Origin of the sequence: Corynebacterium kroppenstedtii, from assembly GCF_016894245.1 — a bacterium.
Lineage (GTDB): Bacteria > Actinomycetota > Actinomycetes > Mycobacteriales > Mycobacteriaceae > Corynebacterium.
The window spans coordinates 2,306,863-2,364,533 of record NZ_CP069792.1 but is presented as its reverse complement, the minus strand read 5'-3'; the positions used below and the strand labels follow the sequence as shown (position 1 = coordinate 2,364,533).

Genomic DNA, 57,671 nt, shown 5'->3' with positions numbered 1-57,671 from the left:
AGTACTCAACGCCGGCCACACACTGAGCTGTGGCCGGCGTTTTCTTTCATGTAAGGGCCCCATTTATGTACATGACGCCCTTAAGTCCAGGGGCGGATTTACATCTCAACCGGGTACGTCGGCTCTGGGATGTCCGGAGTGATTGATTTATCCACGAAAATTCCGTACCAGATTAAGAATGCCAACACCGTCCATAGTCGGCGGGAATGGTCAGGCCCCGATCCGCTCGTCATAGAAGAACGGTGCTCCTCGAGCATGGAGCGGGTGGCTCCCAAGTCGATAATCTCCCCGGCCTGCGAGGACGTGATGATGTCCTCAGCCCAGCCGTATAGCTCGTCGCCGGCCAACCAGTGTCGGATTGGGACAGGGAATCCAAGTTTCCGCCGGTTAAGGACGTGTGGAGGAACGATGCGCTCCATCGCTTGACGCAATGCCCACTTAGATGTGCCATGAGTCAGCTTCATGCTCGTCGGCAATGATTGCGCGACGTTGAAGACCTCTTTGTCAAGGAAAGGTACACGGAGCTCCAGGGAATTCGCCATAGTCATTTTGTCAGCCTTGACCAGAATGTCGCCGCGCAACCAGGTAAACAAGTCAAGATGCTGCATCCGGGCTACCGGATCCCACCCCTGCGACTTTTCGTAGATTGGAGACGTGACATCCGTATGGTTCCACTCTTTCTTTGCCCACGGAATGACACGCCGGAGCTGATCGAAGGAGAAGGACCGGGCGTTACCGTAATAACGCTCTTCAAGCGGAGTGGTACCTCGCTCCAATAACGACTTGCCTCGCACGCCATCGGGTAGGCGTTGTGCGAGACCTCTCAGCCCCTTCTTGGCGAATGACGGGACCTTCTCGAATGGAGCAAGAGAAAGTGGCTCATGGTAAATGTTGTACCCACCGAAGAGCTCATCGGCACCCTCGCCAGACAGCACAACTTTGACGTGTTTCCTGGCTTCCGCTGCGACAAAGTACAGGGGAACGAGTGCGGGGTCTGCCACCGGATCGTCCAAGTACCAGATGATGCGGGGGACAGCCTCGGCAAATTCCTCAGGGGAGACCACCTTCACGATGTGCTCGACGCCGATCGCTTCCGCGGATTCCGCGGCAACGTCGACCTCCGAATACCCCTCGCGCTCGAAACCAGTGGTGAAGGTCAGTAAGTTCGGATTGTGGCGTTTAGCGAGCGCCGCAATGGCCGTCGAGTCTATTCCGCCAGACAGGAAGGACCCGACGGTGACGTCGGCGCGCATGTGTTTAGCGACGGAATCTTCGAGGGCATGCTCGATCTTCGAAATCTCGGAATCGATATTTTCCTTGTTCACCGAGTTTTCGGGGAAGCGAGGAGTAAACCACCGGTGTACCTCCGGTTTTTCACCGGGTTTCACCGTCGCGCAGCAACCGGACTCCAGTCGACGAATCCCGCTGTGCAGGGACTCAGGCTCCGGCACATACTGTAAGTCCATGTAGTGCTCTATCGCGCGCTTATCTAGCGACAGATCGATATCAGCTTTGTCCGCCATGGAGAGCAAGCATTTCTTCTCTGAGGCGAAAAGGGTGCCCTTGCCGGTAGTTGCCCAGTAGAGGGGTTTAATGCCGAACTGGTCCCGCGCTAAAAACATCGTTTTTTCCACCGAGTCCCATACGGCGAACGCGAACATTCCCCGAAGATGATGAACGACATCTCGTCCCCAGTGGTGGTAGCCGACGACGATCGTTTCGCTGTCTCCGTCGGTGGTAAAGGTATATCCCTCGTCCTCCAGTTCGGAGCGTAGCTCCTTGTAGTTGTAGATTTCGCCATTGAAGGTCAGTGCGTACCGGTGGGGCTGGTTGTCTGGGCCCCACTGTAAAGGCTGATGGGAATGTGCGAGGTCAATAATGGACAACCGATTAAACCCGTAGACCACGTCGGCGTCATTCCAGGTGCCATCCTCATCCGGGCCACGGTGACGCATGCAGGTCAGGGATGAACCAGTGGCTTGAACAAAATCCTCCGCATTTCCGCTAGCGGCGATGAGTCCGAGCAAACCGCACATTCAATAAGGCCTTTCTGTTCTATACCTTTTATATATCCGCCCAACACGGACCCCAGATATATGACTTCTTATGGGTAGACAGTGTTAGCGACGGAATTCTCCTCGACTCTAGTCGTGTGGAGTGGGAAAGTGCGAGCTGCTCCGGCGGCATCACTGTATTTATTTATCCGGTGGACAGAGTGCTTACCCAATGTAGGGGAATTGTGACACGAATAACATTTTCTTGATGACGTAATATATGCGATAGAAAAGCTGTGAGGATGCTGGCAATTCTGACAGGAAAATACCAGCGTAAATCGTTAGTGACGATCGTTAAAGAACAAACCGACGATTGAATACTTGCCGACGTCGAGCAGTCCCGGGGGTAAAACCGGTAGTTTTTCTCGTCTGGTGGGAACTCTTGACGCCCATCCATGATGGTTTATCCCTCTTTATGGATTACCCTAGCTAAAAGAGGAATGAATCCCAGCGTTTTTTCAACCTGGTGTGGATCAGGAAGGCAAACACACGTGGAACAGCGAAAAATGCGCAATTGGTCGCGCAAGCTAGGACTAGCTAGCGTTTTGGCAGCCGGTGGCTACGTGCTGTCCGGATGTAGCGTAGCGCCGCCCGATAACGGCTTCTTTAAGCTCTTGCGATTCGGCGTACCCGACGGTATCACCCCGGAAGCCAAAGAAATTGGGAACTTTTGGGTGTGGATCTGGGTAGCAGCTTGGATCGTGGGCATCATCATGTGGGGCTTGATGTTCTACTCGTCCTTCGCATTCCATGCGAAGAGGAAGGAGAAGAAGGGCGAAAAAGAGTTCCCGCGTCAGACCCAGTACAACATCCCACTTGAACTTCTTCTGACCACGGTCCCGATCATCATCGTGATGGTCATCTTCTTCTTCACTGTGCAGACCGAAGATAAGGTCACAGCGATGGACAAAGACCCGAAAGTTAAGGTCGATGTCACCGCTTTCCAGTGGAACTGGAAATTTGGTTATGACGAGGTCGATGGCTCTTTAATGGGTGGTGACAGCTATAAGGGTCGTGACGATGCGGCGCAGTCTACTTTGGAAAAGACGAAGATTATCCGTGATAGCTCCCGCGGCGACGAAGGTACGTCTTATCCTCCGCACGGATCGAAGGGCGACGACGCATCAACCTCCTCAAATCCTATTCACGGTAAGTCGAAGAGCGATCTGTCCTATCTGAACTTTGACAAGATCGAGACAGTGGGAACTACTGACGAGGTTCCTGTCTTGGTTCTGCCATCTCAGACAGCCATCCAGTTCGACCTTGCATCGGCGGACGTTGTTCACTCTTTCTGGGTTCCCGAGTTCTTGTTCAAACGTGACGCTTTCCCACACCCCGAAGCGAACAAGTCCAACCGCAAGTTCCAAATTGAGAAGATTGATAAGGAAGGCGCGTTTGTTGGACGGTGTGCTGAGATGTGCGGCACGTATCACGCGATGATGAACTTCGAAATCCGTGTGGTCAGCCCGGATAAATTCCGCGATTACATGAATTTCCGGAAAGACAACCCCAGTGCATCGAACTCCGATGCACTGAAAAAGATCGGCGAGCAACCGTACGCAACCTCAACCCACCCGTTCCTGCCTGGGCGTGAGGATACGCGCGAAGCCAACGACAACTACGTCGATAATAACCAAGCCGAGCAGTCTTAAGATTAGGAGTACACCGTTATGAAATCCTCATCGCGACTGTTTTACGCGATAACAGTCTTTCTTGTGATCATGACTGTGATCTATGTCTTGGCCACAAAGTTCATTAACGATAACGGCTACATCAGTGGAGTCGAATGGGCAGGATCGGCCGGCCTATTGCTCGGGGCCCTGATGACGCTGATGCTCGGCGTTTACCTCCACATCACGGAGCGCCACTCAGATGTGCTCCCGATGGACTGGGAGGAAGCAGAACAGGTCGATGGGTCCGGAGAATATGGTTTCTTCAGTCCCAACTCAATTTGGCCCTTCGCTATGACGTGTGGGATTGCGGTTCTTGGCTATGGCGTCGTTTTCCTGGCCTACTGGATGATCGCCATTGGCGCCGTGATCACCGTATGGGCAACAGTTAAATTGAACCTGCAGTACGGAACACCACCGGAAAAGCACTAGTTGGCAGCCAGCGGGGCAAATGCCCCGTAGCTAATTTCCATCCACAATGAGCACCTGTGCATCCTTCCTGGCACGGGTGCTCTTTGCTATTCCGAATAGGCGCGCGAACTGGCAACCTCGTGGCCGTCGATTGTGGGGTGCTCTACGATAGGTGTTCCCCTGAAATGAGCCGCCGGATGCGTTCCGTAGTTCCCTCATCATGCAATGCCACCTTGGCACGGTTGAGTGCATTGCCCATGGCATCATGGAATGATTCTTTACCGTGCCCATGCACGGAAACAAGTGCCCCAGCAGCGCTGAAAAGCACCGCGTTTTCCACTGCATCCATATCGCAGGGGAGCGGGGTTGTAGGTCTATCGGCAGTAGTGGGGTCAAGAGAAAAGAGTTGACGAGCTACACGAGCGTTGGTGTCCGCGTCGCCACCCCGGATTGCACTTACCGGGTGGTAGGCAAATCCGTAATCGCGAGGATCAAACTCACTACGTTCGACGCCGCCATCGTGTGTGACGTACACGTCGGTAGGGCCAGACACGGAAAACTCATCTAACCCGTCGTGCCCGTGAACGACGAGCACAGTGTCACCGCGTCGCGCGAACGCGTTCGCCATGACTGAGGTCATGTCAGGGAATGCACATCCGATAAGCCCCGCGGTTGGTTGGGCTGGGTTCGTCATGGGGCCGAGAAGATTAAATAGCGTAGGCACCTTGATATCGGAGCGCACCGGCGCCGCGTACTTCATTGCTGGGTGGTAGGTGCGTGCAAAAATGAAGGCAAAGTGGTGTTGGCTTACCATGGACGTCACGTTGGCGGGGGAGAGGTCAATGGGCACCCCGAGCGCTTCTAGCATATCTGCTCCTCCGGATCGCGATGACGCCGCTCGATTACCGTGCTTAATCACGTCGATACCCATCGAGGCAATGAGAAGCGCCGCCATCGTCGATACGTTGACCGTGTGAGCTCCATCCCCACCGGTGCCGACAATATCGACGGCAGGGCAATGAGCTTCGTTGAGGGAGGGCGGTAGCGTAATCGGCTCGGCAAAGTCCAGCATTGTCGACGCTGCCGCCTCTAACTCTGTCGGGGTGATTCCTTTCACCCGAATTCCGTAGATAAAGCTAGCGATCTTTGCGGGGGATGCCTCTCCGCTCATGATGGAGTGCATCGCAGCTGAGACTTCATCGGCGGTTAGATCGCGCCCATCGGCTATGTGGTTGAGAAGGTCAACCCAGTTCGTCGTCATGTGTGCTCCATGCTCGTGTACTGATATGTTTTATACGTTTTCTATGACGATACCGGAGCGCCGTTTCTCTGAAGATGTCGTCTCCGATGGGGCTATTTGCGAAGGTTATCTGCCCATGTTTTGCTCGATCTGCACCATGAGACAGGTGTCCGCAAAAGGGGCCGTCGGTAAGAAGTCGGTTAAAGTTCCCGTTACCCCCAATAAGGGTTCCCTCCTAATTTCATCACGGTTTTGAGCTGGGATTTTAAGAGTTTCCGATACTTGCTGAAGTATAAAAGTGACCTTGGAGGGGGCTGTAAGCCATAATTACATTCGTGACGAGCGCAGTAGGAAACTCAGGTATGGCAGCACCACGGCGTGTTGCGACACTGAACCGACCCAACATGGTCAGTGTCGGAACTGTTGTGTTCCTGTCTCAGGAATTGATGTTCTTCGCTGGTCTGTTCGCGATGTACTTTGTGTCGCGCGCAAACGCTGGTGGAGATTGGCCCCCAGAGGGTGTCGATTTGAACGTGCCCTTGGCTCTGTTCTTTACGATCATCCTGGTTGCGTCGTCGTTTACGGCGCAATGGGGCGTGTTCGCGGCCGAGCGAGGTGATGTTTTCGCCCTTCGCCGCTGGTACGCCCTTTCTGCCGTTATGGGACTCGTGTTCTTGGCCGGTCAGGTCAATGAATATGCGCACCTGGTCCTTGACGGAACAACGATCCAACACAGTGTGTACGGTTCGTGTTTCTACATCACGACCGGTTTCCACGCTGTCCACGTCTTTGCCGGGATCCTGGCCTTCGGGATCGTGCTCTTGCGTACCTACAAAGCCAAGTTCACTCCCGCCCAGGCGACAGCGTCCATCGTGGTGTCTTATTACTGGCACTTCGTTGACGTTGTGTGGATTGGGCTGTTTATCACTATCTACTTCATTCAGTAGGCCGGGCCTGGCCTCATTGGCCACCACACCGCCCTCACTTTCCATGACGACTTAAAGGGAAAATGATGGTTAAATCCAACAATTCCGGCACGTTGTCGGGTTCCGCGGCGGAGACCGGAACCGACACCGTGCGCCACGCTAAGAAGGTTCGTGGCCGCCGAAAGTTACGTCGTACTTTTGCTAGTACGGCAGCTTTGGCCCTCGGCCTTACTGGCGCAGGTTTTCTCGCTGATGCCCTAACCCCTGACGCTCAGACTGCCAATGCTGATAAAGACCAGGCAGCCCTCGTCTCGCAGGGCAAAGATATTTACGACGTTGCGTGTATCACCTGCCACGGCGCCAATCTCCAGGGGGTAAAAGACCGTGGTCCAGCACTTACGGGTGTTGGCGCAGGCGCTGTGTACTTCCAGGTGCACTCTGGCCGCATGCCGATGACGCGCAACGAAGCCCAGGTTGAGCGGAAGACTCCCCGCTACTCTGAAGGTGAAACTTTAGCCTTGGCGGCTTACGTACAGTCCCGCGGTGGTGGACCAGACATTGTCCACGACCAGGACGGGAATATCGCTATGGAATCTCTCCGTGGCGAGCATTATGACGGAGACATCAAGGCTGAGGATGTCGCTCGCGGTTCTGATTTGTTCCGTTTGAACTGTGCATCGTGCCACAACTTCACCGGTAAGGGTGGCGCGCTCTCGGGTGGTAAATACGCACCTGATCTTGATCCTGCCAACGAACAAGAGATCTACCAGGCGATGTTGACCGGCCCTCAGAACATGCCGAAGTTCTCCGATCGCCAACTGACCTCAGACCAGAAGAAGGACATCATTGCCTTCATTAAGTCTCAGCAGGACACCCCGACACAGGGCGGATACGGTCTGGGCGGTATTGGTCCAGTTACTGAAGGTTTGTTGATGTGGATCGGCGGCGTCACCGTTATGGTCTGTGCGGCACTATGGATTGGAACGCGGTCATGAGTGACAAGATAACGAAGAAATATACGTCCGAAGAGCTTGCCGCCATGAGCAATGACGAGCTTGCTCGCCTCGGCACCGAGCTTGACGACGTTACCGTTGCTTACCGTAAACAGCGTTTCCCGATGGACAACGACCCTGAGGAGAAACGCGCCGCGCGCAGCGTCGGCTTGTGGTTCGTCCTAGGCGCAATTTTCGCCATTGCTTTTATCGCTGTTTACCTGTTCTGGCCCTGGAAGTACAAGGGGCTAGGGGAGGATGGCCTCTGGCTTTACTCGCTCTATACTCCGCTGTTCGGAGCGTGTATGGGCTTGGCGATCCTCTGCTTAGGCATTGGGGCGGTCAAGTTCACCAAGAGATTTATCCCCGAGGAAATTTCCGTTCAGCGTCGTCACGACGGCCCATCGGATGAAGTTGATCAGAAGACCCTCGTGGCTCTGCTCAACGATTCCTGGGAAACGTCCACCCTTGGCCGCCGCAAGGTACTTAAAGGCATTATGGGAACCGGCGCCGTTGCCGCAGGACTCGCTTTAATCTTCCCCATCGGTGGAATGATTAAAAACCCCTGGAAGCCCAAGGCTAAAGGCATGGATATCCAGGGAGATGGCACCCTGTGGACGACGGGATGGACCCTGACGGAGAAAGGTAAGAAAGTTTACCTAGGCCGCGACACCGGCGTCACAGCTGAAAAGCATGAAGGCGGTTACGAGGCTTCTGGCGAGACGTACGAGACTCGCGGAGTTACCCGTTTGGTGCGGCTTCGCCCTGAGGATCTGAATGCTGGGGCCATGGAAACGGTCTTCCCCCTCCTTGAGGATGTCGTCAACGATCACGACAAATACGATAAGGACGCCGATGTGTATGAGGCGCACATGGAGTCCATCCATGGATCGCGTAACTCGGTTATGCTGATCCGCCTCCGCCACAGTGACGCTAAGCGCGCCATTCAGCGTAAAGGTCAGGAAGATTTCCACTTCGGCGACTACTACGCCTACTCGAAGATCTGCACGCACATTGGCTGCCCGACATCGTTGTACGAGCAGCAAACCAACCGAATTCTTTGCCCGTGCCACCAGTCACAGTTTGACGCGTTGCATTACGGCAAACCAGTATTCGGCCCAGCTGCACGTCCTCTTCCGCAACTGCCCATTGCTGTGGATGACGAGGGATTCCTTTACGCAAAGGGTAACTTCGTTGAATCCGTCGGCCCGGCCTTCTGGGAGCGTCGTTCATGACCACTAAGACTTATCCATCGCACATGGCGCAAGCCGCGCGGAACATGGATGACCGCTACACCATGTCCTCCGGGGTTCGGCGCCAGATCAACAAAGTATTCCCGACCCACTGGTCGTTTATGCTTGGCGAAATTGCTCTGTACTCTTTCGTCATCCTCCTTCTTTCCGGAACGTATTTGACCCTGTTCTTCGACCCGTCGATGAGCAAGGTCATCTACGACGGTGCTTACGCACCGCTCAACGGCGTAGAAATGTCCCGCGCCTACGAGACAGCCCTTAACCTCTCATTCGAGGTCCGTGGTGGCCTGTTTATCCGACAAATCCACCACTGGGCAGCCTTGATGTTCGCCGTGTCTATTACGGTGCATATGTTCCGTATTTTCTTCACCGGAGCATTCCGTAAACCACGCGAAGCCAACTGGGTTATTGGTTGTGTGCTTCTGCTCCTGTCGGTAGCTGAGGGCTTCATGGGCTACTCGCTGCCTGATGACCTTCTGTCAGGTGTCGGCCTACGGATTATGTCCGCCATCATCCTCGGTCTGCCGATCATCGGTACCTGGCTTCACTGGATGATGTTCAATGGTGACTATCCGGGCGACATTATTATCGATCGTCTCTACATTGCTCACGTGCTCATCATCCCGGGCATTTTGCTGGCATTGATTGCTGCGCACCTCGCTTTGGTCTGGTACCAAAAGCACACGCAATTCCCTGGGCCTGGACGGACCGAAAATAACGTCGTGGGCGTGCGAATTCTCCCCGTTTTCGCCGTTAAGAGTATCGGCTTCGGCCTTATCACCTTCGGTGTTCTGGCCTTGCTCGGTGGCATTTTCCAAATCAACGCGATCTGGAACTTGGGTCCATATAATCCCGCACAGGTGTCAGCAGGCTCTCAGCCAGATATTTACATGTTGTGGACAGATGGTGCTGCACGTGTTATGCCTGCGTGGGAGTTGTACATCGGTCGATACACTATCCCAGCTATCTTCTGGGTAGCGATCATGCTCCTCGTTCTGGTTGTGCTACTGATTACTTACCCGTTCATTGAGCAAAAGCTGACTGGCGACGACCTACACCATAACTTGTTGCAGCGGCCCCGCGACGTTCCGGTTCGCACGTCGCTCGGCATGATGGCCATTAGCTTCTACTTCCTGCTGACCATCTCTGGTATGAACGACCTGATCGCTTACCACTTCCAAATCTCACTAAACGCCATGACGTGGGTTGGACGTATCGGTCTCGTCATAGTGCCGCCCATCGTGTACTACTGCACGTACCGAATTTGCCTCGGCTTGCAGCGCTCTGACCGTGAGGTTCTGGAGCACGGTGTCGCAACAGGAACGATCGAAGTTCTGCCTTCAGGTGGGTTCATTGAGGTTCACCAGCCGCTAGGCCCGGTTGATGAGCACGGTCATGCTGTACCGCTCGAATACGAAGGTGCTCCAGTTCCGAAGCAGATGAACCAGCTTGGTTACTCGGGCCACCCGGGCCGCGGTACGTTCTTCTCGCCGGATTCGCAGGATATTGCCGATCGTGCGGATGAGATCGAGCATGAGAATGAGCGCGAGCAGAAAGAGATGCTCGAGGAGCTGCAGGCGCGTAACCGCCAACAGCGTAAGGACGACGATAAGTAACAGCCTGGGCATTCCACGAGTCGGTCCGCCGAGCGATTAGTCTCGGCCCCGCGCCGTGGTATGCAAAGGTGATTTCACGCGCACGTCACTCTCCCCGTTTCCCAACAGGGAAGCGGGGTTTCGCGTATCTCTGGAAGGCTTAGGCTTTGGGGTGTTTCCCACACACGCCTTTTAAACCCGCGCTGCTTGCGGTCACGCTGTGGGGCACACCTTTCTGGTACGCCTATTTCATTAGCTCTCGGTGGCCTTCTGAGCTTTATGTATCCAGGCGGCAAATCGACCAGCGCCCTGGACTGGCATAAACCATCCCTCGCATCCCGGACCTGGTCGCACCCCGGGCTTCTCCATCCACCGTCGGATCACTCGCAATTGCTCAATGCTCGCGCCCCCAAGGGGGGAAGAGTCCGGCTCAACATGCGTGGCATGGGCGAGGAGCAAATCGACTGCGTTTCCGTGAGCGCCCCCTCTGGCAACGTGCCCAGCGCTAGCCAGCCGCCCATAACGTACGACTGCAAGGTTCCAGCCGCCCTCGCCGTCGGGGGCAGTCAATCTCATCTCAGGAGTTGCAGCGAGGGCTCGGTAGGCCTGCGCGGTCGCCGTCGTCGATAGTAAGGCTGCAACGGCATCTCGCGTGAGTGCTGCGCGCTGAAAACGTCCATCTGATGCCAAGTCGGTGACCACGTTGATTAATTGCTGGTAGTAGTCAGGTCTGTCCCTTTGACTCGGGCTATTTTCCTCGAGGGGCTGAAGGCTAGAGGTATGACCTTGAGTTGGGGTGTCATTGGATAGGCCGGGTTGGTCGAGTGTGGCCACGCCATTGGAATCTACGCGCCCATCGGGATTTAAAAAGGCAGCAATCCGCTCCTCTGCGGATGATAATGACGGTGGCCAATGGATGGCTTGGTCGACGGGGAGTCCGGACGCAGTTGGAGCTCCAATGCCAAGCAATCGGGCAGCAGTCGTCGCTTTTTGCCGCGTCCGAAACGGACCGAGCGCGTTATGAGAACGGGGATCTCGCGATATGGTGGCCCTAGAAACATCATGGGAACGGGGACGCGCTCCGGAAATCCACCAATACTGTCGTGGTTCCTTAGAACGGCGGTTAAATGGTGGACGAAATCTCGCGATAAGTTCCGCTTCACGAACTTCAGCCTCAAAGCCGTGAGCACACTCGATGGTGTCGATGTTTCGAGTTTGGGGGAGAAGATGCGGAATCAAGCGTCGTTTATCATTGCCATTGATATATTGCCTCAGCCGGCGGCGTAGGTTCACTGCCGTACCTATATATAACGGTTCACCAGAGTGTGAACGGAAAATATAGACGCCGGGGCTCGGGGGAACGTCCTTGATGAGGTGACGGTAGCGATTAGGGGACGGAGAAATCGATGATGCGTCGTGAGTTGGCGCTTGGGAGACACCCGCACCGGTGGAACCCCGACCGGGGCGCGTCGGAATATCCCCAACATGAATGATGTCACGCGACCCTAGCTCCTCAAGAAGACCGTGGAACACAGTCACTGTGGCTAGGGCGTCATCGAGCGCGCGGTGGGTGGGGGTCGTCGTGGCGTGGAAATGTCGCGCGAGAGAAGAAAGCTTGAACGACCCGACGGTAGATCGGTCCAGCATCGTCCGGGCAAGAACTAATGTGCACAGGTATGTCGGCTGTGGCCATGTGACGTGTGCGCGCATGGCCGCAGCTTGAAGGAAACCAATATCGAAGCGGGCGTTATGGGCGACAAGAACCGTCCCTCGTGAAAACTGGAGAAAATCCTTGACAGCCCGGGCTTCTTCTGGTGCTCCGTCAACATCATCGTCACTGATCCCGGTGATGTTCGTGATAGGCGGGGGGATGAGCCGGCCCGGATCGACAAAGGTAGAAAAACGAGATATTTCTTCACCGCCACGGACTTTTACTGCGCCGATTTCGATGATGCGGTCCTCTTGTGCAGATAGCCCCGTAGTTTCGAGATCCACAATGACGAACGTTGTGTTGATGATGAGGGAGTCAGCGATGTCCCGGTTGAATGTTGGAGACATGGGGAGACGTGCCTGCGCATCAGGTGACCGGTGTACTGAAGTCACGGAACCACCACGAGTCTGGACGAGCGATGTGCGGGCGCGGTTCACAGTGAGAGGGTACAACGCTCATGTGACAAAGACGTACGTAACAGAGAAAGGGGAGGGACAAGAATCGGATAGCGATGAAATATAGGTAAGAGAAGGCCGATCGACGGCTGAAACGGGTGAGTTGTGTGGGACAGATGAGGTCCGCTAATTAAAATGTGATAGATAACACATTTTAGGTTACGGAGGCTAATATTCTGAGGTGCCCCCTGATGAGCGGTAACTCTAATGTCGTGGTATTTTCCCAGCGCAACAGGGCTGTATGGGGGAGGGCGGTCGTGACGCTGTAGAAGGTGGTTTGAAAATAACGGTTTGGTTACAGAATGGTAGTTGGGGTGAATGATCCCCTTGTGTGGTTTTCGAGTTGGACATAGACCGTATCCATTTCGTAACCTTTTCGAGACATTACAGAGCGGCAGGTGCCGCCTGAGATCTGACCGTCGACACGCATCGGAGAAACACGAATGGCTAACCGTAGCCGCTTGAGCGCTTCCACCGGCCGTAAAATTGCTGCAGTTTCTGCTGTGGGTTTGAGCGCGACTACCGCAATCGCAGGCGCTGGCAGTGCATCTGCTGCTGAGGTTCAGATTCCTAACACTCAGTACACGGTCACTGTTCCCGACCAACTTCAGCAGGCCCAGGATTCGCTGAATAAGCAGATTCACGACTATATGTCGCAGGCTAACATCCCGAACGCCGACGCTACGTCCGCAAACATTGCGGGTGCACCGGCTGAAGCTCCAGCGATCGATCCGATCGAGACCTTGCGTAGTGTTGGGCAGAAGATTGCTGACGCCGCTCAATCTAAGCAGGGATCCCCTTACGCGTGGGGTGCCACCGGTCCCGCAGCGTTCGACTGCTCCGGTCTTGTGAAGTGGGCTTATGACCAGGTTGGCATCGCTATCCCGCGGAGTTCGGGCTCTCAGTTGGCGGGCGGTGCTCCGGTTGCGCTCGACGCGCTGCAGCCTGGTGACATCGTTGGCTTCTATGGTGGAAACCACGTCGGCGTCTATGTCGGTGGCGGCAATGTTGTTCACGCTCCACAGGAAGGGCAGACCGTGTCTGTCGTTCCGGTGAATTCTATGCAGGCCTACTCGGCTGCCCGCTACGCGTAGCGCGAGTTCTTGAGTATGGCCGGCTGTGATAACGGCTAAACGCCGTTCATCTGCTTAAGTAAGGCTGAGAATAAAGCGCCCAGGTGAGCTGGGCGCTTTTTGTTATGTAAAAACCGACGTGTCCGCCGGGCTTGGGGTAGGTTGACGTCGAAAGTGTCAATGAACCCCGATCTGTACTAACAGCATTGGTCACACCGTTAACTTTATTAACATTTTGACTGGTCAAGGTGATTTTTTTACCTAGAGCTGGTAAAAGTATCCACGTGCGTCTCACTATGGTTTTGCCGTCGCGGTGTACTCGAATGATGGTAGCTGCGGCCTCCCTCCCAGCCTTCCTCGCCATTCCGGTAGTCGGCCAGACTCCTGCTCATGCCGACCCTGCCCCCTCAGCAGCAACACCGGCGAATAAAGATGATCTTTTCGCACAGATGTCTGAGGTTTCGCGCGAAGCTGAGCAGACGTCAGAAAAGATTAAAGAGCTCGAAGAAAAGATCAAAAACGCTGATCAGACGCTGAAACAGGCTCAACACGACGTCGATAGTAAGTCGGACGCAGCCCGGACGGCGTCGGATAAGGCTAGCGCTATTCGCTCCAAGGTGGATCAGATCGCGTTGTCTCGCTACCGGCGGGTCAGCATTGACCCCACCACGGCCTATATTGGTGCGGCGAACCCGCAGGACGCTATTGACCGGGCATCGTATATTAGTGCCCTCTCCACAGGGCGGCAAAAAACGCTTGACCAGTACCGACGTGAGTCAAGTGCGGCGGACAAAGAACGAAATATCGCCGCAAAAGCAAAAGACGCTGCTCAGAATGCCTCCGATGAGTTAAATAAGCAGGAAAAGGAATTGCTCGCCAAGCAGGACGAGCTCAAGGCTCAAACTGCTCGAATCAAGGCTGCGATTGATAACCTCTCCGCTGAAGAACGTCGGCGTTGGCAAGATAAGAATAGTCCTATTCGCATGGATAAGGACCAAATCAAGGCTTTCCAGCAATCGGCTAACGCTGCTGTCAACGCGGCACTATCGAAGCTTGGTGCACCATACTCATGGGGTGCAGCGGGCCCGAATGAGTTCGATTGTTCAGGCTTGGTGTACTGGTCTTACCGCCAAATGGGTAAGACCATCCCGCGCACGTCCGGCGCTCAGATGGCTGGTGGAACGCCTGTATCCATGAACGATCTTCAGCCTGGTGACGTTATCGGATACTACCCAGGGGCCACTCACGTCGGTCTTTATATTGGTAATGGCAAGGTCGTCCATGCAGCTGATTATGGCATCCCTGTGCAGGTTGTCGGGGTGAACTCGATGCCTGTTTACGGGGCTCGTCGGTACTAAGGCAACGATGTTTCATAGAATGTGAGCCCATGGGTCATTCTCGTCGGGTCTTGCTAGTCACCAATGATTTCCCACCGACAGTGGGTGGGATTCAGACCTACCTTCACGAGTTTGTTCAGACTCTCGATCCCGATCAATTAATCGTTTTCGCATCGACCCAGGATGAAAGCGCAACCCAGGTGTTCGATCGCGACGCTCCATTCGCCATCATCCGTTGGCCACGTCGCGTTATGCTGCCCACCCCCATGGTGGCCCGACGGATGCAAGAGATCATTCGTGCCTGGTCAATTGACACTGTGTGGTTCGGTGCGAGCACCCCACTCGCCCTCATGGCCTCAGCTGCCCGTCGAGCGGGTGTCCAAAGGATCGTGGCGTCGACGCATGGCCATGAGATTGGTTGGTCGATGATCCCAGGGGCGCGGCAAGTCCTTCGCCTGATCGGTTCGCGTGTTGACATGCTGACGTACGTGTCCAGATATGCTCAGATGCGAACACGTCCTGCCTTCGGACCTCACCCAGCGTGGTCATCGCTTCAACCCGGGGTTGATATCACCCGGTTTTCGCCGAATAAGGAGGCCGGTGATCGTGTTCGTCGGCAATATGGGCTGGGCGACGTCCCTCTCGTTGTATGCATTTCGCGGATTGTGCCCCGAAAAGGGCAAGATATGCTTGTCGACGCTCTCCCCGGGATCCGGGAGCGTATTCCGACAGCGAAACTTCTTATTGTTGGCCCTGGCGAAGGTAGGAAGTCCCTTATCGCACGCGCATCAGCTTTAGGATGCGGTGATTCGCTCATAACGACGGGCCCTGTTCCTTTCGATGCCCTGCCGGATTTTTACCGGTGCGCTGATGTCTTCGCGATGCCGGTCCGCACCTTGGGCGGCGGACTGGACGTTGAGGGATTGGGCATCGTTTTCCTTGAAGCCCAAGCATGCGGTGTGCCTGTGGTCGCAGGCGATGGTGGGGGAGCGCCGGAGACAGTTCGGCCCTCGGAAACAGGGATAGTCGTCAATGGCCGGCGCATCGACGAGGTTGTGGATGCCATCGCAGGGCTGCTCGATGAACCACAACGCGCCGTCGCGATGGGGCAGAAGGGCCGCGAATACATTCAAAAGGAGTGGTCGTGGTCCGTGAGGGGGCCGCAATTGGCTCAGGTTTTATTCGACGGGCTAGATTGAATAAGTTAGCCATTCGCCAGTTACGTCGTCGGAAGTATGTCATTATCCACTGGCTGAGACGATTCTTTCTTCGGCGGTCCTCAACGAAAGGTATTGATGTCCGATCACGCTTCTGTCCGGCCGCTTACTGTCGGCTTTGATATCGGTGGTACGAACCTGCGTGGTGCGGTTGTTACCGACGAGGGGACAATCATCGACTCGGAGCAAATCCCGACCCCGGCTTCATCACATGCGCTAGAGGATGGTGTGGTGCAGATTGTCCGCCACCTACAACGCCGCCATCACATTGCTGCGGTAGGAATGGCGGTAGCCGGTTTCCTGACGCCGGACTGTCGAACAGTGCGCTACGCACCCCACCTTCCGTGGCGCGACGCGAAGGTGGTCGATCGTCTGGAGGAACGGCTTCGTCTCCCCGTCCGCTTAGAGCATGACGCTAATTCTGCCGCGTGGGGCGAGTATCGCTACGGCAGTGCCTATGACGAGCATAATTGGGTGCTCTTTGCCATCGGAACCGGTATTGGTGGCACGTTGATGGTGGATGGCAACATTTATCGGGGAGCGTACGGTACCGCGCCTGAATTTGGTCATATCTGTGTAGTCCCAGAAGGTCGCCAATGCTCATGTGGTAAACGGGGTTGTCTGGAACGATACTGTTCTGGGACAGCAATGGCGACGACCGCGCGGGAAATGATCGGTTCCCATACAGGCTTGGACTCTGATTTACTTCGCGACTACCGGACACGCCCGGATGAAATCACCGGACGACATGTTTCGCTTGCTGCTCGGGAAGGGGATCCCCTAGCGAAGCTGGTGGTCGAGGACTTTGGCCTGTGGCTGGGCCGAGGCCTGGCCATGGTTCAAGACTTTTTCGACCCGTCATTGATTGTCATCGGTGGTGGGGTTTCGACTGACTCCGACCTTTTCATGCCCCGCGCTCTTCAGGCCTATGCAGATAATGTGGTGGGGGCAGGACATCGGCCACTCGCGGAGATCAAAACGGCAACATTAGGGGCGGAAGCCGGTATGATTGGGGTCGCTGATTTGGCTCGAGATAGCTTCAAGGAAAGTCATGCATAATCGCTGGTATTGGACATTTAAATACATTCTCTTCGGTCCTTTTCTTCGGGTATGGAACAGGCCGTTTACGAAGAACATCGACCGGATTCCATCGGAGGGTCCAGCGATTTTGGCTAGCAACCACCTCTCGGTGATGGATTCGTTTTATCTTCCGCTACTGTGCCCGCGCCAAATCACTTTTCTCGCTAAGAGTGAATATTTCACGACGCCGGGGCTCGTCGGCCGGATACAAGCCTGGTTCTTCTCGTCAGTGGGGCAGTACCCGATCGATCGCTCATCCGGTCAGGCCGCTCAGGACGCGTTAAACGCAGGACTGAAGGTGGTTGGGCGTGGCGACCTAATGGGCATGTACCCGGAAGGAACCCGCTCTCCCGATGGCCGGCTATATCGTGGAAAGACAGGGATCGCGCGGCTGGCGTTTGAGTCGGGGCAGAAAGTCTACCCTGTCGCAATGATCAATACGCGGAAAGCAAACCCCATTGGCTCCTTATTCCCGCGGCCAGTTCGCGTCGGAGTCTCCGTGGGGGAGCCACTAGATCCCCTGAACTATATGCATATTGAGGACGAATATGAGCGCCTCAGGAGGTTGACCGACGACATTATGGAATCCCTCCATCAACTCGGTGGCCAAGATTATGTCCATGACTTCTATGCAGCGGATGTGAAGGCCGCACTGAACGAGGGGAAGGGGTACCTGCGGGGGAGCGAACCCAAGTAAGTCCCTCTCGTTCGCGAGGTAAAACTCGTCTGGCGTTGGCTGTGGCGCCATATGGTTGGCTCGTGATTACCTCAACGGGGCCATGGCAACAGTGGGCCACGCCGACGGCAGGGCTACTTTAACGGAACCGCCAACGCGGTCATCGGAAACATCGGCTCATGAGGCTGATGCTGCCTTGCGCTCCCTGAGAGGGAACTGGAAAAACGGAATCGACGGGCGAATCGTCCAGCCGATAACGGGCAAACGCTTACATTGTTCGACGACCCAACCCGACGCCAGGCACAGGATGAAGAGCCCGACGATGCATGCCATCCGAACGTTGTCACTGGAGTTGGTAACGTCCTCGCGGATGCCATAGACGTAAAGGGCGCGATCCCACGTCAGGTTCATCGCGGTCATGTGGAAAAGATAGATGACCAAAGTCCGCTGTCCAATGTATTGCAAGGGGCGTGCTGCAAGAGGGATTTGTGCCACGAGAGCACAGACCAAGATCGACAACGGAAGTGCCCCAAGTGCTCGGATGGACGAAAATAGAACATCCAGCTGACCAGCGTCGTTGTGAGCAATTCCCATCTCGACGAGGTGATCGTAGCTTTCACCGAAATGCGAATAGGCCACCTTGGTACACCAAAAAAGGGCGAAACTTCCCGCCCACCACAGTGGCGACCGCCATTTTCGCGCTAACGCCAGTAACGCTGGCCGCATAAAGACACCGACGAAATAGACCGGCATGTAATTGAAAATGTGCGACTGTGTCGGTGTGACGGGGTTTGACATCTGCCATAACCAGGGAAGAACACTGACTGCCAGTGCCCAATGATCAGGCAACCATTTCGTAACCCAGACAGCCAGCGTGAAAAGAACCAAGCAGTGGAGGAACCAGAGTCCACATTCACCGTGAATAACTGACGTGACAATGTCGTGGGCATCTATCGCAAAATTGTTCGCCCACACTTTGGACCAGAGTTCCAGTGGTGCCCACACGAGGTAAGGGATCAACAAAAACCGGAGACGCGAGTGCCAGAGTTCTCCGAGTGTCTGGCGTCGGACTTTATACGAAAACAGTCCTGAGACCATGAAGAACATAGGCAGGCGCACGGGCCCTAACCAGTCATTGACCGCGTTTGCGGCAGTGTACACGCCGTCGGGAGTGTAAATCGTGGCATGGAGGAAACACACACCCAAGATGGAGATACCTTTGCCAATGTCCGGCCAGAGGAGCCTTTGTTTCTTGCGCGGTGCTGTTGTAGCTGTCGTGTCAGTTGTCATCGCGGTCACTGCGCTATCCGAACTCTGTGGTGCAACCTTGGACTCAGTTTGTGGTGACGCACCAGTAGAGGGAGATTCTGTGCCGTCGTGAGGTGCTGATGCTGAATGTGCCGTGCCGCGTGCCGCACCACGGGTAGCGAGTGTGCTGCGACGCGAATGAGACAGACGTGTCACCGATGAAGCTGACATGTACGTGTGTTTCTCCTCCGTCGTTGGGCCGGTGACCAGGCTACAGAAGCCAAGGTGACAAATGCGAATCCAGCCCACACCACATAACTATTTTCTAGACACCCGGTGAACACCGAAGAGAATGTGTCCATGGCGTTATGGATAAGCCCACTAGCAGAACGCGATTGGGCGAAAACCTCTGGCGTGAGGGCCTTCACCCACCGTGACGTCAGAGGCACCCACCATACAGTTCCCGTGAGAAAAACTCCTGAACCGATCTTGGCTAATGTCGCACACCATCGGGTTCGACGAATCCTGAAACGCTGATTTTTGTGAAGAAAGCCCCCCGCGTTAGAACCTGTCGCATCGGGGAGGACACGGCTCCCCGTGATAGTGAATAGGGCGACTATGGCTGGTAATACCCATACCCAGTGATGCGTCCAACTCACTGGTGACGCGAGAAGTCCGAAGAGTCCCACCGCCGAAGGAAGAATAGAGCGGTATGTGAACGACCATTCATCCCGGTGAGCGCGACCAGCATTGATTCGACACGCGGTGTGGACGTCATATCGACGACGACAGTTCGTGCTGATGAGGAGAGCTGCCAGAGCCAGCACGATCAGTGCCCATATAAGGGCCGTCGGCCGGGACGTAACAGCAGTATTTATCCCGAGGGCACTTGCCACATGAGAGTCAGCCACTGACGCGGCAAGCCGTCCCCATGCCCCTTTAATCGATTGATTAGAAATTATTGCGGGGTCGCCTATTCGATCGGTAGCCCACAGCACATGACAAAAGTAGAGCCAGGTATCGCGAGGCGCGATCAGTGCACCCGCACCGGTTGCCACTATCGCAGAGACCGCGCAGCGCACTGCTGACCAGACATCTCGGCGGAGAAGCGGAACCAGGATGAAAACGGCAGGAGTTAGCTTGATGGCAGCAGCACAACCTGTCAGCACACCTGCCACTGCGCGACGTCGGGAGCCAGGTGGAGATTCGGAGAGAATCCACCAATCAACCACAACCATGAGTAACAGCATTGAATTGATTTGCCCGAAGGAGAGTGTCGCTCGGGCTGGTTCTGAAACGACGACCGCTGCGACTGTGAGATACCGCCATGGACCTTTCCACTGTCGTGTGAGAATTGAGGTCGTGAGAAGAAGTGCGCCAAGGGACAGAACAGAATGGACCACGATCGCAACGACAGAGGGTACAACAAGTAGTCCCACCATGACGCACGCGGCAAAAGGGGGATAGGTGAAGGGGAGAGGACGCTCGCTAGTCGGAAAAGTGCCGTCATAAAGCGCGTGATGATGAACAATTGCGCGGGCGCCTGCCTGGTAAACTTCGAGGTCAACGAGATTTCGTGGGGTGAATACTAACCCTGATGAGCCACCTAGGTGAAGGTAGTATTTACCGCCATCGGAATAGGCGGAGCTGTCGACATCACGTGAGAAATTCAGCGTCCACACAGTGAAAAGCAGTGATAAACATGATAATCCGCCGACGAGAACCCAACCCCATACCGTGATCCGAGACTTCCGGTAGCCGGCCACTGTGACGTGTCGGCTATCGACGGCGTGGGTGGGGTCGTCTCTGTGGGCCGCGGCTTTGTCGGCCGGGGGTTCTGAACGTCGAAAGCCCGTGAATGAGAAAGCCACAGGCTACTAGCTCTTCTCAGTAGTAAAGGCCCGTGGGAATAGCGCCATCACAATGAGGAAAAGGAAACCCCACAAGACATAATCACTTCCCACAATCTTTTGGATCAATGTCCACTGGAGTTCTTGGTTATCTGTGTTGGGGAAGAACCAATGGAATGGCGTGACAGTGGAAATCATCAACCCCAATACCGCAATGACCCACAGCACATTGTTCTGCCACCGCGGAATAATATGTCGCGAATTCCAGGCCGCGCACATGGTCACAATGACGAACGGCAAGAACCACACCCAGTGGTGAGACCATGAGACGGGGGAGAGCAGGAGAGCAACAAGGCTCGTGGCGGCCACTAATGCGATGGTGAAACTCTGACCTTCATAGCGAGGACTGGTAGCGGAAACCCGAATGTCCGCTTCGGGGCGGGATTGAAGGTTCGATGCCGTACGTATCAAACGCAACATGGCCGTGAGGATAAGCCCAAACGTCAGCACACTAAGGACAACCCACCACCGAGATTGAAGAGCATCGTCATTGGTAAAGCGGGCGATCATTCCTCGTAGAGACTGGTTACCGGCATAAGCCAATCCTCCAATTCGATCAGGATTGTGTATTTCGACGGTCCAGTAATCTTTTGAATCGTGGGGGAGAATTGCCCAACCTATCGCGGTCCACGCCACTCCAGAGATTGCGCAGGTGATGGCTGATTTCCAATCTCTTTTAACGAGGAAGAAGAGTCCGAAAACGGCAGGTGTTAATTTGATGGCCGCTGCCAACCCGATGAATATGCCTCGAGGCCAATGCGTGCGTTTCACAGCCGTATCCAGCAATACAAGGGCCAAAAGGACGACGTTGATCTGCCCAAAACTTAATGTGTGCGTAAATGGTTCACCCAGGAGAACCAACGGAAGAATCATGTAGGATAGCCACCCCGCCCGCTTGAATGAGCTGGTCGTGGCTGATTGAGCCAATTCACCGCCAGTAACGGATGTTCGGGCAGGTTGCGTGAAGTGGTTAATCAGAATCGCGCCGCACCACCAGGTCATCGCTGCTGTGGCGAAAACCATTAACAGGGCGTCGGTTGTGAGTGAAAACCATGTCAATGCGCCGAAGAGGATGGCCGCTAGGGGAGGGTAGGTGAACGGTAAGTTGATGCCTTGTACAGGGTAATCGCGGTCATAAAGTCCAAAACCGCGGACAAAAGCCTGTCCCCCTGACCGATAGACATCGAGGTCGATGTGGTAGCGGAATGTGCCGTCACCAAACATGTCGAAGAGGTGGTAGTAAAGAACGACGCCGAGAATGGCGGTGACCACGAACCGGCCCGCCCATGTCTCAGATAAAAAATGTACGATTCGTTCACAACTACCGCGGACACGCATGACGTCACAGTCTACCTGGCATCCCTCGTGTGGTGGAACCTCACTGATCCGCACCCCCGGTCACTCTTCTTTAATGTTGACCCGGACATCACACTATTTCGTACTAATGCTCGCCATTCTTAAGGATAGATAGCCGGGGCAATAGTTGGTGAAGGAACTGAACACGTTATCCACAACGTACTACCCTTGACATATGGATTATTTTTATGACACCGAATTTATTGAAGATGGTCAGACCATAGATCTCGTCTCTATTGGCATTGTTGCCAGCGACGGCCGTGAATATTACGCAGTATCTACCGATGCCGACCTCTCGCGAGCTAATCCGTGGGTGAAGAAACACGTGTTACCTCATCTGCCGAACCCGTCGTCGCCACTATGGAAAAACAGATCGACAATCAGACACGATGTAGAAGAGTTCTTTGGCGACGACGACCACGTTCGCTTGTGGGCGTGGGTAGGGGCATATGACCACATCTGTCTGGTTCAACTGTGGGGCATCATGCAGGACCTGCCGAGGAATATCCCCAGGTTCACGCGAGAATTGAAGCACGCGTGGGTTTTCGTTGGCCGGCCAGCTCTACCTCCTGCCCCGGAGAATGCGCATGATGCCTTAGCCGATGCGCGGCACAACGTCGCTAAGTTCAAAGTGTGCGCACGAGTGTTTAAAGAAAAAACGGGAATGGATTTGAAGTAGGGGACAGGTATCACCATCCTGGGGTAACTCACTGGCTTTTCAGTACATAACGCAAAGCTACGCTAGACTTTGCCCCTGTGAGCTGGACAATAGATTTACCGGTTAATGACCTGCCTGATTTACCTCCTCTACCCGGTGGTTTAGAAGAACAATTCCAAGATGTAATTTCCCGCCCTGCCTTCCAACAACCCACCTGGAATGAGCGAGATGCTTCCAACGTCCGGAAGATTTTGGAGTCCGTACCCCCCATTGTTGTGGTTGCTGAAATCCGTAAACTGCAAGAGCACATGCAACATGTCGCCCTCGGAGAAGCTTTCTTATTACAAGGTGGGGACTGCGCGGAGACGTTCGAATCCAACACCGAACCGCACATTCGAGCAAATATAAAAACACTGCTGCAGATGGCTGTGGTATTGACCTACGGTGCGTCAATGCCAGTCGTCAAAATGGCGAGAATTGCGGGACAGTACGCCAAGCCCCGAAGCTCCGATTACGACAGCCAGGGCTTACTTAATTACCGAGGCGACCTAGTCAATAGCGTTGAAGCCACAGAAGAAGCGCGTCGCCACGACCCTGCTCGGATGGTTCGCGCCTACGCGAATGCCGCCGCCGCAATGAACCTCGTCCGGTCGTTGACGGCATCGGGAACGGCGGATTTGCACAAACTCCACGAATGGAACCGCGAATTCGTGCAGACTTCTCCTGCAGGCGCACGTTATGAAGCTCTGGCATCAGAAATTGATCATGGCTTGCGCTTCATGGAGGCATGTAAGGTATCGGACTCGAATTTGCACACGGCCGATATCTACTGTTCCCACGAAGCCCTTGTGGTGGATTATGAGCGTGCCATGTTGCGCTTGGGCCAGGACCCATCTGGGAAAACAGCTCTTTATGACCTCTCAGCACATGAAGTGTGGATTGGTGAACGTACACGAGGTATCGAAGATTTCCACGTCAACCTAGCTGCCTTGATTTCCAACCCAGTAGGGCTCAAGATCGGCCCCTCCACGACCCCTGAGGAAGCGGTCGCTTATGTGGAGAAGCTCGATCCAGATGTTGCGGAAGACGCGCCGGGCCACGTGAAGGGATATAAGGGACGTCCAGGACGCCTTACCTTGGTGTCCCGGATGGGATATGACCAGATTCGAACGGTATTGCCACCGATCGTTGAGGCCGTGGAAGCCACAGGCCACAAAGTGATTTGGCAGTGTGACCCTATGCACGGCAATACCTTCACGAGCTCCAACGGGTACAAGACGCGCGACTTCGACCGTGTTATCGATGAAGTTCAAGGGTTCTTTGAGGTTCACCGGGCGATAGGTTCGCATCCCGGTGGTATCCACATTGAACTCACCGGTGAGGATGTCACCGAGTGCGTGGGTGGCGCACAAGACCTCACTGATGTGGACTTGCCTGGTCGTTATGCTTCGGCATGCGATCCACGGTTGAACACGCAGCAATCATTGGAACTCGCATTCCTCGTTGCAGAGATGCTACGTAATTAAGCCTCGTCCGGTGGGCGACGCTGTGTCACTCGTCCGTCGCCGCTCAGGCCTCCCGGCCGCTCCCTTCATTTGGGCCTACGCATATGCCGTTAAATGGCGTAGGCCCATTGAGTCAGCATGTATTCGGATAGCCACACTCCGACCCAGACGATAACGATGGTGTAGGCCGTGGTCATGATTGGCCATCGCCGAACCGTCGTCACAATCATGCAAATAGTTAGCAGTACGCCCGCCATGAGCAATAGGCGAGGGCGTGAGTGGAAATACCCCGACGATAGAATCACGTTGAGGCCCAATCCTGTGCCACACAGCCACATCATGAAGGGGAAACGCCTAACAATCCCCACAACGATGAGGGTGAGCGTGCCCAGGATGGCTATCGAACCCCACAGTGGGACAACACCCTCCATGGCGAAAATCTGCCTCGGCAGATCGTGAAGTGTGGTCTTGCCGAAATCGAATTGTGTTCCCCAGCCATCTTTTTGGACGGCAAAGTAGCCGCCTGCGGCGCGTGCAAGATGGTCTGCCCACAGCATATAAATAACTCCGCCGAGGGGAGCGATGGCAACACAAATCCATGCGCGCACATTTCGACGATGATGGAGTAAAACCCCTATTGCGAAGGCAATAGCAAGATCGTACCCGGTCATTCTGACAAGGCAGGCCAGGAACACCCCTGCCGCAGCAAGAGGAAAGTCCTTCTTCAAGTACCCGAGGATGAAAAGGAACGTGCAGAGCGCGAAGAGTGCCTCGGAGTACGCCATCATGTACGTCACTGACATTGGGAATCCAGCGAACACCGCTACAGCGAGTACTACTGCAAGTAGTGAGCGAGTGAATTGACGGATGATAGCGGCGAGTATGCATGTTGCAATGGCACCGATGACGGCGTTCATGAGCAATCCAGCCGCGGCCCAATCCAATCCGGTTATGGCGTGGGTGGCTCGTAGAAACCACGGTGTTCCGGGAAGAAAAGCAACTGTGCGGAACTCGGGGGGATTACCGTCAATCGCATCGCCCCCGCGGTAACCGAATTCAGCAATTCGTGTGAACCACTGTGCATCCCATGATTGAATCTGATCCGAGAAAGACGAATTAAAGAGCTTTGCATTGTAGGCCAGGGCGATACCCACGATGGTTTGCACTAACGCATAGACCCCCACCGCAATTAGACACACGCCTGTGAGCTCGGAATTGAGGATTCGCTGACCAACACTTTGCCACGCGTATGGTCGCGACGATGCCTGTGATTCGTTTTCTCCCCCGATTGAGGTCTCTTCCTCGTCGGTGGTGGTGTCTTCGTCGATCGACGGCGTGTCAGGTTGTGCTTCGTCCAGGTGTTGCGTCGTATCTGCGTCCAGATCCTCACGTGCAGTTAGTGCAGAGCCGTCCGGCTCGACGCGCGCAGCCTCGTTCTCATTCGCACTGACCTGGCTGGGTTCACGGGAACTGGTAACCAACCGACGTAGACGATGTTTCCCGTGGTATCGCCTGGACATTGGCGTGCGTTCGATGGTGATATCCCTCCATTGCCCGCGGGCGTATCGCCGGTGAATCATGTCCGAGATATCGCGAAGACGAACAAGACGAACCGAAGGCTCTTTAGCGAAACCAATCATCACCGTGAGGAACGTCGCAATGATAAGCAGATTGCGGACAACCAGAATCATCACCGAGGGGCTGTCGTCATTGCTGATTATCGAGTTATAAGCGACGGGATAAATCCACTGAGACAAACCGCCGATGACCAGCATGAGGCCACCAGCTATTCGTAGACTCCGTGCTGATTGTTTGCTTGCCGACGCCGGACTGCCATGAACTGAATCAAGACACACGGCGAGCGGAGCCGCCCACCACACAACGTATTGAGTGGACATCACCTTATTTGAGATCAGCACGGCTCCGATAATGATTAGCGCCAACCAAGCTGAGCGACGTGCTGACCAGCCATTCTCAGTCGTTTTCTCAATGACGAGCATGCGTTGTTGGGGCGGTGTCCACGTGCCGTCTGCGGCGCGAGGGAACATGTGTCGAAAACCAGTCGCCCCAATTAACGCGGTGATGCACAGATAGACGCAGACGAGGATCATGATAACGGTCAAGATCCTCGCAAATGTCTCCCACCGGGAGACCGAAGGGCCGAACACTTCAAACGACTGCGATGCCGCATACGAAATACTCAGTGCGTCTTCGCCGTGGTGGGCAGCCCACATCACACCAGTTGCGGGGATGGACTCAATCTGAAGTCCACGATCGCCTTGGTAATTGAACACTGACGTGATGCGGTGGAAACCGTGCCCCCATACTGACAATGCCGCGATGACAACGCACGTGGCAGCGAATGAAGCGATACGCTGCCATGTCTGTCGGCTCTTCCACCAGCCGACTAGTGCAGTGCCGATGATTGCCGGCCACAGTTTGATCATGGTCGCGCACCCCAAGAGAATGCCCGAGACCTTTGGGTGCCGAACAAGTGTGACCAGTGTGGCGGCTACGAGCACAGCGGGGACGATATCCCAGCGGGTCCACAGTAAAGGCCCGAAGAACAACCCGAAGAGAACCCAGAATCCTGCGCCCCACCATCGTCGGCTGGCAGTAAGCCACGCAAAAAAGCCGGCGTCAACGACTAACAGCATCCAGATGGATACGGTGACCTTGTCGGCGGAGGAGAAGACCACGGTTAGCCACTTCAATACGGTGACCATCCACATGACTGGTACTGGATACTCTTGCATGGCCCCAGAACCTGGGTCGTCGAGACCTTTGAAGTAATAGTCCACTGGGGTGTCGATCATCCAGTAGTCACCGATGTGGTGGTCGAGCCACCACATCACGGCCCGAGTTACCACAAATGCAGCAGTGAGGGCTCCGGCAATGATGAGAGCTTTTCGGTCCCACTCACGAAATAAGCGCTCGCCAGACGCGGTTGCTGCTGTAACTTTTTTACTACCTTCGCCTGCAACCATGTCCGAGGACGCACTGTCGTCGGCATGTGATTCACTCAACGGCGAAGCTGGTGCTGCGACCTCAGCAGGGTCTGTCTGCGTCGACTGTGATGGCTGGTCTTTTTTGATAGACGCGGAAAGCTCAGCACGTGCCGACGGCGAAGCGGAGTCTAAATGGTGGGACACACGAAAGCCCTTCTCATGACAAGAAGCGATAACGCGCAGGCACGCGTGTCGTGCTGCGCTGACAATGATCACGAGGACGTGGATATAGTACTCGAGAAGATGATCGAGCTCGAGCTCATCCGACTAGAGAGTCTTCACAGTTTTGATAGTGATGACCGAGTCGCGCTCGGCAGAAAAACCTGGCAGGGGATTTTGGACGATGACACGATCAGTGTTCTTCGCGTCTCCAGCGTCGATTTTCAATCCAACTTTGTCCGCTTTCGCACGAGCCTCTTTAACCGTCGAACCGATTAATTGTGGAACTGCAACGTCCGGGGCAACAAAGAGGTTGACGGTAGAGCCTTCGTTGACTTCCGTTCCTTCACCAGGATCTGTCCGCGTCACCTTGCCCCGCTGTCGGAGGTCGGTTGCTGAGTCGTCCGTCGACACGTCGCCAACATGAAGGCCCGCCTTCTCTAGTTCGTGTCGTGCATCATTTTCCGATTTTCCTGAGACATCGGGGATGGAAACAGGTTTTGGGCCTTTACTGATGGTGAGGGTCACCGAGGAGCGCACATCGACCGTGCTCCCCGGGGCGGGGGAGACAGAAAGAAGTTGTCCCTCTGGGACGTCCGAAGAATAATCCGACTTCGTTGTCCCCGAAGATAATGTTCGATCAGAGAGTGTCCGTGTGTAGGCTTCCACCGACCGGTCTGCTGGAATCTCAGGAACGGTCGGTCGCCCCGCGGAGACGGTCAACGTCACCGTCGTTCCCTTTGTTACTCGCTTACCTGCATGAGGCGACGACGAGGCAACGGTATTCGAGGGAACAGTATTGGAATATTCCGTTTTTTCAGTGACCTCAAAACCTGCCTCGGTGATGTCGTGATGGGCGGTTGATACTTCCGAGCCAGTCACTGACGGAATCTCTCCGTACCGGCCGGACCCTAGCCACCATGCTCCGAGACTGACCGCGCCGACGAGGATAAGTGCGACAACAGTCCATAAGGCACAGCCGAGGCGAGAATGGTTACCCACCTGGGGTTTGTCATGCGCCACCGACGTGCGGTGATGAGCAGTTGATGGTGCCGAAGTTGTCTCGGTTCCGTCCGGTGATGACGCTACGTGGGCAGGCTCCGGTTCCGCCGGCTGACGTTCTGGGAAATCAATCCGTGTGGAGGCCATATCTCCGGTTGAGCGGTTTAGATCGTAATTCGGAAACAACACTGCCGTCGAGCCATGTTTGTCTGCATGGCGGTCGTGGTCAACCGTGTCTGTCGGTGGAATGGGGGCGACCTTTCCTACGACGGCCGTTGTCCCCTCATTATCAGGGGCGTTCTGAGGGCTATCTTGTTGGCCGACACTCTCGCCACCATCGGGTGTTTGGGCTGATTTCGCGTCCCGAGCCGCATCCCGAGATCGGTGAGAGGCAGAATCTATCGGAACCGGAACACGGAATGACGACAAGGGGAGTTTGAGTTCATTGGCGACCTGCATGACCGCCGTACGAAATTCCGACCCATCTGCAAAACGATCATCGGGGTGTAGAGCAGTTGCCCGGGATATCAGTTGGTCAAATTCTGCCGGGACTCCGTCGATAGCTTCAGACGCTGGGGGGACGGGGTGATCAAGCCGCATATAGGCTGTGGCCAGCGACGTATCACCATGAAAAGGGGTCGTTCCCGTCAAGAGTTCGTACAGGACAATACCTGCCGAATAGACGTCGCTTCGGCCATCGACGCTCCCGCCCCGCACTTGCTCCGGAGACAAATACGCAACGGTACCCATCATCACCGACGTCGTCGTTAAGGAGGATTCAGCCGTCGCCCGAACCAGCCCAAAATCAGCTAGTTTTACCTGGTGATCGTCGCTGATCAGGATATTTTCGGGCTTTACATCCCGGTGAATCAGTCCTGCAGAATGTGCTAATCCGAGGGCAGTCAAGACTGGTTCCATGACGGCTGTCGCCGCATGAGGGGGCATCGGCCCACGCTCACGCAAGAGTTCCCGCAACGTGCCACCGTCGACCAATTCCATGGCGAGGAACACACTCGTGCCATCATCCCCCTGGTCAAAAACATTAACGAGCGATGGATGGGACAACCGTGCCGCAGCGCGCGCTTCTCGTTCAAAACGGGTTCGGAATTGATCATTGTGGGCAAAACGATCATCAAGAATTTTGAGTGCCACTGGTCGATCGAGACGTTCATCAATGCCTCGATAAATCGCGGCCATGCCGCCACGAGCGATAAGTGATTGCACGCGATAACGGCGGTCAATCAGATCTCCATGGCTCAATGTAGGCACGTGGTCGTTGTCCTCTCTTAGCCCGTTGTGTCGGCCCGATGCTTTCCACTCACCAAATTACTAGGGATTGTCAGCTACGGTATAAACCGTGAAGAGTAACTCAAGAACTCCCGATGTACTATCCGCCAGCGAAATCGTCCTTCCGATCTCAGAGGTTGCGGACTATCTCCACCAACCCGTCAGCCGGGTTCGGGATCGTATTAATAAAGGCCAGCTTATCGCGGTCAATCGCGATAAACAGCTGCAAATTCCAGCACGCTTCTTTAATGGGCTTAACGACGAGGGCCAGCCTGAGCCCGGTGAGCGCGTGACCATCAATAAGCACGTCCCCGGCCTCATTGCCCTCATGTCCGACGGCGGATATTCCAATGAAGAGATCCTCAACTACCTTTTTACCGACGATGACACACTGCCAGGACGCCCCATCGACGCACTCCACGGTCATCTAGCCCGTGAGGTTATGCGCCGTGCCCAAGCGATGGGATTTTGAGTCTTCGCTTCGGAAAACGGCGAAGTAAAGAACGAAGGCAATCGTTATCACGATCCACATCCAGGACCATCTGTACAACCAATTGTTGCCAGACCCTGTGAAGGATCCCGCCACGATAAGCGACGCAATAACAGTGAAGTGCGTAATCCGTGGTGATGGATGGAAAGTACCGACAAGAACGACGCCAGCAGCGTAATACCACGGCAGTGTTACGGCATTAAAAATGCACGTAATCAAATATGCCCATGCTGCCCCCTCAATGGCACGGCGTGGAGTCTGGCGGAAGCGCCACCAGACCACGATCAGGAGTACAACCATGATGATCATCGAGATACTCCGGTAGATCGACAGCACCGAGTTGAACGTCGCGCCAGGGAAGAACGAGGCTGCGAAAGCGGCCGTAAACTGAGCCAGGAAGCTGGGGAGGGCTAAGAGGTTGATGACCTTCGTATTCCCGCTCAGCTGAGACACCCAGCCCCACGAGCTCCCCGAAGCATAGGTAATGGCCGTCAATACCGTGCAGACGATCATCACAGTGGTGATTCCATACAACACGAATGAGGGAATGGCTTTCTTCAGGGACTCGAACGTTCGCCGGGGATCGCGAAACGACCATGTGGAGGGGGCAATTCCCCGCTGTCGCATTGCGATCCAGATGAGGAAGGGGAGTGTTACGAGAGCTGTCGCCTTCAGTGAAAAACCAATGCCAATGAAAAGGGCACCCCACAGTGGGTGGCGTCGTAAAGCCAAAACCAGCCCGAGGCAGGAAAAGGCTACCATGACTGATTCATTGTGCATACCCCCCACGAGATGGAGGAAGACGACCGGGTTCGCAACACCAAGCCAGAGGGCCTCCGCGGGGTTTCCGCCGATATGTCGGGCAATTGATATCACCGCCCAAGCAATAGTGGCATAGCCTGCGACGGAGATGAGTTTGTAGAGGAAAACCCCGATGGTGATATTCGATCCGACCAGGCTTGTTATTCCGTCGCCGATCCACAAATGGAGTGGCCCATATGGGGTGGTGGTGTTTCTCCAATCTGGGCTGACTTCCAGCAACATCGGGCCAGGATTGACGGCAGCCCCATCTTTATAGGGATCAAATCCATCACGAACCATTGCCCCCTGAACCAGGTAGGAATAGATATCGCGTGAGTACATCGGGGAAGCGAAAAGGAGGGGAACTATCCATCCCACCAGCGTTTTTACAGATTCGCGGACGGTGGGTTGTTCGCGATAGACAATCCGCCCCCACAGACACCAGCAGTACAGTAGCAGCCCCAGTGCTACCCAGGACAAGATGAAGCCAATATTCTTGACATGCCCATACATGATCCAGTCCAGATTGAGCATCCGAACGATTCCCCCCCGGGTACGTTGAGCCCCGGAACTCCACGATGACACCATCAGTAGTATGGACGCGACCGTTCCCCACCACAGTGGTCGACGTAGTGGATTCATGCGTAAAGGGGTGCTCATGGATGATCACCTCGCGTTATCCGAGCAGCTGCAAGCGCTCCTGAAAGGATAACAGTGGGGACCCCAACACCAGGCGTCGTACTTGATCCAGCGTGAATGAGGTTAGAGAACGAACGCACGGGAAAATTGCGGAACCGAAATGGCCCCGTTTGTTGAAACAGATGAGCGGGGGCGAAAGGAGTTCCTGCCCCCAAACCTAGGGCCGACCATGTGTCGGGCGTATCCACTTTCCCGACGGAGAATGACTCATGGATGCCATCGAACCCGCGATCTTCCAGGATCGATAAGAGATCTTTTTGATAGGACGAGGACAATGACGTCCAGTTGATGGTGGCCGATTCGGTGTTGGGGCACGGTGCCAAAACACTGACCGGTTCGATAGGAACATGGGGTGACGTCGTCGACGTTGAGATTAAATCAGGCGCTGAACAGGCAGGGCGAGTAACTAAGAGCGAAGGATCGGACATCAGGCGTCCACGACCATGAGGGGCGGTGATTTCTAAGAACGTACGGTCCCACTCGTTCCCAAAAGAGATGGTGTGATGCCCACCAGGCCAGTGGCGTGCTACCTCACGAGGGATTGCGCCGTGCATCACGAATGCAGAGGGGGACCACCTCATCGTCCGGCGGCCCTGTCGGCCCGATATGGCATTGAGTTCAGGGATGTCACATGTGGTAATCACCACGTCGGCAGGTAACGTTCCCTGAGTTGTCACCACCTCATTAATTTTGTCGGCATTGGTCCGGGAGGATCCGTGAGATGCACAGGCCAATGAGGTGACCTGTGTGTTGAGCATGAGCTCGCCCTCGGATTGCTTTAGTGCCGCTGCGAGAATGTCGCACAGGGTGCCGACTCCCGAACCCTGCGGCCCACGGATGGGATAAAAGACCCCCATCCCGGTATCCATGTGGGAAATTGTTGCGTATACAGCCCGAGCCTTTTTGGGCGGGACGCCCGCGTATAGAGCCTGGAACGAAAACACCTTCCGAAGCTCATCATCGGAAATGTAGTGCTCTGCTGCCCGGCCCAAAGAGCCGAAGCCGCCACGACGGGCGACCCGCGCCAGGCTACGTGCCGATTCCCGGGTCCGAACAAGGTCCCACACTGAATCAAAATCGGCGTTCATTAAGTCGGAAAAGCACGCATCAAACATTGACCGTGCCCACCGGCGATATCCCCGCACACCGTTAACACGGGATTCGGTGAAACCATCACGGCTCGCGTTGCAGGTGTGGTGGTGCGTGTCGTCAAACTTCCCCCGGGCGAACCGACGGATCTCATGGTCCATCCGGCTATCGCCCCCGACAGTTGCCTCCTGAGTAGCTTCCTCAGCGAACACGTCGAGATGCCGTCCTGATGAAAACAGTGCATGATACGCCGGGGATAAACGCTGATATGAGAAATCAGGCGCTAGGTCACTCGTTGACAGCCCCACTGACGCCAAAATCTCATCGACAAGCCACGGCATCGTCACCACCGTCGCGCCCGTATCGATGCGGACATCCCCCAGAGGAGTAGAGACCGTCTCGGTCGCAGCGCGTCCACCCACGTGGTTTTCTCTCTCCACCACCGTCACTGAACGTCCGGAGCCAGCCAACAACACCCCCGCAGCCAGGCCAGATAAGCCAGCTCCCACCACAACAATACGATCGGTTCGGCCTGATATCGTGCGTCGGGGCGTCGACAAGTAATGAGAAAGGAACGATGTGCTCATCGACGACGCTCCGTCGACGAAATAGCCATCGCCCTCAAGGCGCGGTCAGCGTCGTCAGATAAGCGCGCGTCGGCGAGCGCGTCGACCGCAGATGTCACCAAACTATCGATCTGCTTTTCAACGCGGTCATAGGCGCCGGACTTTTTAATAATCGCTCGTAGATGATCAACGTCCCGCTCACTCAAGGGTTGCCCCAGACTAGATTCCAGTGTCCCGCGATCCGACTCTGAGACATTCTCCAGTGTGAGAGCCACTAATGTGGTGCGCTTGCCTTCGCGCAGGTCATCTCCCGATGGCTTCCCGGTTACCTCCGGGTCGCCAAAAACACCTAGCTGGTCATCGCGTAACTGGAAAGCGACACCGATGTCACGTCCAAATGTCCGTAGCGCTGTCACTGTAGTCTGCGCTGCCCCCGCCAGAGCGGCTCCGATATGGAGGGGGCGCTCGACGGTGTATGCCGCCGTCTTATATTGATTAACCCTCTCTGCTGTACGCAACGAACCATCCGCCTGAGCCTCGGCAGTGACATCCATAATTTGGCCGCAGACCACTTCCGTACGCATGTCTTGCCAGGGCTGCCATGCACGCTCGCGCTGGGCTGGAGCTAATGCAGCCTCCATGAACATGTCATCTGCCCAGCTCAAGGCCAAGTCGCCAATGAGAATCGCGACCGCATTCCCGTAGTTTTCTCCTCGGCCATGCCAGGCTTGGGCTGAATGCGACTGCTTGAAGTGCTCATGAACTGTTGGCATTCCGCGCCGTGTTGCTGATGAATCAATAATGTCGTCATGAATCAGGGCACAGGACTGCAATAGCTCCAATGAGGACACCGCATGCATGACGGCGGTGGCATCCGGATGGTCTGTTGTGTCCGAGAACATTAACTGTAAGGAACCCATCCATCCCAACCATGCAAATGTTGGTCGGATTCGTTTGCCGCCATTGATCGTGAAATCGGTGAGGGCAGTCATTGCTTCTTCTGCTACGGGAGAAATAGCTTTCATGGCTGGTCGACGATGCATGAAGAACTCATTGAGGTGCGTGATGACACAGTGGGGTATGTCGTCAACAGAGCGCGGCATAGATTGTGTATCACCTATTTGATTAGTCACGATAGCGAACTCACTCACGATTCACGTTTGGGTTATTGGCAGTTGAGGAGCTTTAAGGTAAAACTACACGGCATCATGGGGGGTTAAGACAACTCGGTTGTTGATTGGCATAACCAACACCGTGGATCCAACGTAGACGTATTGTCCACACCATTACCTGATAGTTTTACTGGTCGTCGCACCTTTCTTTTTCTAAGATACCTATTTATGTCCTCGCCCAACTCGGCGCATACGCCCGCGAATCGTCCACCTCGGCCAATTTATCAACAAGTCCCGGTTTCTCAGGCTATTTCCTTGCCGACGCCAGGGCCTGTGCCATTTTCCGTGGAATTTATGCCCCCGCGTGATGACGCTGCGGAACGTCGTCTTAATGACGCTGCTGCGACGTTTCATGATCTTGGTGCGAGCTTTGTCTCGGTGACCTATGGCGCAGGTGGTTCTAGCCGTAGCCGTACTATTCGGATTGGCCAGGAGCTGGCACATACTCCCTTGACAACGCTAGTTCATTTGACGTTGGTGCAGCACACGGTGGATGAACTGAAGGAGATCATTGCAAGCTATCAAGAATGTGGATTAACTAATATTTTGGCGCTGCGGGGTGATCCGCCAGGAGACCCCACGGGCGAATGGGTTTCCGCACCGGGTGGGCTGGAACATGCTATCGACCTGATCAAGCTTATCCAAGAGTGTGATACAAAACGACAATTCGAGATTGGAATCGCATCATTTCCCGATAAGCACTATCGTGCCACCGATCTGGATTCAGATACCGCTTATACGATTGCTAAGCTTCGAGCAGGTGCTAGCTATTCCATTACTCAAATGTTCTTTGATGTCGATTATTATCTGCGTCTTCGTGATCGACTCGCTGCGGCGGATCCCGTTCATGGAGCCAAACCCGTGATTCCTGGGCTCATGCCAATCACCTCGTTAAAGTCTCTGCGCAGACAGCGTGAGTTGGCGGGGTGTCGCGTTCCGGCAGACCTGGAGGAACGCCTGGAAAAAGCTACTACCTCTGGTGATCCTTCTGATCCGCGAGTCCGGCAGGAAATTCGGAAGATCGGTATTGCTCATACGACGGCCATGGCGGAGCGTCTGATCAGTGAAGGTGCGCCTGACCTACATTTTATGACGTTGAACTTTGCCCGAGCGACACAAGAAGTGCTGCACAATTTAGGAATGGCTCCGGCCTGGGGGACCGATCACGGACATGATGCGGTCCGATGACTTCTATAGTGCCACGTCTATATCAATGGTGAGTGGTCTCCCAGGGGTAACCGGCTTCCTAGGATGGCAAAGGGGCGTGGATCACCGGGGAAGTGCATATTTCTAACGACGTCAGTGAATCCTAGTCGTCGATAGAGATGGAATGCGCGGTTGTTTTCACAGGTGACTTCGGGGGTAGAAAGAAGCAGCCGCTGGCTCGTGAGACTGTCGGCTAAGATAGTCAGCAAGCGGCGACCAATATTGTTACCTTGCCACGACGGGTCCACGTGAATTTCGGTGAGTTCTGTGTAGTTGTCCAGGAGCTGGATACGGAGTGATGGTGGGACCCCAGCAACCATAAGAGCAGCCTTGACCTGCGTGTTCCACCATTGCCCATTGCCGCCTCGATAGCCGTAAATAAAACCACGGATGGGCTGTGTGGGATCTTTAGGGTTTGGTTCTTCTCCTGCTGGATGCTCGATAGCTGCCACGGAGTGGAAGCCAAGGTATCGCGAGTGAGTGTTCCATGCCGACTGTCGGGCGCCAGAGATTGTGGAGCTGTAGCCCATCGCCCGAATATAGATAGAGACCATTTCGGGAACTCGTCGACGAAATTGCGCTGCGGTCAACGGGGTGAGAGTGATGGGCATTCTTTAATGAAACCACGCGCGAACCGGAGCGGGGGAGTTAACCGGGGGAGAAGTGGGAGAAGGATTTATCGCTAAGTTCGAACGTAAGTTCGATTTATGCAACTCTGTTCGCCTCTCATGTCCGCACCTCTTCGTAGTGTGTCAAGTGTCAACAAGGAAATAGGCGCTCGATAGAGAAATCGCTGGATGGCGACGCTGTTCGGTAACTGCAGTGCTAGCTCGAAAGCGTAGAGACGAAGACTCCAAGGAGTGGATGATGATGAACGCGGCAACGGTAAGTTTTCTCAGAAAAGCGGATGCATTGCTGGCTAATAAAACTGACGACGTCAGCCAGGATGAATTGGAACGACGCTTGCTGGACTCCTATTACGCAGCGCTCCGACTTGCTGGAGCTGTTATCGAGGACGCTATCTCGAGCCGAAAAAGGAAGCCGAGGGGTGACGCGTGGACGTTGCTTGCCCGTTATGGCGGGCAACTGGGCCCGTGGGCAGATGTTTTCCGGCGATACTCGCCTGTAAAGGAACGAGTTCGGTTGGGATTGTCTCCCTCCCTGACAGTTACTGATATTGAACACTTTGAACAGCTCGTGTTGGATTTCCGCGCTGCTGTGAATAATCGGTACGCATGGGTACCGGCCGCAGCTTAAAGCAAGGAGACCTCAGCGAGGTTGAGTCAGTCGGGGCATGGGTTACGCCTCCCGGGGGTTGGGTGTGACGGCATTCATTATTTCGCAGACCGGGGTGGAGAAATGGGGGTGCATGGTGGTTACAATGAAGTTATAAACGGAACTGTTTTGGCACCTGTAGCGTTATGCCAGGTAGAAAACGGTACTTTCATGGAAAATGGAGGAGTTGTGGCCCTCTCAGAGCAAGAGCAGCGTGTCCTCGACGAAATCGAGAATGCTCTGTATCAGGAAGACCCTGACTTTGGTAAAAACGTCGGGTCAATCCAGCGTGGTGGCGCCTTCGTCAAAGTCGTTGCTCTGCTGATCCTTGGCCTCGTCTTACTTGTTGGCGGTATAGCTCTATCGCAAGCGAGCTTGTGGTTTGTAGTGATGTCGGTTGCCGGTTTTTTGGTGATGTTCGCCGCCGGGGTGATCGGTTTACGCGGTGACCGCTCGTCGAAACTCAAAGTGGGGGATCGGTCCGACAAAGCAGCAAAGAAGCAGCGGAAAGCTCGTAAGTCGTCATTGAGCAGCCGTTCGGGCGGTATGGAAGAAAATTTCCGTCGACGTTTTGAGCGCTAATGTCCACCCTGGTTCCTCCATGTGAACTGTGTTCTGCGTATGGGAACCAGAGGTTTGTTGAATGGCTTTCCCTAACACCTAAAAGTGTTTAACAAGACACTGTAGCCCTGGTGGTGAGTACAAGCTCATCACCAGGGCTTTTCCGTGTGCACAGGTCAGTATTCAGAAATCCCCCACTTTGCCCCACTCTTTCCCGTTGATTATCGGCTCTTCCCTCAACGTGGTGTTATTTTTTGGCTCAGGGGGTGCGAATTAATCTGTGTGACAGAAGTGGCATAGCTGTGGCGACCTTTCCGGCTGCATAGTGTTCTGACCTTAGCGCGGTAGGCCTTCGATGGGGTTGGATGACACCCCGTGACGAAGAGGCGCAATCGGCTTTTTCATCGTCGGATATTTTGCGATTCGATGATGTATTTTCGCACGTCAATGGTAGAAAATGTCATAGCATCGCCAGTTCACTCTGTGGTTGGATGGCGTTGCCATCATGAAAAAAAGCTAAAGATTTGCTGAAAGCGTCGTGCCAATGGTGCGTTGTGGGGCGGAGTGGGTTAAAGTGGGTGCCAATGGCGGACAAGGTAAGTTCGTCGCACTAAATCTGTAGACGACTGTTGTTATTGGCGGCCGGCGCTAATAACGGCAGGGCAATCGACTGGATGTGGGTCGCCGATGTTGAGGGAAGGAGTCCGAAGGTCATGTTCTTCGGTACTTTCACCCCCAAGATGGACGACAAGGGACGCTTGACTCTTCCGGCTAAGTTTCGCGATGAGTTAGCAGAAGGCTTGATGGTGACGAAAGGCCAAGACCATTCTTTAGCCATCTACCCGCGTGACGTGTTCCTCGAACGCGCTCGTAAAGCCGCTGCTGCATCTCGGACTAACCCAGAGGCTCGTGCATTTGTGCGTAACCTAGCGGCCAGCGCGGATGAACAATCCGTTGATGGTCATGGGCGAATAACGATTTCGCCTGATCATCGTCGCTACGCGGGGTTAAGTAAAGAATGCGTCGTGATTGGTTCTGTTGACTTCGTAGAAATCTGGAATGCGGAGTCGTGGAATCAGTATCAAGCCGAACATGAAGAAAGCTACGCCAACGGTGACGATGCTGCTTTCATGGACTTCCTCTAAGAAGTCCTTCATTTTCACCACCCACATGGTCGAACGTCGTGATGATCTACAGCGAGTGTAAGGAATGTTCGCAGGCCTCTGCCCGTTTGGATCCTGATGTACTTCCCCAACACCAGGCACTGAGCGGGTAGGGCCCTGTTTACATTCCTCTTCACGAGCCCATGACGACTGCCCACACTGACAACTCTGACCACCCGTTATTCTGACCGCGACGATGAAAGAGGGGACAATGGCCGACCGCCACATTGGTACACATGGTCACGTTCCCGTCATGTTGGAACGCATGGTTGAGCTCATAGCTCCCACGGTCACAAAATCAGCAGAGAGCTCGGCACCATCGATCATCCTCGACGGCACCCTCGGTGCTGGTGGGCACAGTGAATCTTTCCTCGAGCGTTTCCCGTCGGCAATGGTGATCGGAATCGATCGTGACGGGACAGAACTGTCCCGAACCACTCAGCGGCTTTCCCGATTTCAGGACCGGTTTTATCCAGTACATGCGCGTTTCGATCACTTCGATGAGGCATTACAAGAGGTTGACCATCCGGTTGTCGAGGCTTTCCACGCTCACGGTCTCAGTGCCGGGTTCTTCGATCTTGGTGTGTCGTCGATGCAGTTAGATCAAGTGGATCGGGGTTTTACCTATCGTGACGACGGGCCGCTGGACATGCGGATGGATACGTCGACGGGAAAAACTGCCGCAGATGTCCTTAATACGTATAGCCACGGTGAACTGGCTCGTATCTTAAAAACATATGGGGATGAACGCTTTGCTGGGCCTCTCGCCCGCGCCATTGTTCGTGAGCGTGAGAGAGAACCATGGTCCACGTCGCAGCGGTTAGTGGAACTTATCTACGTAACAATTCCGGCGTCGGCGCGACGTCATGGGGGCCACCCAGCGAAGAGGACCTTTCAGGCTTTGCGCATTGAAGTCAACGCTGAACTGGATGCTCTGCGTAGGGTTATCCCGAAAGTCTGCTCATATCTCCATCTGGGCGGCCGGGCAGTGTTCATGAGCTACCAAAGCCTTGAAGACAAAATTGTAAAAAGGGAACTGGCGGAGCTCACCAAATCGAAGACGCCTCCGGGACTTCCTATCGATCTGCCTAACAGCGCCCCCGATTTTCATTTGGTGACTCGGGGCTCGGAAAAAGCGGGTGAGCAGGAGAATAGTAAGAATCCGCGTGCACATTCGGTCCGCGTACGTGCCGTAGAAAGAACGGGCTACTCGCACGCGAGTGCGCCACCGGGCGGTACCTCGGTAAGAGCTACGGGATCATCCACCACGTATTTAGCTCGAGAGAAATCCCGGCCCGGGGGTCACCGAATGGGAAGAGAACAGATGGTCTCTTCTGGACAACAGAGTATTTCACACCGCGAAGACGTCGAAGGAGAACAATGACTACCTTGACAGGGGCTGGAACGACAGCTCGACGGGCAAGCCACGACCATGACGTCGACACCGCGGGGCGCGCCTCTACGGCGACGATGACGCGGACCACCTCACGTGAACGACGAGCAGAAACACCCGTTCCGTCGCGTCGACAGAAAAATAACTTCCACTCTTCAAGCGCGTCCGTAGCGAAGAAAAAGAGGACGAGTGCTGCGAAGAGAATGGGCTCTCGCCAGGTCATCTCTGTCCGGGGCCGACGCGTCGTGTCCGAAGAACGACGGGTCAAGAGGACCACGATCCAGTTCATCGTCATATGTATCTTGTTTATCGGCCTCGGCGTGGGCGTCACGATGTACCTTTCTGGAGTGACGACGCAGCAGTCGTTCGCTATTCAGAAAGCGAAAGATCAAAAGACAACGCTGGATAACGAGTTGGAAGGACTGCATCGCGACGTCAAGAACGCAAGCTCTAACTCAGAAGTTGCCAAAAAGGCCTCGGAGGACGGCATGGTTGTTCCTGATCAACCAGGAATTATGACCGTCAATCCCGATGGTTCCGTGGTTGAAAATAGGGCCGCCGATCCTTCGAAAACTCACGAAATTCACGACATTAATAGCGGTGCGGATCCCAAAGCGAAGGCCTCGTCGGATCCCGAGAAAACGAAAAATACCTCACGGTCTGCTACGTCTTCTTCCTCGTCAGGCCGTGATAACAACCGACCAGCACAATTGGCTCCGTACCAGGATAATACGGCTGGGGCAGTAGCGGCACAGGGCGATAACCAGGCGGCTAATCAGGGTGAAGGACTTGACCGTGAAGCCCCGTTACCTGCAGACCAGGTGGAAAACACCAACCCAGCGCCGGAAGCCTCACCGGGTGACGATGCTGCCGTGCCGACCCCCTAGGACTATTCGGACATAGTCCGGTTCGCTAATCGTCGCAGGCCAGGTCTGGTGGTGTGAGGTGAACCGGACGTGTCAGGAGGCTTGTGTACTATTTTGCGAGGGCTCTGGATGTGAGCGCGGAACTCCCACCATCGGGTGGTGGCAGTAATCTGTAGAAGATATGTGGTGATCAGGTAAATGAGGCATGAGAAGGGGGACCGGAGAATCCATGAGTAGCAGTTCATCTCGTCGGCCCCGGAATCCCAGAAAAAGCAGCTCTCCTGATGCATCGTTACGCAACAGCATGGCGGGGACGTCGTTAATAACAGGTGCCAAGGCGGCCATGCGGCGCCTCAATCTTCTTCGGGCGATCATCATCGCTTTACTGATCGTCCTTATTTTGCGTTTGGTATGGGTTCAGCTCATCATCGGGCCGAACTTGTCGTCTCAGGCTCAGGAACAGCGTCGGGTAAAAATTGCCGAACCGGCTCGACGCGGGACTATCACGGACGCCAACGGTGAGGATCTTGCCTACACAATGGAATCATCATTGCTGTCTGTGCATCCGAACAAATTGCGCAGCTTCATGGAAAAGCGGCATGAGATCAACCCCGATAGTTATCCAGATCCTGATCAACGTATGAAGGATATTGCCGACGATCTTCCTCGGATGATTGGTGATGACGATAAAGCAGATGATGTGAAGTCAGAGGATATTGAGAAGAAATTAACCTCCGATGACGATTATTCCGTTCTGGTACGAAATGTGGATCCGGATAAAGCGGAGAAAATCGTTAAAAAGTATCCAGAGATCACTGCGGAGCGACAAGACGTCCGCCAGTACCCGAATGGCGCTATCGGTGAAAATGTTCTAGGCAAGATAAGCCAGGATGGATCGGGACAGTTCGGGTTGGAGCTGTCACAAGACTCTGATCTTCAGGGGACGAACGGAAGTTATACCGTCGATATAGCCGCCCAAGGGATGGCAATCCCTGGTTCACGTCGGGACGAACACCCGGCGATCGATGGGGATAGCTACCAGCTGACCTTAGATAACGACATGCAGACCTTCGTGCAGCAGAGCCTGGAACAAGCTAAGGCCAATTCCGGCGCAGAGGACGCTAGCGCGGTGGTTCTTGATGCCAAGTCCGGCCACATCTTGTCCATGGCGACGTCCGGAACGATTGACCCTAATGGGGACATCGAGAAGCAGCTCAAAGAAGGCAAGCAGTTTGGCGATCGGACAATAAGTAACCCCTTTGAACCGGGATCTGTCGGCAAGGTTATTACCGCCGCAGCATCGATCGAGGATAAGAAAACCACGCCCGACGAAGTCCTGCAGGTACCAGGGTCAATTAATGATTCTGGTGTCACTGTCAAGGATGCGTGGGATCACGGAGTCACCCCGTACACCACGACAGGTATTTTCAGTAAGTCGTCCAACGTCGGAACGTTGATGCTTGCGCAGCGGGTTGGGCCAGATTCGTTTGATAATTACCTGAATAAGTTCGGGATCGGACAGGCGACGGGAGTCGAACTGCCCAACGAGACCAGCGGATTTCTGCCTCCGCGCTCCCAGTGGGCAGCCGGTACATTTGCGAACCTCCCCATCGGCCAGGGCTTTTCAACATCCCTCCTTCAGATGGCGAGCATTTACCAAACCATCGCTAATGACGGGGTACGTATTGAACCCCGAATAGTGAAGGGTATTAAAGACCCCGACGGAAACGAAGTATCCACTGACGCTCCAAGCGAAACGAGGGTGGTGAGTGCCCAGACGGCGCGAACAGTCCGCAATATGTTCCGCGGGGTTGTCCAGAACGACGGCGGGAACCAGCAGGGTACCGGTCCCGGCGCGGCCATCGACGGGTATCAAATCGCAGGAAAGACGGGAACAGCCCAACAGGTTGACCCGGACACCGGAGCATATTCCAATTCGAAATACTGGATCACTTTCGCCGGAATCGCTCCGGCTGATGATCCACGTTTCGTCGTTGCCATCATGTTGAATAACCCGGCCCGTGGTGTTCATGGTGAAGGTGGTCAGTCGGCAGCGCCACTGTTCCACGACATCGCTTCGTGGGCGCTTAACCGCTACAACGTCCCACCTTCGAAAGAACCAGGTGACACCCTCTTGTTACAGGCAGGGTAGCTAAAGGTTTCTACTGTCCGAAGCATCGTTTATCGCGTTATCCTTCGCCGTCTACATCGTGATCAAGGAGATTGTCATGGCAACGCTGGAAGAACTTGCGGAAATATCGGGTGGCCGCCTCATGAGGACTGATGACCCGAACCTCGTCGTCACGGATATTGGGCTCAATGCTCAGGCTCTGCCAGAAGGTGGCCTTTTTGCTGGAGTACCCGGACTTCATGTCCATGGAGCGCAATTTGCGGATTCATCATCAGCAGCAGCGGTCTTGACTGATCACGCTGGGGTAGAGAAAGTCACGCGTGACGATTTGCCGATTATCGTCGTTGATGATGTTCGTGCCGTGCTAGGGCTGGTGTCGTCGGCTGTTTATAATCATCCCTCACGCGACTTGACAGTGATTGGAATCACCGGGACAGCAGGTAAAACCACCACGAGCTACATGGTCGAAGCTGCTCTCCTTCATCACGGCATATCAACCGGGCTGATCGGTACCACGGGTACCAGGATTAATGGGGAGAAGGTTCCATCAACTCTCACTACCCCCGAAGCCCCAAACCTTCAATCGCTTTTCGCGATGATGAAAAAGCGAGGTGTGACGCACGTGGTGATGGAGGTTTCCAGCCACGCGATCGCGTTAGGTCGTGTCTTGGGAACTCATTTCTCTGTCGCGGGATTCACTAATTTGTCCCAGGATCACCTTGATTTCCACCCTACGATGGAGGATTATTTCCAGACGAAGGCGCGGCTTTTTAAGGAGGATTCGCCCCTACATGCCGAGCGTGCCGTCGTATGCATTGATGACGCGTGGGGGCAGAGGTTAGCGACGATGCTGCCTCATCCTTTCACAGTATCGACGGTAGCTACGTCGGAACATGACGCATCGCTTCAGCCGGATGTGTGGGCGGGGCCATCCTCAGTCATGGATAACGGTGTTCAGACTGCCGAGCTCTACGGCTTCGGTACGAAGGGGATGACTTTACATATACCGATGCCTGGCCGTTTTAACGTCGCTAATGCGATGTTAGCGCTGGGGCTCCTTGTGAAGACTGGTATGAAAGCTGAGGAGGCAATTGAGGGGCTCTCCACGGTGACCGTCCCCGGCCGGTTAGAACGTATTGATTGTGGCCAGGATTTTATGGCCGTCGTGGACTATGCCCATAAACCTGGGGCGATCGCTGCCGTATTAGATACGCTCCGTGCACATGTGCGGGGCAGGATTGCCATTGTCGTCGGTGCCGGCGGGGATCGGGATCATTCCAAACGTCCCATCATGGGGCGTGAAGCAGCCCTACGCAGTGATCTTGTTGTTGTCACCGATGACAACCCGCGCAGTGAAGATCCAGCTGCCATCAGGCAGCAAGTGGTGGCAGGGGCGAAGGCAGTTGTTGACCGTACGGACGAAAATCCCAACAAAGTAAAAACAGAAGTTTCGGAGCATCGGCCTACCATTCGTGAGATCGGTGATCGCAGGGAAGCGATTCGAGCAGCGATCCAGTGGGCTCAGCCGGGTGACGCAGTTATTGTCGCAGGTAAAGGGCATGAAACTGGTCAATTGATTGGCGATACAACTCACCCATTTGATGATCGGGTCGAAACACGCCGAAGTATCGAAGATAAACTTAATAGCTCGATGGAGAAATAAAAGTAGTTATGTGCCATCACATGTACGGGCGTAGTGAAAGAGGTAGCCAACCATGATTCCCATGACGGCGGGGCGTCTCGCGGATATTACCGGCGGATATCTCGTCAATATTGAACCCGACGCAGTAGTACCGGGGCCCGTCGAGTTCGATTCGAGGAAGATTGCCCCTGGTTCAGTATTTCTGGCGTTGCCGGGAGCTCGAGTCAATGGCCACGATTTCGCCGCCCAAGCTATTAAAGACGGAGCTACTCTCGCCCTGTTATCACGTGATATGGGCGTACCCGCCGTCATCATTCCTCACGTTGAGCACGTGGAGACTAATGCCACTGCGTTGGAATATGACCGGGATGGGGAAGGTGAGGCGGCATTGGCTGCCCTCAGTAAGCTTGCCCACCACACGGTCACTGAATTAGTCGCTCATCACGACCTACGGGTGATCGGTGTGACGGGTTCCGCCGGGAAAACGTCGACAAAGGATATGATTGCGACGATTCTTCGCTCTCAAGGCGAGACGGTGGCACCACCGGGGTCTTTTAATAATGAAATTGGGCACCCTTATACCGCTTTACGATGCACCGAATCGACGCGTTTTTTAGTTGCCGAAATGAGCGCTCGGGGAATTGGCCACATCGCTCACTTAGCACACATTGCGCCTCCGACGATTGGTGCGGTTCTTAATGTTGGTACGGCCCATCTGGGCGAATTTGGATCCCGAGAGGCCATTGCTCAAGCCAAAGGTGAACTCGTCGAGGCTTTGCCGTCGGCAGAGGAAGATGGCGTCGCGATACTCAACGCCGATGATCGTTTGGTTTCAGGGATGGCAGCACGGACCTCGGCTCGGGTGATTACTTTTTCGGTGAGCCCAAGCGAAGACACCGATAACCCGATCGACCGCGACAGTGTGATTGCTACTGATGTGGTGTTAGATAGTTCTGCTCGGGCATCCTTTACCTTGACGATGCCGACGGGGGAGTCTGCTCCCGTGCAGTTACAGGTTTATGGACAACATCAAGTTGCGAATGCTCTCGCAGCTGCAGCCGTGGGATGTGCTGTCGGCATACCCGTGGATAAGATCGCCACCGCGTTGTCGCACCATACTGCGGCGAGTGCAAATCGGATGGATGTACGCAACCGGCGTGACGGAGTAACGATCATCAACGATTCGTACAACGCAAACCCCGACTCGATGCGGGCCGGAATCGCCGCATTGGCGTCCACTGTCCGGGCGCGGGAGAATGTTCAATCTTGGGCAGTCTTAGGCCAGATGGGGGAATTGGGAGCCTCCGCCACCGACGAACACTACTCGATCGGTGAAGAACTGGGCCGGTACCAGATTAATCACGTTGTTGTCGTCGGGAATGGTGTTAACCAGCGAGCTTTAGCCCACGGGGCTAAGGAGTCGGGTGTTGATGTCACCCATGTGGACGACGTCGACGCGGCTGTCGATAATGTGTGGTCGTCAGTTCGTCCGGGCGATGTTGTCCTCATCAAGGCTTCATACTCAGATGGACTGTGGAGAGTCGCGGAAGGGCTGTTGTCTGGTCAGGATGAAGGGAACGGAGAGTAATGGTTCATATCATCATCGGCGGCGCCGTTTCTTTTATTATTGCAATCCTTTTTACCCCGATCTTGATTCGTCGCTTTTCCGACGAAGGCCTGGGGCAGGAGATCCGTGAGGAGGGTCCACGATCGCATTTGCGCAAGCGTGGCACTCCCACGATGGGTGGTATCGCCATCATCGTCGCCATCGTGGGTGGGTATTTTCTTGCGCACCTCGCCTCTGTGTTTACCCCGTCGAGCTACAAGCCCACAGCATCAGGCCTATTAGTTCTCGGCCTGACAGTGGGAATGGGGTTCCTTGGCTTCCTCGATGACTACATCAAGCTGGCGAAGGCGCGGAATCTTGGCCTGAATAAAAAAGGAAAGCTGCTCGGTCAAGCCATTCTCGCCATCGGTTTCGGCGTGCTGTGTCTCTTGTTCCTCAATGAGCACGGTCTGAAACCTGCCTCGACGAAGCTATCCTTCGTCCGTGATATCGATACCTTTGATATCGCAATTGGCGGTGGCATCATTGGAACCCTCATATTCTTGTTATTCATCTACATTTTGGTCACTGCCTGGTCAAATGCTGTGAACCTTACCGACGGCCTCGATGGTCTCGCTGCAGGGACAACTGCGATCGTGATGGCCGCGTACTCCATCATGACCTTTTGGCAATTCCGTAACTCGTGTGCCTCTAACGCTTCGGTCGCGTGCTACCAGGTGAGAGACCCCTTAGACCTCTCCATTTTGGCAGCATGCGGTTTGGGTGCGTGTCTCGGTTTTCTGTGGTGGAATGCGGCCCCGGCAAAAATTTTCATGGGCGACACCGGTTCTTTGGCCTTGGGCGGACTCGTTGCCGGTTTATCGGTGACATCACGAACTGAATTGCTAATGATCGTTATCGGCGCTCTGTTCGTCGCTGAAACGATCTCAGTTGTTATTCAAGTTGTCAGTTTTCGTTCAACAGGTAAACGGCCATTCCGTATGGCGCCCATCCATCACCATTTCGAAAATGGAGGATGGGCTGAAACGACCGTGGTCGTCCGCTTCTGGCTGCTCACAGCGATGTTCGCCGTCGCTGGAGTGAGTATGTTCTACGCTGACTGGTTAGGGTGGACCTAACAAAACCGAGCAGCTAGCTATTTTCTCGCTAGTACCTGAAGTGGATTCACCAGCGCTACTATCCGCAGCCACGTCACCGTCTACACCGAGCCCGAGACCCCGTACGGAAAGAGAACATCATTATGTCTCACGTCCAGACATCATCGTCATATCTTCCTCAACCTGGAGGTCCAGTGTGGATCGCTGGCGCTGGAGTATCGGGCCGAGGCGCAGCTGACATAGCCACACAACTCGGATGGTCGGTGTGCATCATCGATAGTAATTTCGCTGCAGCTAGTGAGCTTGCAGACCGGCACGGGGGATCCGCGATGACCGTCGAGGAGGCTCATTCTCATCTCGACGAAGCATCGCTGATTGTGACATCTCCGGGATGGCGCCCCGACACTCCCTTGCTACACGACGCGCAGGCGCAGGGAATCCCGGTAATCGGTGATGTTGAACTGGCGTGGTGTGCCGATCGTGATGGTCGTTTTGGACAACCACGTACCTGGTTAGCCGTAACCGGGACGAATGGTAAAACAACAGCCACGTCGATGCTTGCATCGATGATGGCCGAATCGGGGGCAGCTGCTGAGGCAGTGGGGAACATCGGGGTAGCAGTAGGGACCGCGTTAACACAGACTCCACGGGTCAGCGTCATGGTCGCCGAACTCTCTAGTTTCCAGCTTCACTGGTCGCCGACACTCACCCCCGATGCCGGTGTCGTCCTCAATCTTGCAGAAGACCATATCGACTGGCATGGCTCGATGGACGCTTACGCAGCAGATAAAGCGCGTGTGTATCGAGGGCCAGTCATCGTCGTCAATGCATACGATGAGCGTGTGTGTCGCGAGGCTGAGCGGTACATGGAGCTTTCGCCAACATCTCCTTTCAACGGTGATAGCCCGACCCGTCGCGTTATCGAATTTACGATGGGGAAACCCCGCGCAGGGCAAGTTGGGGTGGTCGATGGCAGGATCATTGACCGGGCGAGCGTTCCGGCTCAATCAGAGGGGGTGGATATCGCGGATGCAACGAGAATTTCTCCCCCTGGTCCGGCTGGCGTCGCGGATGCGCTCGCGGCCACGGCTATCGCCAGGTCACAGGGCGTTAAGCCAGAGGCAATCGCACGAGCGTTGTCTTCCTTCGTGGTGGAAAAACACCGTGGACAAGTCGTTTATGAAGCTGGAGATATCCGATGGATCGACAACTCTAAGGCCACCAATCCCCACGCGACGGACGCAGCTTTAAGTGCTGTGGAGTCATGTGTGTGGATTGCAGGTGGGCAGCTCAAAGGCGCCCAGATTGATGATCTCATTCACAAGAATGCTGACCGTATTTCGGCTGCGGTTGTTTTGGGGCAGGATAGAGAGATCATTCGCCAGAGTCTCGCTACCATTCATCCCCGCATTCCTTTGACCGTCATTACGTCGACCGATCCAGTGATCGCGATGAATGAAGCCGTTCAGGCAGCATCCCGGTTGGCACAACCCGGTGACACGGTGCTCCTTGCGCCCGCTGCCGCTAGCTTGGACATGTACACGGGGATGAGCCAGCGTGGTGACCTCTTCGCCGAAGCTGCTCGTCGTTACGGGCGCGGTACAGAAGGACAGGGATCGTGACAGTGAAATCTGACCAAGGAACGAGGTCCCGCCGTGCGCGATCATGGTGGGAAGGAGTCGTCGGCAAAATTGATGCTGCGACATCAACACCGAAGTTTGATTACTACATCCTTGCCGCAATAACAGCGATCCTAACTGGGTTGGGACTCTTGATGGTGCTGTCCAGTTCGATGGCATCATCGCTGGCAGATTCCAACAGCGTGTGGACGGATTTCTTCAAACAAGCCGGGATGGTCGTGGTTGGCCTCGTCGGTCTGTACTTCGCCATCCGGATGTCCCCAGCCACCATTAAGAAAATTTCGCCCTGGGTTATGGGACTTGCGGTCATGTTACTGATCTTGGTTCTGATTCCAGGATTGGGAACTGGACTTCAGCAGATGGGATCCCAATCATGGCTCGTCTTGGGTCCTATCACCATTCAGCCGTCAGAGGTCGCTAAGCTAGCCATCGCGGTGTGGGGTTCTGCAGTTCTGTCCGAGAGGGCGCTATACGCACGGTCGATCCGCGAGGTCCTCGGGTTTTTCACTGCAATAGTCGTGCTCGTCATTGTTCTCGTCGCCCTTGAGCGTGATCTCGGCATGGTTGTCTCGGTCATGATCGTTTTCCTAGCTCTAGCCTGGTTTGTGGGCGTTCCCAAGTGGGTCACGACGACGATTATCGCCGGCGGTTTGGGTCTCGCTGTTATTCTGACTTTGACGGCCGGGTATCGGTCGAATCGCGTCGAAGTGTTTAGAGAAACCCTGTTCGGTAAGTTCCCGAATACACAAGGCACGGCGTACCAGAGTTACCAGGGATTTTTATCTTTGGGCGACGGCTCTTTTCTGGGGCAAGGGTTAGGGCAATCGCGTGCCAAGTGGTTTTATCTCCCCGAGGCGAAAAACGACTTCATCTTTGCCGTCGTTGGTGAAGAAATGGGCTTTCTCGGTGCCAGCATCGTCATTCTTCTCTTCGCTCTCTTGGGTTGGGTAGGAATGCGCATTGCTTTGAACCAGGCGGATCCTTTTTTGCGTCTCATGGCTGCGACAGTCACCACAGGGATTGTGATTCAGGCGTTTATCAACATCGGTTACGTGACGGGGCTCCTTCCCGTCACCGGTATTCAGTTGCCGTTGATTTCGTCAGGCGGAACGTCGGCCATTATCACACTCGTATCGATGGGGCTGCTTCTCAATTGCGCTCGGCATGAGCCGGAGACAGTGTCGTCGATGCAGACCTACGGCCGCCCCGTCGTCGACAAATTACTAGGATTCCCGGAACCCCGTGCCTTCGACCCCGCAACGCTGCGTCGAGGCCCGTGGCTTGACGAAGACGATCCACGAGCTCGGAATGGTCACGGGTCGCGGAAGACTATTGGGACGCGTGGGAAATCCAACGGCCGTCCGGGGTCATCTCGACGAGGTTCACTCTCTGATAGGCACCACGAGGTTCAGAGGTTCGGAGAGCCAGTGACTCGTCGGAACGGAGTTCCCCGTAGTCGACGTACTGGAGGAAATAGGCAGCCAAGCTCGGGATCCGCGACCCAACGAAGGGAACGGGCCCATGACCGTGAGCCTCGTCGGCGGTCCCGAGACGGCAGTCGGCGTACGTATCAATCTGATTATGGTACGACGAATGGTTCCTTTGGACCGTTCGACGACGGGACTCGTCGTTAATATGAATGAGGCACGTTTTTAAGGCACAAATAAGGCTACGTCGATGATGTAGCGCTATTCCTGAGGTGGGTGTATGAAGAGGTCACAGGATACGGACGGAGAGCTCTCCGTTGTTGTTGCTGGTGGTGGCACTGCCGGTCATATCGAGCCCGCGATGGCAGTTGCCGACGCGGTTCGTCGCAGTGTGCCCTCTGCACGGATCACAGCATTAGGGACGACGAAGGGGCTCGAAGGAACTCTGGTCCCCGAACGTGGTTATGACCTGCGGCTGATTGACCCAGTACCAATCCCACGCAAAGTTAATAAAGCACTTTTTTCTGTTCCACACCGTGTACGTCGGGCGGTCAACCAAACAAAAGACATTTTGCGCGATGTCAACGCCGACGTTCTTATCGGGTTCGGTGGCTATGTCTCGGCCCCCGCGTATCTCGCGGCCAAATCCCTCCACATCCCATTTTTCGTGCATGAGGCGAACGCGCGAGCCGGTATGGCCAATAAGCTGGGAATTCGCTTAGGGGGACGTGGCTTAGCCGCCGTTGAAGGGTCAGGTATTTCCGCGGAGATCGTGGGGATCCCGGTCCGATCAGAGATCAGCTCGCTCGATCGGTCAGGACTCCGAGCCGAAGCCCGTGAGTATTTCGGTTTGGATCCCGACGCGCCAGTGTTGCTGGTCACAGGCGGTTCCCAGGGGGCACGGTCCATCAATAACGCGGTCTCCGGCGCATCACGCGAACTCGGGGAGGCAGGGGTGTCGGTACTCCACGCCTATGGGAAGAAAAACTCAATAGACGTTGATCGCCAGGACGGAACCCCGCCCTATATCGGCGTCCCCTATATCTCGCGGATGGATTTGGCATTGAGCGCGGCAGATATGATTCTCTGCCGGTCCGGCGCAATGACCGTCGCAGAAGTGTCCGCTGTCGGACTTCCGGCCGTGTATGTGCCACTCCCGCATGGCAATGGTGAGCAGGCGTTGAACGCCCAGCCCATCGTGGACAATTCCGGGGCCATACTCATTAACGACGACGGCCTCACCAGCCAGACCATCGTCGACAAGGTGATTCCCATGATCACGAACCCTGATGTCTTAACGGTGATGGCGGAACAAACGGCCAAAAGCAGCCACCCCGATGCCGCCGATGAGATAGCTCAACGCGTTATTGCAGCGGCTCGATGACGCCCATGCAGCTGTTTCCTCATTACCTGTTCACAGCCAAGGAGCAAAGTAGTGGCACATAACGACGAATCTACCGGGCACACGAAGGGCGCTGAGCACACCATGCGTATGGAGCGTCATGCTCGCCGTGTCAATCCGGCACATGCAATAACCCCTGATGAACTCCGACATGTCCATATGGTGGGCATCGGTGGTGTGGGCATGTCCGGAGTGGCCCGAATCTTGTTAGACCGCGGATATACGGTCACCGGGTCGGACATGAAAGACTCGCTCACCATCCTGGCTTTACGAGCCGCCGGAGCCGTGATTGCCACGGAACATAAGGCGGAGAACCTGGACTTGACGGGCGATACGCCGACATGTGTGGTGACCTCGTTTGCTGCTATTCCCCAGGACAATCCGGAACTGGTGAGCGCTCGTGAACGCGGAATCCCCGTGGTCACGCGGTCCGACGTTTTAGGCGCACTTCTGCTCGACCACGTCTCCTTACTCATCGCCGGAACACATGGAAAAACGTCGACGACCTCGCTGGCAGTGATTGCGCTGCAACAGGCAGGTATGGATCCCAGTTTCGCTGTAGGTGGGCAGCTTTCCACGACCGGCACGAATGCGCACCATGGCACGGGGTCAGTGTTCGTCGCTGAAGCAGACGAATCTGATGCGTCGTTACTGACCTATTCACCCAGTGTTGCGGTGGTGACCAATATCGAGGCTGATCACCTTGACTTTTATGGTTCCGAAGAATCGTATATTCATGTTTTCGATGAGTTTGCGGACCGCATCATCGACGGTGGGTATTTGGTCGTCTGCGTAGATGACCCCCACGCTGCGGCGCTTGGTGAGCGGCTTGTGCAGCGGGGCAACAGAATAAGCGTTGTTGGTTATGGAACGGCAGACGCGTTTACACGCCATCCATCGATCCCGCGGGGTGCGGAAATTACCGATATCACCCCGAAGCCTGACCGCACGGATGCGCTGATCCGTATCTCCCTGCCGGCACATGCGTCGACCGACAACTCAGCTGGCGAGCCGAACGAGGTAGATACGAGCACTCACCGCGTTGAGATGCATATCCCCGGAAAACACATGGTTCTCAATGCTGTAGCTGCGATTGTGTCGTCCATTCTGGTCGGAGCTGCACCTGAGCGTGCTGTGAGTGGTGTAAATGGCTTCCAGGGCGTTCGCCGTCGATTCGAATCACACGGGACCATTCCGCACGGTTATTACGAGGGAGCGTCTGTTTACGACGATTACGCGCATCACCCGACCGAAGTACGGGCCGTTTTGACCGCAGCGCGGGAAAAGATTCAGGCAATGGATTCGGTGGCGGGTCACCAGCGCAGAGTGATTGTTGTCTTCCAACCCCACATGTATTCCCGAACAGAGGAATTCGCTTCGGAATTTGCTGAGGCTTTGTCCCTCGCCGACGAGGCCATCGTGATGGACATTTATGGTGCCCGTGAGAAGCCACTACCTGGAGTGACGAGTGACCTTATCATCGACCAGATGACTATTCCGACGCACGCCGCGCATCGAGTCGATGAAATTCCTCGCATGGTCAGCGGTATCGCTGGGCCGGGGGACATCATTTTGACTATGGGAGCAGGAACGGTGACTATGCTGGCAGATCCAATTGTTGCGGCATTGAATGAACCGGTGCAGTAGGTTAAAACGTGACCTGGGTGAGAGGTAAGTAGGAAAAACTAGTGAGAGGCTCACGAAAAGCGTCGCGTAAAAACGCTGGCGCTAAAGGCAGACAGCCGGGGCGCAGCGTACCCACCGACAACTTTGGTTACTCCGTCGACTCCGACGAAGAGAGAGAGCACTCACGTGTCATTCACTCCGGTGGCCGTAAAGAATCGCAGGGTGAGAGCCGCCGCCGACGTCGACGCCGGATGTGGGGAGTCGCTCTCATCGTTGTGCTCGTCGTTGTCGTTGGCGCGGTGGTTCTCCGGACCGCTCCGATCCTGACCGTGTCGTCATTTTCCGTCAAAGGTAATGAACAGACGTCGAAAGAGGACATCATTGCTGCGTCAGGAATTCATAAGGGCCAAAACATGACCCACATTGATACTCATTCTGCAGCGTCACACGTTGTCGGGTTGCCGTGGGTTACTCAGGCTACGGTGGAGCGCTCCTGGCCACGGACGATCTCGATTTCGGTGAAAGAAGCAACCGTCGCGTTTTATGTGGATGGTGATGGAGATCATCTTTTCGATGATAACGGGCGAGAGCTCGACGTTTCTCCGCATCCGGACGGAGCATTGAAGCTGGATGGAGACGCTTCCCCCGATGAGGAGATCGCGCGTGCGGTCGCGAAAGTCGCGCAGGCCATTCACGAGCACGCGCCGGGCATCGTCGGCGATATTGACCATATTGATGCTCAGAATGAAAATAATATTTCGTTAGTTTTCAAAGACGAGAAAACAGTGAAATGGGGAACGAGTAATAATGCGTCGTCTAAAGCAGAAGCGACGAAGGCTGTGCTTCAGCGAGAAGGACGTGTATGGGATGTTTCCAACCCGGCTCAGGTCTCAGTCAAGGAATAGTGTGAACCATAACTGCAGGTAAAGCCTAAAGTTGAGGTTTAGACTTGCGACACGCCGAATGGATTAGTCACCACGTGTTTGGTCTGTTCACAAGCATTATAGAAACGTAAAAAATAAAATTCTTTGCTACGGGCCGCTGCGCCTCTGCAATAAAGGTGGCAACATCCTGTAGTCTTTGCGCAGACCGTACAGTTCGATAGCGATAGATCGTGTAACGAAAGGCGAGCCCTACAACCATGACGACATCGGATAACTACCTCGCCATCATCAAAGTGGTTGGCGTTGGCGGCGGCGGCGTCAACGCTGTCAATCGCATGATTGAAGATGGCCTCAAGGGAGTCGAGTTCATCGCCGTGAACACCGACTCTCAGGCGCTCATGTTCACTGACGCGGACGTCAAGCTCGATATCGGCCGCGAAGCTACCCGTGGCCTGGGGGCTGGTGCCAACCCTGAGGTAGGCCGGAAGTCTGCCGAGGATCATCGTGACCAGATTGAATCCACCCTGCAAGGGGCAGATATGGTCTTCGTTACCGCAGGTGAAGGTGGTGGAACCGGAACGGGCGCTGCCCCAGTGGTCGCTAGCATCGCGAAGAAGCAAGGTGCTTTGACTGTCGGCGTTGTGACCCGTCCGTTTACCTTCGAAGGGCCGCGTCGTACGAAGCAGGCTCTTGAGGGCATCGAAGCCCTTCGTGAAGTGTGTGACACGTTAATCGTCATCCCGAATGACCGCTTGCTTCAGATGGGTGACAAGAACGTCTCGATGATGGAGGCCTTCCGGCAGGCTGACGAAGTTCTCCACAATGGCGTCCGAGGCATCACCGACCTGATTACCACCCCGGGTGTCATTAACGTTGACTTTGCCGATGTTCGCTCGGTCATGTCGGATGCCGGTTCAGCTTTGATGGGTATCGGTGCTGCTCGTGGTGAAGGGCGAGCCGCTCAAGCTACCGAACTGGCCATTAGCTCCCCTCTGTTGGAAAACACCATGGAGGGCGCCCACGGCGTCTTGTTATCCTTCGCAGGCGGCTCCGACATCGGCCTCTTCGAGGTCAATGATGCAGCCAACGTCGTTGCCAATCTAGCCTCTGATGACGCCAACATCATTTTCGGAACGATTATCGACGAAAACCTCGGCGATGAAGTTCGAGTCACTGTGATCGCTACTGGGTTTGACGACAGCACCGAGCAATCAAGCGGTGCGCATGCGGCGCAGCCGGCGAATTCTCAAGCGACACCTGCACCGCGGGAATCTACTGCGCGTGACGTCTTCTCGGGTCAGCCGGCTAGCGCCTCATCGTCGGATTCTGCGGGCGCTCGTGAGCAGATGACGTCCTCCTTCCAGCGCCGTGAGCATAGCTCTGCGGATCGCGGTTTCGGAGCTTCCTCCGGATCACAACCGATTGGTGGCTCAGGGGAGAGCGGTTCCAGGCAGACTTATGCCCAGTCAGATGGATCCACTGGGCGTTCCCAGAGCAGCGGTGGATCCTACCAGTCAGAGGCGAACCGAGGGCTTTTCACCTCCGGTAGCCGGCATAGTTTCTCTGAGGAACAATCCGATCCGCAGCGTGGTGGGGCGCAGCTGCACGGGAATGATTCCCGTAACAATTATGACGACGATGATGACGATCTGGATTTGCCCTTCTCCTAAGGAACTAAGTCTGTAGAAACGGTGTCTCTCCAACGGGGCTGTGTCGTCTTGGCCCTTCAGACGTCGGTTATGCAGTTGAAGAATTCGGACCACTGTGAAGAAACGGAAGGGTGGCGTGACGATTAATAATCCCACTCCAGAACCCCGTCGTGTTCGCAAAGTCATGACTACGCGAGCCGGCGGGGTTTCCCGTGCCCCCTATGAGTCATTTAACCTAGGCGATCATGTCGGCGATGATCCAGCTGCCGTTGCGGAGAATCGCAAGCACCTTGCCCGGGTTTTAGATCTTCCCGCGGATCGTGTTCTCTACATGGAGCAGATTCATTCTCCAACGGTCACCGTCGTTAATAGTTCGATGACAAGCCCAATTGAAGCAACAGATGCGATGGTCACGACTGAACCTGACTTAGCCCTAGTTGTGCTTACTGCGGACTGTGTACCGTTGCTCTTATCCGATGACGTATCCGGCATTGTTGCAGCCGTTCATGCGGGTCGATTGGGTGCGCGCAACGGAATTGTTCGAGCGACGGTGGAAACGATGATCCGCTGTGGAGCCAAGCCGTCACATATGCATGCACTGATGGGTGCGGCCGCGTCCGGAGAGCGATACGAAGTGCCCGCTGATATGGTCCGTGATGTAGAGCAGCACCTTCCTGGGTCCTCGAGCACTACGCAGTGGGGAACTTCGAGCCTTGATTTACGACGAGGGCTGGTTCGTCAACTGATGAGTATGGGTGTGACGGCGATTGATGCGGATCCCCGGTGCACCATTAGTGAGGATGCAACGTTCTTTTCGTATAGGCGCGATGGCAAGACAGGTAGGCAAGCTGCTGCAGTATGGATGCCTTCGGAGGCATGGGCATAAGTCCGCATCGCTGTCGCTGACAAGTACTTAAGCGACTGACAACCGACTACGCAGCTGGCAGGCAAGTAATGTGAGGAGCAGGGAAGGAATGGGCTGGTGATGGCTACCTACGAGGAACGAAAAGCGGAGTTGTCGTCCCGCCTTGACGAGGTATCTCGGCGCATTGCACGCGCGGCTGAATCAGTAGGGCGAGATCCCAGAGAAATTGAGTTACTGCCGGTAACAAAGTTCCATCCCTATGAAGACCTCCAGGCGTTAGCAGAATGTGGAGTAACCGTGGTGGGCGAAAACCGTGAGCAAGAAGCTCGTGATAAAGCCCACCGGCTCCATGAAGCTGGGGTGAGCCTTCGTATCGACATGATCGGGCAGGTGCAGTCAAAGAAGACAAACCACATTGCACGGTGGGCCCATCGGGTTCATACTGTTGACCGCCTAAAAATTGTTCATGGTCTCGATAACGGTATGGAGCGTGCTCTGGACGCCGGTGACCGTGTAAGTACTGAGCGCGATAGTGATGATCAGCTGCCAGTTTTTATTCAATGGAGTGCCGACGGTGATCCGTCGCGAGGAGGAGCGAGCGAAGATGAACTCGATTCCCTCGCTGATGCTGTCAATT

The 57,671-nt window shown here is 55.0% G+C and carries 44 protein-coding genes (1 of these 44 running past the window's edge); 32 read left to right on the top strand and 12 right to left on the bottom strand.

Features of this window, described 5'->3' with window-relative positions; genetic code table 11:
- Positions 1–98: 98 nt before the first annotated feature.
- On the bottom strand, positions 99–2,036 hold the full coding sequence (gene asnB, locus I6J23_RS10090; RefSeq protein WP_204581950.1) for an asparagine synthase (glutamine-hydrolyzing): 1,938 nt from the start codon (positions 2,034–2,036) through the stop codon (positions 99–101).
- Between the two features lie 509 nt (positions 2,037–2,545).
- On the opposite strand from asnB, the gene ctaC reads away from it, so the two are divergent.
- Entirely contained in the window at positions 2,546–3,706 is a 1,161-nt protein-coding gene (ctaC, locus tag I6J23_RS10085) for an aa3-type cytochrome oxidase subunit II (RefSeq protein ID WP_204581949.1), read from the top strand.
- 18 nt (positions 3,707–3,724) lie between these two features.
- Positions 3,725–4,156 (top strand): aa3-type cytochrome oxidase subunit IV, encoded by a 432-nt coding sequence (gene ctaF, locus I6J23_RS10080; RefSeq protein WP_204581948.1) that lies wholly within the window; start codon positions 3,725–3,727, stop codon positions 4,154–4,156.
- Positions 4,157–4,298: 142 nt separating this feature from the next.
- Here ctaF and trpD read toward each other — a convergent pair whose 3' ends face one another.
- Positions 4,299–5,396 (bottom strand): anthranilate phosphoribosyltransferase, encoded by a 1,098-nt coding sequence (gene trpD, locus I6J23_RS10075; protein WP_204581947.1) that lies wholly within the window; start codon positions 5,394–5,396, stop codon positions 4,299–4,301.
- 314 nt (positions 5,397–5,710) lie between these two features.
- Between trpD and ctaE the strand changes: the two genes are divergently transcribed.
- The 4 genes from ctaE (at position 5,711) to qcrB (ending at position 10,162) form a co-directional block, all read left to right on the top strand.
- Positions 5,711–6,322 carry an aa3-type cytochrome oxidase subunit III gene (gene ctaE / locus I6J23_RS10070; protein ID WP_204581946.1) on the top strand — a complete coding sequence of 204 codons (612 nt, stop codon included), beginning with the start codon at positions 5,711–5,713 and terminating at the stop codon, positions 6,320–6,322.
- A gap of 62 nt (positions 6,323–6,384) precedes the next feature.
- The gene (qcrC, locus tag I6J23_RS10065; protein WP_412523834.1) at positions 6,385–7,296 is read left to right on the top strand and encodes a cytochrome bc1 complex diheme cytochrome c subunit; all 912 of its coding nucleotides are present in this window, start codon (positions 6,385–6,387) and stop codon (positions 7,294–7,296) included.
- Positions 7,293–8,528 carry a cytochrome bc1 complex Rieske iron-sulfur subunit gene (qcrA, locus tag I6J23_RS10060; protein WP_204581945.1) on the top strand — a complete coding sequence of 412 codons (1,236 nt, stop codon included), beginning with the start codon at positions 7,293–7,295 and terminating at the stop codon, positions 8,526–8,528. The genes qcrC and qcrA overlap by 4 nt, the downstream gene beginning before the upstream one ends.
- Entirely contained in the window at positions 8,525–10,162 is a 1,638-nt protein-coding gene (gene qcrB / locus I6J23_RS10055) for a cytochrome bc1 complex cytochrome b subunit (RefSeq protein ID WP_239454915.1), read from the top strand. The genes qcrA and qcrB overlap by 4 nt, the downstream gene beginning before the upstream one ends.
- A gap of 231 nt (positions 10,163–10,393) precedes the next feature.
- Here qcrB and I6J23_RS10050 read toward each other — a convergent pair whose 3' ends face one another.
- On the bottom strand, positions 10,394–12,244 hold the full coding sequence (locus I6J23_RS10050; RefSeq protein WP_204581944.1) for a DEDD exonuclease domain-containing protein: 1,851 nt from the start codon (positions 12,242–12,244) through the stop codon (positions 10,394–10,396).
- 506 nt (positions 12,245–12,750) lie between these two features.
- Here I6J23_RS10050 and I6J23_RS10045 point away from each other — a divergent pair.
- The 5 genes from I6J23_RS10045 to I6J23_RS10025 all read left to right on the top strand — a co-directional run bounded on the left by I6J23_RS10045 (position 12,751) and on the right by I6J23_RS10025 (position 17,711).
- Positions 12,751–13,401, top strand: a complete 651-nt coding sequence (locus I6J23_RS10045; RefSeq protein ID WP_204581943.1) for a C40 family peptidase — start codon at positions 12,751–12,753, stop codon at positions 13,399–13,401.
- A gap of 302 nt (positions 13,402–13,703) precedes the next feature.
- The gene (locus tag I6J23_RS10040) at positions 13,704–14,738 is read left to right on the top strand and encodes an NlpC/P60 family protein (protein ID WP_204581942.1); all 1,035 of its coding nucleotides are present in this window, start codon (positions 13,704–13,706) and stop codon (positions 14,736–14,738) included.
- A 29-nt stretch (positions 14,739–14,767) separates the two neighbouring features.
- Entirely contained in the window at positions 14,768–15,916 is a 1,149-nt protein-coding gene (locus tag I6J23_RS10035) for a glycosyltransferase family 4 protein (RefSeq protein WP_204581941.1), read from the top strand.
- Positions 15,917–16,012: 96 nt separating this feature from the next.
- Positions 16,013–16,993, top strand: a complete 981-nt coding sequence (locus I6J23_RS10030) for an ROK family protein (RefSeq protein ID WP_204581940.1) — start codon at positions 16,013–16,015, stop codon at positions 16,991–16,993.
- Positions 16,986–17,711, top strand: coding sequence for a lysophospholipid acyltransferase family protein (locus I6J23_RS10025; protein WP_204581939.1), 726 nt, complete (start codon positions 16,986–16,988; stop codon positions 17,709–17,711). Before I6J23_RS10030 ends, I6J23_RS10025 begins: the two co-directional genes overlap by 8 nt.
- Before the next feature lie 156 nt (positions 17,712–17,867).
- Here I6J23_RS10025 and I6J23_RS10020 read toward each other — a convergent pair whose 3' ends face one another.
- The 3 genes from I6J23_RS10020 to I6J23_RS10010 are packed head-to-tail and all read right to left on the bottom strand — an operon-like array spanning position 17,868 to position 22,186.
- Entirely contained in the window at positions 17,868–19,169 is a 1,302-nt protein-coding gene (locus I6J23_RS10020) for an acyltransferase family protein (protein ID WP_204581938.1), read from the bottom strand.
- Positions 19,151–20,809 carry a glycosyltransferase 87 family protein gene (locus I6J23_RS10015; protein WP_204581937.1) on the bottom strand — a complete coding sequence of 553 codons (1,659 nt, stop codon included), beginning with the start codon at positions 20,807–20,809 and terminating at the stop codon, positions 19,151–19,153. The genes I6J23_RS10020 and I6J23_RS10015 overlap by 19 nt, the downstream gene beginning before the upstream one ends.
- A 6-nt stretch (positions 20,810–20,815) precedes the next feature.
- Positions 20,816–22,186: a glycosyltransferase 87 family protein gene (locus I6J23_RS10010; RefSeq protein WP_204581936.1), complete on the bottom strand. Its 1,371-nt coding sequence runs from the start codon at positions 22,184–22,186 to the stop codon at positions 20,816–20,818.
- A 193-nt stretch (positions 22,187–22,379) separates the two neighbouring features.
- Between I6J23_RS10010 and I6J23_RS10005 the strand changes: the two genes are divergently transcribed.
- On the top strand, positions 22,380–22,883 hold the full coding sequence (locus I6J23_RS10005) for a polyadenylate-specific 3'-exoribonuclease AS (protein ID WP_204581935.1): 504 nt from the start codon (positions 22,380–22,382) through the stop codon (positions 22,881–22,883).
- Between the two features lie 77 nt (positions 22,884–22,960).
- Positions 22,961–24,388, top strand: a complete 1,428-nt coding sequence (locus I6J23_RS10000) for a class II 3-deoxy-7-phosphoheptulonate synthase (RefSeq protein WP_204581934.1) — start codon at positions 22,961–22,963, stop codon at positions 24,386–24,388.
- A gap of 89 nt (positions 24,389–24,477) precedes the next feature.
- Here the strand turns inward: I6J23_RS10000 and I6J23_RS09995 are convergent, their stop codons facing one another.
- Positions 24,478–27,591, bottom strand: coding sequence for a glycosyltransferase family 87 protein (locus tag I6J23_RS09995; protein ID WP_204581933.1), 3,114 nt, complete (start codon positions 27,589–27,591; stop codon positions 24,478–24,480).
- A 51-nt stretch (positions 27,592–27,642) separates the two neighbouring features.
- Entirely contained in the window at positions 27,643–29,805 is a 2,163-nt protein-coding gene (locus I6J23_RS09990; RefSeq protein ID WP_204581932.1) for a Stk1 family PASTA domain-containing Ser/Thr kinase, read from the bottom strand.
- An 88-nt stretch (positions 29,806–29,893) separates the two neighbouring features.
- Between I6J23_RS09990 and I6J23_RS09985 the strand changes: the two genes are divergently transcribed.
- Positions 29,894–30,295, top strand: coding sequence for an Rv2175c family DNA-binding protein (locus I6J23_RS09985; RefSeq protein ID WP_204581931.1), 402 nt, complete (start codon positions 29,894–29,896; stop codon positions 30,293–30,295).
- Here I6J23_RS09985 and I6J23_RS09980 read toward each other — a convergent pair.
- Genes I6J23_RS09980 through I6J23_RS09970 form a run of 3 tightly spaced genes read right to left on the bottom strand, consistent with a single transcriptional unit; the run spans position 30,251 to position 34,571 of the window.
- A complete protein-coding gene (locus I6J23_RS09980) occupies positions 30,251–31,774 on the bottom strand; it encodes an alpha-(1->6)-mannopyranosyltransferase A (protein ID WP_204581930.1) in 1,524 nt (507 codons plus the stop codon). The two genes, I6J23_RS09985 and I6J23_RS09980, sit on opposite strands and share 45 nt — an antisense overlap.
- Positions 31,771–33,489: a phytoene desaturase family protein gene (gene crtI / locus I6J23_RS09975; RefSeq protein ID WP_204581929.1), complete on the bottom strand. Its 1,719-nt coding sequence runs from the start codon at positions 33,487–33,489 to the stop codon at positions 31,771–31,773. The genes I6J23_RS09980 and crtI overlap by 4 nt, the downstream gene beginning before the upstream one ends.
- A complete protein-coding gene (locus tag I6J23_RS09970; protein WP_204581928.1) occupies positions 33,486–34,571 on the bottom strand; it encodes a polyprenyl synthetase family protein in 1,086 nt (361 codons plus the stop codon). Before I6J23_RS09970 ends, crtI begins: the two co-directional genes overlap by 4 nt.
- A 237-nt stretch (positions 34,572–34,808) precedes the next feature.
- Between I6J23_RS09970 and I6J23_RS09965 the strand changes: the two genes are divergently transcribed.
- Positions 34,809–35,828, top strand: coding sequence for a methylenetetrahydrofolate reductase (locus tag I6J23_RS09965; protein ID WP_204581927.1), 1,020 nt, complete (start codon positions 34,809–34,811; stop codon positions 35,826–35,828).
- Between the two features lie 17 nt (positions 35,829–35,845).
- On the opposite strand, the gene I6J23_RS09960 is transcribed toward I6J23_RS09965, so the two are convergent.
- On the bottom strand, positions 35,846–36,457 hold the full coding sequence (locus I6J23_RS09960; protein WP_204581926.1) for a GNAT family N-acetyltransferase: 612 nt from the start codon (positions 36,455–36,457) through the stop codon (positions 35,846–35,848).
- A gap of 253 nt (positions 36,458–36,710) precedes the next feature.
- Here I6J23_RS09960 and I6J23_RS09955 point away from each other — a divergent pair, with 253 nt between their 5' ends.
- From I6J23_RS09955 to I6J23_RS09875, 17 genes are all read left to right on the top strand, one after another.
- A complete protein-coding gene (locus tag I6J23_RS09955) occupies positions 36,711–37,103 on the top strand; it encodes an SAV_6107 family HEPN domain-containing protein (RefSeq protein ID WP_204581925.1) in 393 nt (130 codons plus the stop codon).
- A 207-nt stretch (positions 37,104–37,310) separates the two neighbouring features.
- Positions 37,311–37,703: a DUF3040 domain-containing protein gene (locus I6J23_RS09950; protein ID WP_204581924.1), complete on the top strand. Its 393-nt coding sequence runs from the start codon at positions 37,311–37,313 to the stop codon at positions 37,701–37,703.
- 692 nt (positions 37,704–38,395) lie between these two features.
- On the top strand, positions 38,396–38,827 hold the full coding sequence (mraZ, locus tag I6J23_RS09945; protein ID WP_204581923.1) for a division/cell wall cluster transcriptional repressor MraZ: 432 nt from the start codon (positions 38,396–38,398) through the stop codon (positions 38,825–38,827).
- 229 nt (positions 38,828–39,056) lie between these two features.
- Positions 39,057–40,229, top strand: coding sequence for a 16S rRNA (cytosine(1402)-N(4))-methyltransferase RsmH (gene rsmH / locus I6J23_RS09940; RefSeq protein WP_204581922.1), 1,173 nt, complete (start codon positions 39,057–39,059; stop codon positions 40,227–40,229).
- Complete coding sequence (locus I6J23_RS09935) at positions 40,226–41,125, top strand: hypothetical protein (protein ID WP_204581921.1); 900 nt, start codon at positions 40,226–40,228, stop codon at positions 41,123–41,125. The genes rsmH and I6J23_RS09935 overlap by 4 nt, the downstream gene beginning before the upstream one ends.
- A 208-nt stretch (positions 41,126–41,333) precedes the next feature.
- Complete coding sequence (locus I6J23_RS09930; protein ID WP_204581920.1) at positions 41,334–43,256, top strand: peptidoglycan D,D-transpeptidase FtsI family protein; 1,923 nt, start codon at positions 41,334–41,336, stop codon at positions 43,254–43,256.
- A gap of 76 nt (positions 43,257–43,332) precedes the next feature.
- Positions 43,333–44,898, top strand: coding sequence for a UDP-N-acetylmuramoyl-L-alanyl-D-glutamate--2,6-diaminopimelate ligase (locus I6J23_RS09925; RefSeq protein ID WP_204581919.1), 1,566 nt, complete (start codon positions 43,333–43,335; stop codon positions 44,896–44,898).
- A 52-nt stretch (positions 44,899–44,950) separates the two neighbouring features.
- Positions 44,951–46,465, top strand: a complete 1,515-nt coding sequence (locus I6J23_RS09920) for a UDP-N-acetylmuramoyl-tripeptide--D-alanyl-D-alanine ligase (protein WP_204581918.1) — start codon at positions 44,951–44,953, stop codon at positions 46,463–46,465.
- Positions 46,465–47,562, top strand: coding sequence for a phospho-N-acetylmuramoyl-pentapeptide-transferase (gene mraY / locus I6J23_RS09915; RefSeq protein WP_204581917.1), 1,098 nt, complete (start codon positions 46,465–46,467; stop codon positions 47,560–47,562). The genes I6J23_RS09920 and mraY overlap by 1 nt, the downstream gene beginning before the upstream one ends.
- A gap of 122 nt (positions 47,563–47,684) precedes the next feature.
- Positions 47,685–49,163 carry a UDP-N-acetylmuramoyl-L-alanine--D-glutamate ligase gene (gene murD / locus I6J23_RS09910; protein WP_204581916.1) on the top strand — a complete coding sequence of 493 codons (1,479 nt, stop codon included), beginning with the start codon at positions 47,685–47,687 and terminating at the stop codon, positions 49,161–49,163.
- Entirely contained in the window at positions 49,160–50,815 is a 1,656-nt protein-coding gene (ftsW, locus tag I6J23_RS09905) for a putative lipid II flippase FtsW (RefSeq protein WP_239454914.1), read from the top strand. Before murD ends, ftsW begins: the two co-directional genes overlap by 4 nt.
- A 73-nt stretch (positions 50,816–50,888) precedes the next feature.
- On the top strand, positions 50,889–51,992 hold the full coding sequence (gene murG, locus I6J23_RS09900; RefSeq protein ID WP_204581915.1) for an undecaprenyldiphospho-muramoylpentapeptide beta-N-acetylglucosaminyltransferase: 1,104 nt from the start codon (positions 50,889–50,891) through the stop codon (positions 51,990–51,992).
- A gap of 108 nt (positions 51,993–52,100) precedes the next feature.
- The gene (murC, locus tag I6J23_RS09895) at positions 52,101–53,657 is read left to right on the top strand and encodes a UDP-N-acetylmuramate--L-alanine ligase (RefSeq protein WP_204583069.1); all 1,557 of its coding nucleotides are present in this window, start codon (positions 52,101–52,103) and stop codon (positions 53,655–53,657) included.
- A 41-nt stretch (positions 53,658–53,698) separates the two neighbouring features.
- Positions 53,699–54,541 carry a cell division protein FtsQ/DivIB gene (locus I6J23_RS09890; RefSeq protein WP_204581914.1) on the top strand — a complete coding sequence of 281 codons (843 nt, stop codon included), beginning with the start codon at positions 53,699–53,701 and terminating at the stop codon, positions 54,539–54,541.
- A gap of 236 nt (positions 54,542–54,777) precedes the next feature.
- Positions 54,778–56,190 carry a cell division protein FtsZ gene (gene ftsZ / locus I6J23_RS09885; RefSeq protein ID WP_204581913.1) on the top strand — a complete coding sequence of 471 codons (1,413 nt, stop codon included), beginning with the start codon at positions 54,778–54,780 and terminating at the stop codon, positions 56,188–56,190.
- Between the two features lie 163 nt (positions 56,191–56,353).
- Positions 56,354–57,055: a peptidoglycan editing factor PgeF gene (gene pgeF, locus I6J23_RS09880; protein WP_204583068.1), complete on the top strand. Its 702-nt coding sequence runs from the start codon at positions 56,354–56,356 to the stop codon at positions 57,053–57,055.
- 99 nt (positions 57,056–57,154) lie between these two features.
- A protein-coding gene (locus I6J23_RS09875) for a YggS family pyridoxal phosphate-dependent enzyme (protein ID WP_204581912.1) crosses the window boundary here: on the top strand, positions 57,155–57,671 show its 5' portion. The gene runs 233 nt beyond the window's last position; only the first 517 of its 750 coding nucleotides appear in the window; it begins with the start codon at positions 57,155–57,157; its stop codon lies beyond the right edge, outside the window.

Excerpts from the sequence above, each read along its gene's own strand:
- asnB (WP_204581950.1), bottom strand. The coding sequence starts at position 2,036 with ATGTGCGGTTTGCTCGGACTCATCGCCGCTAGCGGAAATGCGGAGGAT.
- ctaF (WP_204581948.1), top strand. The coding sequence starts at position 3,725 with ATGAAATCCTCATCGCGACTGTTTTACGCGATAACAGTCTTTCTTGTG.
- trpD (WP_204581947.1), bottom strand. The coding sequence starts at position 5,396 with ATGACGACGAACTGGGTTGACCTTCTCAACCACATAGCCGATGGGCGC.
- qcrC (WP_412523834.1), top strand. The coding sequence starts at position 6,385 with ATGATGGTTAAATCCAACAATTCCGGCACGTTGTCGGGTTCCGCGGCG.
- qcrA (WP_204581945.1), top strand. The coding sequence starts at position 7,293 with ATGAGTGACAAGATAACGAAGAAATATACGTCCGAAGAGCTTGCCGCC.
- qcrB (WP_239454915.1), top strand. The coding sequence starts at position 8,525 with ATGACCACTAAGACTTATCCATCGCACATGGCGCAAGCCGCGCGGAAC.
- I6J23_RS10045 (WP_204581943.1), top strand. The coding sequence starts at position 12,751 with ATGGCTAACCGTAGCCGCTTGAGCGCTTCCACCGGCCGTAAAATTGCT.
- I6J23_RS10040 (WP_204581942.1), top strand. The coding sequence starts at position 13,704 with ATGATGGTAGCTGCGGCCTCCCTCCCAGCCTTCCTCGCCATTCCGGTA.
- I6J23_RS10035 (WP_204581941.1), top strand. The coding sequence starts at position 14,768 with ATGGGTCATTCTCGTCGGGTCTTGCTAGTCACCAATGATTTCCCACCG.
- I6J23_RS10030 (WP_204581940.1), top strand. The coding sequence starts at position 16,013 with ATGTCCGATCACGCTTCTGTCCGGCCGCTTACTGTCGGCTTTGATATC.
- I6J23_RS10025 (WP_204581939.1), top strand. The coding sequence starts at position 16,986 with ATGCATAATCGCTGGTATTGGACATTTAAATACATTCTCTTCGGTCCT.
- I6J23_RS10020 (WP_204581938.1), bottom strand. The coding sequence starts at position 19,169 with ATGTCAGCTTCATCGGTGACACGTCTGTCTCATTCGCGTCGCAGCACA.
- I6J23_RS10010 (WP_204581936.1), bottom strand. The coding sequence starts at position 22,186 with ATGCGTGTCCGCGGTAGTTGTGAACGAATCGTACATTTTTTATCTGAG.
- I6J23_RS10005 (WP_204581935.1), top strand. The coding sequence starts at position 22,380 with ATGGATTATTTTTATGACACCGAATTTATTGAAGATGGTCAGACCATA.
- I6J23_RS09980 (WP_204581930.1), bottom strand. The coding sequence starts at position 31,774 with ATGAGCACCCCTTTACGCATGAATCCACTACGTCGACCACTGTGGTGG.
- crtI (WP_204581929.1), bottom strand. The coding sequence starts at position 33,489 with ATGAGCACATCGTTCCTTTCTCATTACTTGTCGACGCCCCGACGCACG.
- I6J23_RS09970 (WP_204581928.1), bottom strand. The coding sequence starts at position 34,571 with ATGCCGCGCTCTGTTGACGACATACCCCACTGTGTCATCACGCACCTC.
- I6J23_RS09965 (WP_204581927.1), top strand. The coding sequence starts at position 34,809 with ATGTCCTCGCCCAACTCGGCGCATACGCCCGCGAATCGTCCACCTCGG.
- I6J23_RS09960 (WP_204581926.1), bottom strand. The coding sequence starts at position 36,457 with ATGCCCATCACTCTCACCCCGTTGACCGCAGCGCAATTTCGTCGACGA.
- I6J23_RS09955 (WP_204581925.1), top strand. The coding sequence starts at position 36,711 with ATGATGATGAACGCGGCAACGGTAAGTTTTCTCAGAAAAGCGGATGCA.
- mraZ (WP_204581923.1), top strand. The coding sequence starts at position 38,396 with ATGTTCTTCGGTACTTTCACCCCCAAGATGGACGACAAGGGACGCTTG.
- rsmH (WP_204581922.1), top strand. The coding sequence starts at position 39,057 with ATGGCCGACCGCCACATTGGTACACATGGTCACGTTCCCGTCATGTTG.
- I6J23_RS09935 (WP_204581921.1), top strand. The coding sequence starts at position 40,226 with ATGACTACCTTGACAGGGGCTGGAACGACAGCTCGACGGGCAAGCCAC.
- I6J23_RS09930 (WP_204581920.1), top strand. The coding sequence starts at position 41,334 with ATGAGTAGCAGTTCATCTCGTCGGCCCCGGAATCCCAGAAAAAGCAGC.
- I6J23_RS09925 (WP_204581919.1), top strand. The coding sequence starts at position 43,333 with ATGGCAACGCTGGAAGAACTTGCGGAAATATCGGGTGGCCGCCTCATG.
- I6J23_RS09920 (WP_204581918.1), top strand. The coding sequence starts at position 44,951 with ATGATTCCCATGACGGCGGGGCGTCTCGCGGATATTACCGGCGGATAT.
- mraY (WP_204581917.1), top strand. The coding sequence starts at position 46,465 with ATGGTTCATATCATCATCGGCGGCGCCGTTTCTTTTATTATTGCAATC.
- murD (WP_204581916.1), top strand. The coding sequence starts at position 47,685 with ATGTCTCACGTCCAGACATCATCGTCATATCTTCCTCAACCTGGAGGT.
- murG (WP_204581915.1), top strand. The coding sequence starts at position 50,889 with ATGAAGAGGTCACAGGATACGGACGGAGAGCTCTCCGTTGTTGTTGCT.
- murC (WP_204583069.1), top strand. The coding sequence starts at position 52,101 with ATGGAGCGTCATGCTCGCCGTGTCAATCCGGCACATGCAATAACCCCT.
- ftsZ (WP_204581913.1), top strand. The coding sequence starts at position 54,778 with ATGACGACATCGGATAACTACCTCGCCATCATCAAAGTGGTTGGCGTT.
- pgeF (WP_204583068.1), top strand. The coding sequence starts at position 56,354 with ATGACTACGCGAGCCGGCGGGGTTTCCCGTGCCCCCTATGAGTCATTT.